Source organism: Niallia sp. MER 6, from assembly GCF_023714395.1.
Classification (GTDB): Bacteria; Bacillota; Bacilli; order Bacillales; family Cytobacillaceae; genus Niallia.
Genome location: NZ_JAMAUK010000034.1, coordinates 1 through 44,609 on the forward strand (window position 1 = coordinate 1; position 44,609 = coordinate 44,609).

41 protein-coding genes and 4 tRNA genes are annotated in these 44,609 nt (G+C 37.2%); 35 read left to right on the forward strand and 10 right to left on the reverse strand.

All coding sequences use genetic code 11. The features are described from left to right. Positions 1 to 305: 305 nt before the first annotated feature. The 8 genes from M3600_RS24545 to dnaA all read right to left on the reverse strand — a co-directional run bounded on the left by M3600_RS24545 (position 306) and on the right by dnaA (position 10,670). Entirely contained in the window at positions 306 to 1,385 is a 1,080-nt protein-coding gene (locus M3600_RS24545; protein WP_251647945.1) for an HD-GYP domain-containing protein, read from the reverse strand. 179 nt (positions 1,386 to 1,564) lie between these two features. Then, entirely contained in the window at positions 1,565 to 4,075 is a 2,511-nt protein-coding gene (gene gyrA / locus M3600_RS24550; RefSeq protein ID WP_233319103.1) for a DNA gyrase subunit A, read from the reverse strand. Positions 4,076 to 4,148: 73 nt separating this feature from the next. Next, positions 4,149 to 6,074, reverse strand: a complete 1,926-nt coding sequence (gene gyrB, locus M3600_RS24555) for a DNA topoisomerase (ATP-hydrolyzing) subunit B (RefSeq protein WP_396953844.1) — start codon at positions 6,072 to 6,074, stop codon at positions 4,149 to 4,151. A gap of 76 nt (positions 6,075 to 6,150) precedes the next feature. After that, positions 6,151 to 6,399 (reverse strand): extracellular matrix regulator RemB, encoded by a 249-nt coding sequence (gene remB, locus M3600_RS24560; RefSeq protein WP_233319102.1) that lies wholly within the window; start codon positions 6,397 to 6,399, stop codon positions 6,151 to 6,153. Between the two features lie 15 nt (positions 6,400 to 6,414). Further along, entirely contained in the window at positions 6,415 to 7,533 is a 1,119-nt protein-coding gene (recF, locus tag M3600_RS24565) for a DNA replication/repair protein RecF (RefSeq protein ID WP_233319101.1), read from the reverse strand. Between the two features lie 17 nt (positions 7,534 to 7,550). Further along, complete coding sequence (gene yaaA, locus M3600_RS24570; protein WP_233319099.1) at positions 7,551 to 7,763, reverse strand: S4 domain-containing protein YaaA; 213 nt, start codon at positions 7,761 to 7,763, stop codon at positions 7,551 to 7,553. A 245-nt stretch (positions 7,764 to 8,008) separates the two neighbouring features. Continuing rightward, positions 8,009 to 9,142 (reverse strand): DNA polymerase III subunit beta, encoded by a 1,134-nt coding sequence (dnaN, locus tag M3600_RS24575; protein ID WP_233319097.1) that lies wholly within the window; start codon positions 9,140 to 9,142, stop codon positions 8,009 to 8,011. 187 nt (positions 9,143 to 9,329) lie between these two features. Next, on the reverse strand, positions 9,330 to 10,670 hold the full coding sequence (gene dnaA / locus M3600_RS24580; RefSeq protein ID WP_233319096.1) for a chromosomal replication initiator protein DnaA: 1,341 nt from the start codon (positions 10,668 to 10,670) through the stop codon (positions 9,330 to 9,332). Between the two features lie 731 nt (positions 10,671 to 11,401). On the opposite strand from dnaA, the gene rpmH reads away from it, so the two are divergent. The 10 genes from rpmH (at position 11,402) to M3600_RS24630 (ending at position 21,210) form a co-directional block, all read left to right on the forward strand. Next, on the forward strand, positions 11,402 to 11,536 hold the full coding sequence (gene rpmH, locus M3600_RS24585) for a 50S ribosomal protein L34 (RefSeq protein WP_127738799.1): 135 nt from the start codon (positions 11,402 to 11,404) through the stop codon (positions 11,534 to 11,536). 192 nt (positions 11,537 to 11,728) lie between these two features. Next, positions 11,729 to 12,079, forward strand: a complete 351-nt coding sequence (gene rnpA, locus M3600_RS24590) for a ribonuclease P protein component (protein ID WP_233319094.1) — start codon at positions 11,729 to 11,731, stop codon at positions 12,077 to 12,079. Between the two features lie 99 nt (positions 12,080 to 12,178). Next, positions 12,179 to 12,958 (forward strand): YidC family membrane integrase SpoIIIJ, encoded by a 780-nt coding sequence (gene spoIIIJ, locus M3600_RS24595; RefSeq protein WP_233319092.1) that lies wholly within the window; start codon positions 12,179 to 12,181, stop codon positions 12,956 to 12,958. Beyond that, on the forward strand, positions 12,955 to 13,590 hold the full coding sequence (gene jag / locus M3600_RS24600; protein WP_251647947.1) for an RNA-binding cell elongation regulator Jag/EloR: 636 nt from the start codon (positions 12,955 to 12,957) through the stop codon (positions 13,588 to 13,590). The genes spoIIIJ and jag overlap by 4 nt, the downstream gene beginning before the upstream one ends. A gap of 372 nt (positions 13,591 to 13,962) precedes the next feature. After that, the gene (gene mnmE, locus M3600_RS24605; RefSeq protein ID WP_233319088.1) at positions 13,963 to 15,348 is read left to right on the forward strand and encodes a tRNA uridine-5-carboxymethylaminomethyl(34) synthesis GTPase MnmE; all 1,386 of its coding nucleotides are present in this window, start codon (positions 13,963 to 13,965) and stop codon (positions 15,346 to 15,348) included. Positions 15,349 to 15,378: 30 nt separating this feature from the next. Continuing rightward, positions 15,379 to 17,259: a tRNA uridine-5-carboxymethylaminomethyl(34) synthesis enzyme MnmG gene (gene mnmG, locus M3600_RS24610; RefSeq protein ID WP_233319112.1), complete on the forward strand. Its 1,881-nt coding sequence runs from the start codon at positions 15,379 to 15,381 to the stop codon at positions 17,257 to 17,259. A gap of 100 nt (positions 17,260 to 17,359) precedes the next feature. Continuing rightward, complete coding sequence (gene rsmG / locus M3600_RS24615) at positions 17,360 to 18,079, forward strand: 16S rRNA (guanine(527)-N(7))-methyltransferase RsmG (protein WP_233319086.1); 720 nt, start codon at positions 17,360 to 17,362, stop codon at positions 18,077 to 18,079. Between the two features lie 224 nt (positions 18,080 to 18,303). After that, complete coding sequence (gene noc / locus M3600_RS24620; protein WP_233319083.1) at positions 18,304 to 19,194, forward strand: nucleoid occlusion protein; 891 nt, start codon at positions 18,304 to 18,306, stop codon at positions 19,192 to 19,194. Between the two features lie 404 nt (positions 19,195 to 19,598). Continuing rightward, positions 19,599 to 20,360: a ParA family protein gene (locus M3600_RS24625; protein ID WP_233319081.1), complete on the forward strand. Its 762-nt coding sequence runs from the start codon at positions 19,599 to 19,601 to the stop codon at positions 20,358 to 20,360. After that, positions 20,353 to 21,210 carry a ParB/RepB/Spo0J family partition protein gene (locus M3600_RS24630; RefSeq protein ID WP_233319079.1) on the forward strand — a complete coding sequence of 286 codons (858 nt, stop codon included), beginning with the start codon at positions 20,353 to 20,355 and terminating at the stop codon, positions 21,208 to 21,210. The genes M3600_RS24625 and M3600_RS24630 overlap by 8 nt, the downstream gene beginning before the upstream one ends. Positions 21,211 to 21,244: 34 nt before the next feature. Here the strand turns inward: M3600_RS24630 and yyaC are convergent, their stop codons facing one another. Then, positions 21,245 to 21,862, reverse strand: coding sequence for a spore protease YyaC (yyaC, locus tag M3600_RS24635; protein WP_251647948.1), 618 nt, complete (start codon positions 21,860 to 21,862; stop codon positions 21,245 to 21,247). A 305-nt stretch (positions 21,863 to 22,167) separates the two neighbouring features. Here yyaC and M3600_RS24640 point away from each other — a divergent pair, with 305 nt between their 5' ends. The 25 genes from M3600_RS24640 to M3600_RS24760 all read left to right on the forward strand — a co-directional run bounded on the left by M3600_RS24640 (position 22,168) and on the right by M3600_RS24760 (position 44,167). After that, a complete protein-coding gene (locus tag M3600_RS24640; RefSeq protein WP_233319076.1) occupies positions 22,168 to 23,028 on the forward strand; it encodes a mechanosensitive ion channel family protein in 861 nt (286 codons plus the stop codon). Between the two features lie 13 nt (positions 23,029 to 23,041). After that, a complete protein-coding gene (locus tag M3600_RS24645) occupies positions 23,042 to 23,239 on the forward strand; it encodes a DUF951 domain-containing protein (RefSeq protein ID WP_233319074.1) in 198 nt (65 codons plus the stop codon). Between the two features lie 162 nt (positions 23,240 to 23,401). Beyond that, complete coding sequence (gene ychF / locus M3600_RS24650) at positions 23,402 to 24,502, forward strand: redox-regulated ATPase YchF (protein WP_233319072.1); 1,101 nt, start codon at positions 23,402 to 23,404, stop codon at positions 24,500 to 24,502. A 262-nt stretch (positions 24,503 to 24,764) separates the two neighbouring features. Continuing rightward, positions 24,765 to 25,916: a glycosyltransferase family 4 protein gene (locus M3600_RS24655; RefSeq protein ID WP_237942188.1), complete on the forward strand. Its 1,152-nt coding sequence runs from the start codon at positions 24,765 to 24,767 to the stop codon at positions 25,914 to 25,916. Between the two features lie 146 nt (positions 25,917 to 26,062). Then, positions 26,063 to 26,353 carry a 30S ribosomal protein S6 gene (rpsF, locus tag M3600_RS24660; protein WP_233319109.1) on the forward strand — a complete coding sequence of 97 codons (291 nt, stop codon included), beginning with the start codon at positions 26,063 to 26,065 and terminating at the stop codon, positions 26,351 to 26,353. A gap of 54 nt (positions 26,354 to 26,407) precedes the next feature. Beyond that, the gene (ssb, locus tag M3600_RS24665) at positions 26,408 to 26,926 is read left to right on the forward strand and encodes a single-stranded DNA-binding protein (protein WP_233319068.1); all 519 of its coding nucleotides are present in this window, start codon (positions 26,408 to 26,410) and stop codon (positions 26,924 to 26,926) included. A 41-nt stretch (positions 26,927 to 26,967) separates the two neighbouring features. Beyond that, positions 26,968 to 27,204: a 30S ribosomal protein S18 gene (gene rpsR / locus M3600_RS24670; RefSeq protein WP_233319107.1), complete on the forward strand. Its 237-nt coding sequence runs from the start codon at positions 26,968 to 26,970 to the stop codon at positions 27,202 to 27,204. 296 nt (positions 27,205 to 27,500) lie between these two features. Further along, a complete protein-coding gene (locus tag M3600_RS24675; RefSeq protein ID WP_233319067.1) occupies positions 27,501 to 29,474 on the forward strand; it encodes a DHH family phosphoesterase in 1,974 nt (657 codons plus the stop codon). Continuing rightward, the gene (rplI, locus tag M3600_RS24680; protein ID WP_233319066.1) at positions 29,471 to 29,920 is read left to right on the forward strand and encodes a 50S ribosomal protein L9; all 450 of its coding nucleotides are present in this window, start codon (positions 29,471 to 29,473) and stop codon (positions 29,918 to 29,920) included. Before M3600_RS24675 ends, rplI begins: the two co-directional genes overlap by 4 nt. Before the next feature lie 144 nt (positions 29,921 to 30,064). Further along, positions 30,065 to 31,429: a replicative DNA helicase gene (gene dnaB, locus M3600_RS24685; protein WP_251647950.1), complete on the forward strand. Its 1,365-nt coding sequence runs from the start codon at positions 30,065 to 30,067 to the stop codon at positions 31,427 to 31,429. A 253-nt stretch (positions 31,430 to 31,682) separates the two neighbouring features. Next, positions 31,683 to 32,975, forward strand: a complete 1,293-nt coding sequence (locus tag M3600_RS24690) for an adenylosuccinate synthase (RefSeq protein ID WP_233319064.1) — start codon at positions 31,683 to 31,685, stop codon at positions 32,973 to 32,975. A 174-nt stretch (positions 32,976 to 33,149) separates the two neighbouring features. Then, positions 33,150 to 33,225 (forward strand) — tRNA-Lys (locus tag M3600_RS24695). Positions 33,226 to 33,236: 11 nt separating this feature from the next. Beyond that, positions 33,237 to 33,308 (forward strand) — tRNA-Glu (locus tag M3600_RS24700). A 19-nt stretch (positions 33,309 to 33,327) separates the two neighbouring features. After that, positions 33,328 to 33,403 (forward strand) — tRNA-Asp (locus tag M3600_RS24705). 58 nt (positions 33,404 to 33,461) lie between these two features. Further along, positions 33,462 to 33,534, forward strand: a tRNA-Phe gene (locus M3600_RS24710). A gap of 465 nt (positions 33,535 to 33,999) precedes the next feature. Next, positions 34,000 to 34,710, forward strand: coding sequence for a response regulator YycF (gene yycF / locus M3600_RS24715; protein ID WP_233319063.1), 711 nt, complete (start codon positions 34,000 to 34,002; stop codon positions 34,708 to 34,710). A 9-nt stretch (positions 34,711 to 34,719) separates the two neighbouring features. Beyond that, on the forward strand, positions 34,720 to 36,552 hold the full coding sequence (walK, locus tag M3600_RS24720) for a cell wall metabolism sensor histidine kinase WalK (protein ID WP_233319061.1): 1,833 nt from the start codon (positions 34,720 to 34,722) through the stop codon (positions 36,550 to 36,552). Beyond that, positions 36,549 to 37,868: a YycH family regulatory protein gene (locus M3600_RS24725; RefSeq protein ID WP_233319059.1), complete on the forward strand. Its 1,320-nt coding sequence runs from the start codon at positions 36,549 to 36,551 to the stop codon at positions 37,866 to 37,868. The genes walK and M3600_RS24725 overlap by 4 nt, the downstream gene beginning before the upstream one ends. Then, positions 37,855 to 38,667, forward strand: coding sequence for a two-component system regulatory protein YycI (locus M3600_RS24730; protein WP_233319056.1), 813 nt, complete (start codon positions 37,855 to 37,857; stop codon positions 38,665 to 38,667). The genes M3600_RS24725 and M3600_RS24730 overlap by 14 nt, the downstream gene beginning before the upstream one ends. 7 nt (positions 38,668 to 38,674) lie before the next feature. Beyond that, the gene (locus M3600_RS24735; RefSeq protein WP_192486398.1) at positions 38,675 to 39,463 is read left to right on the forward strand and encodes an MBL fold metallo-hydrolase; all 789 of its coding nucleotides are present in this window, start codon (positions 38,675 to 38,677) and stop codon (positions 39,461 to 39,463) included. A 242-nt stretch (positions 39,464 to 39,705) separates the two neighbouring features. Continuing rightward, positions 39,706 to 40,911, forward strand: a complete 1,206-nt coding sequence (locus M3600_RS24740) for a S1C family serine protease (protein ID WP_233319055.1) — start codon at positions 39,706 to 39,708, stop codon at positions 40,909 to 40,911. Between the two features lie 206 nt (positions 40,912 to 41,117). Beyond that, entirely contained in the window at positions 41,118 to 41,279 is a 162-nt protein-coding gene (locus M3600_RS24745; RefSeq protein ID WP_192486417.1) for a CxxH/CxxC protein, read from the forward strand. 80 nt (positions 41,280 to 41,359) lie between these two features. Next, positions 41,360 to 41,839 carry a 23S rRNA (pseudouridine(1915)-N(3))-methyltransferase RlmH gene (gene rlmH / locus M3600_RS24750; RefSeq protein WP_192486400.1) on the forward strand — a complete coding sequence of 160 codons (480 nt, stop codon included), beginning with the start codon at positions 41,360 to 41,362 and terminating at the stop codon, positions 41,837 to 41,839. Between the two features lie 206 nt (positions 41,840 to 42,045). Continuing rightward, positions 42,046 to 42,894, forward strand: a complete 849-nt coding sequence (locus M3600_RS24755; protein WP_251647953.1) for a DNA adenine methylase — start codon at positions 42,046 to 42,048, stop codon at positions 42,892 to 42,894. Next, positions 42,878 to 44,167 carry a type II restriction enzyme gene (locus tag M3600_RS24760; protein WP_251647954.1) on the forward strand — a complete coding sequence of 430 codons (1,290 nt, stop codon included), beginning with the start codon at positions 42,878 to 42,880 and terminating at the stop codon, positions 44,165 to 44,167. The genes M3600_RS24755 and M3600_RS24760 overlap by 17 nt, the downstream gene beginning before the upstream one ends. A gap of 359 nt (positions 44,168 to 44,526) precedes the next feature. On the opposite strand, the gene M3600_RS24765 is transcribed toward M3600_RS24760, so the two are convergent. Next, the coding region (locus M3600_RS24765) for an IS3 family transposase (protein WP_251647955.1) at positions 44,527 to 44,609 on the reverse strand (83 nt) is incomplete at its 5' end.

A 44,609-nucleotide genomic window follows, 5' to 3' on the forward strand; every position in this document is an offset into this window, starting at 1 on the left:
CGATAAAGAGTAAGATTAGCTCATTTGCTAAACTCTAGCTTTTTGTTACTTTGTTTTCATCTTTATAACGCAAGTTATAAAAACGATTATTGTTGACGTTTTGTTTGTTCAGTTTTCAAAGAGCAATTTTTCGTTGCTATCAGAAGCAACTTTTATATATTAACATATCATTCTATACAAGTCAACAGGAAATTTTAGAGGTTTTTCACAAAACTTTCTATCTGTCTTGCTGACTTGTATGATTATAGCAACTTATTTCAAAGAGTGCAATATCTTTTTATAAAATATAAATAGATTTTTTAATTTCAGCTATAATGCAGAATTTCATCAATATAAAGATGCCTGTTTTTTTCCAGATCGAGCATCATACCATCCTCTGCTATCTTTACAAGAGGTCTTGTGGCAGACTTACCTTCAATAAATAAAACCTCAGCTCTTTGCCCGTTAGAAAGCTTTACAGTACTTCCAATAGTATACTGAATAATACTGCTGCTCAAAGCCTGAAGTACGACGTGATCAAACTTTCCGAAATAATCCTGCTGCATCTTTTCTAGAACTTTAAAAGGCGATTGCTTGCTTCTATATAACCTTTGGGAGGTCATAGCATGAAAAGTATCAGAGACAGCTATAACTTTTGCATATGGATGAATTTTGTTATCTTCATTACCTAATGGATAACCGCTCCCATCAAGTCTTTCATGATGCTGAAGTATAGCAAGTCTTGTTTCTTTTTTTAAGAGAGCATGCTCTGGCAGCATTTGCAAACTATAGCTTGTATGTCTTTTCACTTCCTCAAATTCTTCTTCCGTCAAAGGTTCTTCCTTTGTAATTAAGTTAGATGGTATTTTTGACATCCCTGCATCACTTAAACAGCCGGCCATAGCGATTTGGACGATTTCCCCTTTACTGTAGTCCATTTTTTTTGCTATAAGAGCACTAATAACACCTACTGCAACAGAATGCTGATAGATATATTCTTTTTTATTAGATAAATGATATAAAGAAAATACTTCCTTGCTATACTGCTCTAAATCCTCCAATAGCGGCAGCATTATTGTGCGAACTGCAGGAATATTCAGCGGTACACCATACTGCCAAGAACGAAACTCCTTTTTGTACTGGTTAACAGCAAGAAGAAATTTATCAAAGAAACTCTCTTCTTTCTTTTTCAATCCTGCACTATCTTCCTCTTTAAGCACATCGAGAAAGTTTCCATCAATCTGAGTATTTTCAATCTCTATCTTCTCAATTTGAAATGCTTTAAGAAGATTTATATGCTCGTCTGTCAATACAGTTTTAGAAGTTATTATCGGTCTATTCGTCATGCTGAAAACATCTTCTGCTAAGATGCACCCGGCCATTAAACGATTAACACTTACATTCATGTATTACTCCACCCTCATAAGGACTTTTATACTATATTCTACTTTATTTTTTATTGAAATGATAACCTTATTTTTAAAAAAAATACTGGAAAATTCTTATTTTTAGGATTATAAGGGTCATATTACCTATACCATTTAAATGTCCAGAGCGAAAAAAAGAAGCTGCTTTTGGCAGCTTCTTACTCCTCTGTTTCAGCAGCATCAGATACTGTGCTATCTTCCGCTGTTTCTTCAGGCATTTCTGTTTCAGCTTCTTCTTCTTTTTCCACTTTAGCGACTGTTGCTACAAATTCGCTTTCACTTTCATTAAGCTTAATCAGCTTAACACCTTGAGTGCTTCTACCCATAGATGATATATCGCCGACAGCCATACGGATTAAGACACCGCCCGTAGTAATTAGCATCAGGTCTTCCTCACCATTTACTGCCTTCATGGAAACTAACGGTCCATTTTTGTCAGTAATATTGCAAGTCTTAATACCTTTACCGCCTCTTCCTTGGATTCTATATTCCTCTGCAGATGTTCTCTTTCCGTAACCATTTTTCGTCACGATAAGAATTTCTGAACCTTCCTCTAACACTTCCATACCAACAACTTCATCATTAGAGGATAGGGTAATCCCTTTAACACCAGTAGCTGTTCTACCCATAGAGCGAACATCTGTCTCTGGGAAACGGATTAGAAGCCCATTTTTAGTTCCAATGATAATTTCCTTGTTACCGTCAGTGAGACGTACAGAAATCAATTCATCTCCATCTCTTAGGTTAACGGCAATTAGCCCGTTATTCCTGATATTTGCAAATGATGATAGCGGAGAACGTTTTGATATTCCTTCCTTAGTCGTGAAGAATAGGAACCAATCATCGACAAATTCTGAGACTGGTATGATAGCATTCACCCATTCATCCTTCTCTACTCCAAGGAGGTTGATAATCGGAATCCCCTTGGCAGTGCGGCTGAATTCAGGGATTTCATAGCCTTTAAGGCGATATACCTTCCCTTTATTCGTAAAGAATAGAATCGTATCATGAGTGGAAGTTGTGCTAAGCTGTTCCACAAAGTCATCTTCATTTGTTCCCATACCTTGAATACCGCGGCCACCGCGTTTTTGAGCGCGATAAGTAGACGCAGGCAATCTCTTAATATAACCGTTATGAGTTAGTGTGATGATGATATTTTCTTCTGGAATTAAATCTTCATCCTCGATATTTTCAATTCCGCCCGCTACAATTTCTGTACGGCGTTTGTCATTGAAACGCTCTTTTACTTCAAGGAGCTCCTCACGGATAATATCAAGCAGCTTTTCTTCATCAGCTAAAATAGATTTTAACTCGGCAATCAATGCTACTAATTCCTTGTATTCTTCCTCTATCTTTTCTCTTTCAAGTCCAGTTAATCTTTGCAGACGCATGTCCAAGATTGCCTGAGCTTGCTTTTCTGACAGATTGAAATTGCTCATTAATCCTTCTCTAGCAATATCTGTTGTTCTAGAACCGCGAATTAAGGCAATTACTTCATCTAAATGATCAAGTGCAATGCGCAAGCCCTCTAATATATGAGCGCGCGCTTCTGCTTTTCTCAACTCAAATTCAGTACGGCGGCGAATGATAACCTTTTGATGATCCAAATAATAAACAAGGCATTGCTTTAAGTTAAGCACTTTAGGCTGTCCGTCCACTAGCGCAAGCAAGTTAATACCAAAGCTTGTCTGCATTGCTGTGTGCTTATATAAGTTGTTCAGCAGCACATTAGCATTTGCATCCTTGCGAACTTCAATAACAACCCTCATTCCATTACGGTCTGATTCATCTCTTAAGTCTGTAATACCATCAATCTTCTTATCCCTAACCAACTCAGCAATTCGCTCTACTAGACGAGCTTTATTAACCTGATAAGGGATTTCTTTGACGATTATTACTTCTTTACCATTCGGCTTTACTTCGATTTCCACTTTTGCTCTAACAATGATAGAGCCTCTGCCTGTCTCGTAAGCCTTTCTGATGCCAGATCTCCCGACAATCATTCCACTTGTAGGGAAGTCAGGTCCAGGTATTATTTCCATCAATTCGGGAATTGTAATATCAGAGTTTCTGCTGACAGCCAAAACACCGTCAATAACTTCTCCTAACTGATGCGGCGGTATGTTTGTAGCCATACCAACTGCAATCCCGCTTGTTCCGTTTACCAAAAGGTTTGGGAAACGGGATGGTAAAACAACAGGTTCCTTTTCTTCTCCATCGAAGTTTTCTGTGTAGTCGATAGTATCCTTGTTGATATCCCTTAACAGCTCCATCGCTATTTTGGACATTCTTGCTTCCGTATAACGCATCGCTGCAGCAGAATCGCCATCAACTGAACCGAAGTTACCGTGACCATCTACCAACATATAACGGTAGTTGAAATCCTGCGCCATACGAACCATTGTTTCATATACAGCACTATCACCGTGGGGATGGTACTTACCAATTACTTCCCCAACAATACGAGCAGATTTCTTAAACGGTTTGTCAGAATGCATTCCTAAATCGTGCATAGCATATAATATCCGGCGGTGAACAGGTTTAAGTCCATCTCGAACATCTGGAAGTGCACGGGAAACAATGACACTCATCGCATAATCCAAGAAGGATGTACGCATTTCCTTGCTTATATTTATTTCTTTAATTTGAGAATTCGGCATATCAGCCATATAGGAACCTCCTTAAGCAAAGCGCAAGGTGCTAAATCTCCTTTAGCACCATAGTCATTCTTTTGCATTTATCTTAAACATCCAGGTTTTTCACATATACTGCATTTTCTTCGATAAAGTTTCTGCGTGGTTCTACTTTATCACCCATTAGCATTTCAAATGTCTCATCCGCTTCGATTGCGTCATCTAGGCTTACCTGCAGCAACACTCTTGTGGAAGGATCCATTGTCGTATCCCACAGCTGTTCTGCATTCATTTCACCTAAACCTTTATAGCGTTGGATATTCGGTTTTGGTGATGCTGGCAATTTTTCAAGTACCTCAGCCAATTGGCGGTCATTATATGCATACTCAAGCTTTTTCCCTTGCTTGACACTGTAAAGCGGTGGTTGAGCAATATAAATATATCCAGCTTCTACAATTTTCCGCATATAGCGGTAGAAGAAAGTGAGCAGCAGTGTTCGAATATGTGCACCGTCAACGTCCGCATCTGTCATAATAACAACCTTATGATATCTAGCCTTTGAAATATCATAGTCGTCTCCAATTCCAGTACCAATAGCGGTAATCATAGAACGAACCTCATTATTGGATAAGATACGATCCAATCTAGCCTTTTCAACATTCAGGATTTTTCCTCTTAACGGCAGGATTGCCTGGAAATGCCGGTCTCTTCCTGATTTTGCTGAACCGCCTGCAGAATCACCCTCAACTATGAATAATTCGCTTATTGCAGGGTCTTTTGACGAGCAATCTGCTAATTTACCAGGTAAGCTGGAAACTTCAAGGGCGCTTTTTCTACGCGTTAACTCCCTTGCTTTTTTAGCAGCAATTCTAGCTCTCAATGCCATTTGACCTTTATCAACAATTTTCCTAGCTACTGAAGGATTTTCAAGCAAGAATTTCTCAAAATGATCAGCAAAGATTGTGTCAGTGATTGCCCGAACTTCTGAGTTGCCTAGTTTTGTCTTTGTTTGTCCTTCGAATTGCGGGTCAGGGTGCTTAATTGAAACGATAGCCACAATCCCTTCCCTGACATCTTCTCCTGAAAGGTTTGCTTCTGAATCCTTAAGCACTCCGTTTTTCCTTGCATAGTCATTAATTGCTCGAGTCAATGCAGTTTTAAAACCGGATTCATGTGTTCCGCCTTCGTGTGTATTGATATTATTAGCAAACGAGAAAATGTTGCCTGTGTAGCCATCGTTATATTGGAGTGAAACCTCGACAGTAATGCCGTCTTTTTCTCCTTCAATATAGATAGGCTCTTCAAACAGCACCTCTTTATTGCGGTTTAAATGCTCAACGTAGGACTTTATTCCACCTTCATAGTGATATTCCTTACGCTTCTCCATACCTTCTCTTGTATCTTCAATGGTAATTTTAATATTGCGATTCAAGAAGGCTAACTCTCTAATTCTGTTTGCCAATGTTTCATAATCATAGACGAGAGTTTCTTTGAAAATCTCACTATCCGGTTGGAATCTTGTTGTTGTACCTGTTACATCTGATTCACCGATAATCTTAAGATCTTCCTGAGGAACACCTTTTTTATATTGTTGGTAGTATATGTTCCCATCCCGGTGAACAAAAACTTCCAACTCGGATGAAAGGGCGTTAACAACAGATGCACCTACACCATGAAGACCTCCGGATACTTTGTATCCTCCGCCACCAAATTTACCACCGGCGTGAAGTACTGTCATGATTACTTCAACTGCAGGTCTTCCCATCTTTTCATGAATCCCGACAGGAATACCACGTCCATTATCCTTAACTGTAATGCTGTTATCTTTTTCAATAATGACGTTGATTTCATCGCAGTAACCTGCCAGTGCTTCATCAATACTATTATCTACAATTTCCCATACAAGATGGTGCAAGCCTTTACCGCTTGTTGAACCAATATACATCCCTGGTCTTTTGCGGACCGCTTCTAACCCTTCAAGTACCTGTATCTGACTTTCATCATATGATTGTTGTTCCATTGGATCATGTTCCATTGACAAATTGATCACCTTACTTTCTATTGACATCCAAAAATTTACTCTTTGCTTATCCTATTAGACCTTAAAATTGCTAATACTCCTGAGCTGTCAGTCTATATGATCGCCTTTTTAGTGTATTGGAAGCAATTGGAGAATAATAAATGGCATCTTTTGTTATAACAATAGATTTATAAGCTTTACTGTCGCCACTTATTGTTGTCTCTTTTTGCGTATTTAAAAATTCAGTTGTAATCTCAGAGGAACCAATTGTTTGTTTGTCTAAAATTGTAATGATATCTACAGTTCTTATAAGTACATTTTCACCAATATGAACGTACACTTTTTCACCTCAAAGCTATTGAATCTTTTTCATCGTTCCTGCTTCCACCTGGAATGTAGATGCTTCTTTTAATGTTTGATGATCAATTCCATCCACATTCGTAGTCGTCACGAATGTTTGTACCTTTCCTTGGATGGTATTCAAAAGATGAGATTGTCGATAATCATCTAATTCAGAGAGCACATCATCTAATAAAAGGATAGGATACTCACGGATCTCCGCATGTATGAGTTCGATTTCTGCCATTTTAATCGAAAGTGCTGTAGTTCTTTGCTGACCTTGTGAACCAAAAGTTTGAACATCTCTTCCATTTACGAAAAACAATAAATCATCTCGATGGGGACCGAACAAGGTCATACCTCGGTCAATCTCTCTTTTTTTCACACTGGCAAACTTTTCTTCGTATACTCTTCTCATTTTCGACAAATCTAGATCTTCTGATACATCTGCCGAGGGTTTATACTGAATTTGTAATGTCTCCAGTCCTCTTGAAATTCCTTTATGAATTGGGATTGCCCAATTTTCCAGAAGTTCCAGGAATTCAAAACGCTTTGATACTATCTTCACTGCCATATCAATAAACTGCTCTGTCAGTATTTCAAGCATTGTATGATCTGACTGTTTATTCATCTGCAGTTGTTTTAAGTAAGTGTTTCGCTGCTGCATAATCTTTTGGTACTGGCTCATATCGTGCAAATAAACAGGGGAAATCTGCCCGATTTCCATGTCAATAAATCTTCTTCTAATTTGAGGACTACCCTTAACAAGATTTAGGTCTTCCGGAGCAAACATCACAACATTCATATTGCCGATGTATTGGCTTAGCTTCCGTTGCTCAATATGATTGTACTTAGCTTTTTTTCCTTTTTTAGACACAACTAACTGCATGGGTAGCGGCCCATGTGCTTTTTTTAATCTACCTTCTATTTTAGCATAATCTGAGTCCCAGCGAATAAGATCTTTATCATTTGAAGTTCTGTGGGATTTTGCCATTGCTAAAACATAGATGGATTCCATGACATTTGTTTTGCCTTGCGCGTTTTCTCCCAGAATGACATTTACCTTATTCTCAAATTCCACTTCCAGGTGCTCGTAATTACGGTAATTCCTCAATTGCAGCTGCTCAATAAACATAAGGGATCATCCTTTTTTTACAGAACTGTAAATGTACCAATAGAGGGAATTTCAATCTTATCGCCCGACCTTAATTTTCTGCCTCTGCGCTGATCTTGTTCTCCATTGACAAATACTTCATGTTCACTTAAAAACCATTTTGCCATTCCTCCAGATTGGATAATATCTGCAACCTTCAAGAATTGGCCTAATGTTATATATTCCGTCTCAATTTTAATTTGATTGTTCATGTTTTCACTCTTTCAAGTTTAATCGTATCTCTTTATTTTACTAAATTATTTAACGATACACAAAGAAAACTGAAATATTTCTATAAATTAGTAGTATTCAGCACATTTTCAAGAGATTTTGACGAACATTTAGGCATTAAATTCGTCTATAAAAAACATTCATAATTCCTGCTTTGCCTAAATATATTATTCATGAAGGAAAATAGGATGCCCCTATGGGACACCCTATAAGCTTTAGGCAGCTGTTAATATGTTCGCACTGGAAGAATTAGCTGAAGGATAGAATCATCATTTAACGGATTGATTACAAACGGTCGCATAGCACCAGTGAAGTTAATTTTCACTTCCGTTCCTTCTAAAGCCTTTAAAGCATCCATCATATATTTGGCACTAAAAGATATTTTCAGTTCTTCACCTTGAATAGACTCGCTGATTAGCTCCTCTACAACTTTACCAATTTCAGGCGTAAAAGATGAAATTTCAATTACATCCTCTCCAATGGTGGAGAATTTAACGACATTATTCCGTCCTTCTCTTGCAAGCAAGGATGCACGATCAATAGATTGCAGGAATTCTTTTGCATTCACAACTATTTCCGTTTTGCTTTCTGTCGGAATTAGACGATTTGTGTCAGGATAATTCCCTTCAAGCAGGCGAGAGAAGAATAAGATATGCTTCGCCTTAAATAGAATTTGGTTTTCTGTCACAACAATCTCAACCGGTTCGTTATGGTCATCTAAAATACGGTTTAACTCATTTAAGCTTTTCCCAGGAATCACAATATTAAATGACTGTTCCGTATTTGAATCAATTTTTGCTTTTCTTAATGCAAGCCGATGGCTATCTGTTGCAATACAGATTAAGTCATCATTTTCAATCTTCCAGTTTACACCTGTCAACACCGGGCGTGTTTCTGAGGTGGACACTGCAAACACTGTTTGTTTGATAATGTTTTTCAGCAGGTCAGTTGGAATTTTAAAGATATTTTCTTCTGATATTTGAGGCAAATGTGGATATTCCTCAGAATCAAGACCGTTTAAGTTAAATTCCGATTTCCCTGAACGAATTACCGTTTGTAAGTTATCTACTTCAAGTTCTACTTGGCTAGTAGGAAGCTTTTTAACGATTTCACTAAAAAATTTAGCTTGCAGCACGATTGATCCAGGACGTTGAATTTCCACAATGACAGAATCATTTTCTTCTTTAGGAATAAAGGATTCAATAGAGATATCTGAATCACTTCCTGTTAATGTAACACCTTCTTCTGTTGCTACGATTTTTATCCCTGTCAGAATTGGAATTGTTGTTCTGCTAGTTATGGCTTTCATTACATCTTGTACCCCTTGGACAAGATTATCTTTTTGAATGATAAATTTCATTAATTGATCCTCCGTTATCATTAGTTTTTTTATTGCGTATTTATAATAATATTTCTTTTAAAGATCGTAGTAATAGTAGTAGGCCCTGTTAATTTGTGAATAACTCGCTTTTTCAAAGGAAACACAGTCTATCCACATGTGGATAGACTGTGTCTAAGTTGGTTAAAGTTATGCACAGTATTCAGCTTTATACTTTTAAGAGCTCGTTGATTTCTTTTAGCTGTTTTTGCAAAAGCGAATCAGATACAAGGAGCTTTGAGATTTTTTCATGTGCATGGATAACTGTAGTATGATCTCTTCCGCCGAATTCTTCGCCGATCTTCGGAAGGGAAAAGTCTGTAAGTTCACGTGACAAGTACATGGCAATCTGTCTAGGAAAAGCGATGGATTTCGTTCTTTTTTTAGCCTTAAAATCCTCTAATTTCACACTGAAATGTTCCCCGACTACTTTTTGAATATCATGTATTGTTATGACGCGCGGCTTAGAGCTAGGGACAATATCTTTTAATGCTTCTGCCGCAAGATCTGCATTAATGTCTTTGTTGATTAAGGAGGAATATGCAACAACTCTTATAAGTGCACCTTCTAGTTCACGGATGTTGGAATCAATTTGATTCGCGATATAAAGCATGACTTCATTTGGAATGTCCAACCCATCAGCTTTTGCTTTCTTTCTAAGAATGGCAATCCTTGTTTCTAAGTCAGGCGGAGTTATATCCGTTATTAGTCCCCATTCAAACCGTGAACGAAGCCTGTCTTCCAAAGTTGGAATCTCCTTTGGCGGCCTGTCACTGGAGATAATGATTTGTTTGCTTTCCTCATGCAAAGTATTAAATGTATGGAAAAATTCTTCCTGTGTTGATTCTTTTCCAGCAAGAAACTGAATATCATCTATGAGAAGTACATCAACATTCCGGTATTTATCACGGAATTCTGCACCTTTATTGTCTCGAATACTATTAATGAACTCATTTGTAAACTTTTCCGAAGATAAATAAACAACCTTTGCTGAAGGATTATGATCTAAAACATAATGCCCGATTGCATGCATTAAGTGAGTTTTTCCAAGACCTACACCCCCGTAAATAAAAAGCGGGTTATAAGCTTTAGCCGGTGCTTCAGCTACTGCTAAAGAAGCAGCATGTGCAAAGCGGTTCCCAGAACCAATTACAAACGTATCAAAAGTATATTTAGAATTCAGTATTGTTTGTTCGGTTGTTTCTTCTTCTTTTTTCTTTTGTTTAGAGGAGATTTGAAGATCAAATTCTTCCTCCTTTTGGTTTTGAGGAATAATAAATTTTACACCAAGCTCTTCACCAGTTATTTCTTCAAGAATGTCCGAAATAAGCTGGGAATATCGTTCTTCCAACCAGTCTCGAGCAAATTCATTAGGAGCTGTTATGATTAGGCTGTCACCTTGAAGGGCATGTGCCTTCGTTGCTTTAAGCCATGTATCAAAGCTAGGTTTGCTGATTTTTTTTTCAATATTGCTTAACGCTTTATTCCATAGATCCGCAATATTTTCCAACCAATTTCCCTCCTTTTCCTTTTTATTTGCGTGCCGAAAAGAACAGATTCCTAAAAAAAGAGCTAATCTGCCAATACATTAATAATGATCTGTGGAAAAAATATATAATAAGGAAGTTAAATAGCATTTCGACAGTATCCACTATTTGTGGACAACTCTTTTAAGAGGTGTCTAATAAGCTGTCCACATTTTATCCACATTCTGTGGATAAAAGAGTTATACACAGAAATTATTCAAATGTGAAAACAAAACTATAATATCAAAAAATCATAATAACTGCAATGGTTTTTCATATCTTATCCACAAGTGAAACAATATGTTGATAATAAATGTCCACAGGTTATTAGTTTGTTAAAAACCTGTAAATAAGTATTGTGGACAGTGAAAAAAATGTCGAAATTTTATCCACAGGCTCGAAATATGCAATTTAAGTGCTTATTTAAGCAATGTAAAAAAATTAAATATCCATTTGGGGAGAAGCAAAAAATGACAGCGTATTGACAAGTGGCCTTCTATTCCTTATTATTACTATTCAGAAAGAAATATAGTACGTAGCATATGTTTTACAGGATATTTCCGATGTTATAGAACATAAAGCAAAAACTTGTTAGAGCGATCAACAAGGATAAATAGACTAGAAAATAAATGAATGGTTGACAATCAATCAGCTATGTTTATATAATTGTAAGGACTGTCTGTAACAGCTATTCCTCAGGGAGGTGTCATATACAATGAAAAGAACTTTTCAACCAAATAAACGTAAAAGAAGTAAAGTTCACGGATTCCGCAGCCGCATGAGCAGTCCAAATGGACGTAATGTTTTAGCTCGCCGTCGACGCAAAGGAAGAAAAGTATTATCAGCTTAGGCCACTGAAACGTCAGTGGTCTTTTTTTCGATAAATGGACTGAAAAGTTATGGGCTCTTAGAATAAATCTTAAGAGCCCATACTATAATGGATATATAAGCTCCTGGTTTTGAAGCAAAGGATGTTTCTATGTTGGAAGGTACATAAATAATATAGATTCGGAAAGTATTGAATAAATAAGGAGTAAATGATTTGAAGAAAGAATATCGCGTAAAAAAAAGTAAAGAGTTTCAAGAAGTATTTAAAAAGGGACAATCATTCGGCAATAGGCAGTTTGTTGTATATAAGTATGAAAAAAGCGGACAAGCTCATTTTAGAATTGGGCTTTCTGTCAGCAAAAAGATTGGAAATGCCGTTATGAGAAATAAAATTAAACGGTATATAAGGCAGATATTTTTGGAAATCGGAGATTCTTTGGAAAATGAAGCGGATTATGTCATTATTGCTAGAAAGCCTCTAGCTGAAATGGAATATGAGGAAACAAAAAAGAGCCTTCTCCATGTTCTGAAAATTGCAAAGGTCTTAAAAAGAAAGATTCAGTGAAATTTCAAGTTAAGCGTTTCCTATATCATCTAAATTAGGATACAATGAAGCCAGAAGCTAATTTTGGCTCTATTATTTATTAACAGGAGGATTTTACGGTTGAAGAAAAAATTAGTGTTGCTATTTGGTCTATTATTTTTAGTGACTATCTTGGCTGGATGTACAGAATTCAATCAGCCGATCACTTCAGAAAGTGATGGCTTCTGGAATGAATATATTGTTTATCCATTATCACAGCTCATCATTAAAACAGCAGAACTTGCCGGCGGAAGCTTTGGCGTATCTATCATTATTGTAACAATACTAGTTCGTCTTGTTATTTTGCCGTTAATGATTAAGCAAACTAAAAACAGTAAAGCCATGCAGGCAGTGCAGCCTGAAATGGAAGCATTAAGAAAAAAATACAGCTCTAAAGATCAAAAAACACAACAAAAGCTGCAAGAAGAAACAATGAAGCTTTTCCAAGAAAATAAAGTAAATCCATTGGCAGGATGTTTTCCATTAATCGTTCAGATGCCAATATTGATTGGTTTCTACCACGCTATTTCACGTACAAGAGAAATTGCTCAGCATGAATTTTTATGGTTTAACTTAGGACAGCCAGATCCATTCTATCTGCTTCCTATCATTGCAGGGATTACGACATTCATCCAAACAAAAATGACAATGGCAGGAACAGCTAACCAAAACCCGCAAATGGTTATGATGCTTTGGATTATGCCAATCATGATCTTAGTATTTGCTATTAACTTCCCAGCTGCATTATCACTATACTGGGTTGTAGGTAATATCTTTACCATTATCCAAACGTACTTCATCAAAGGTCCGGAGTTGAAGAAGTCCGGTCAGACAGGAAAATTGGAGGGAGCCAAAAAGTGAGAGAGGTAACTGCTACAGGACATTCAGTCGAAGCAGCAGTGGAATCAGCTTTAGCTCAGCTTAAGACAACAAAGAACCAAGCCGAAATCATTGTTGTTGATAAAGGAAAAAAAGGTTTTTTAGGAATTGGGGCCCGCTCGGCTACTGTAACTGTAAGGAAGCTTGAGACGCCTCTAGAATCTGCAGAGCGATTTTTGCAGGATATTTGCACCCAAATGGGAGTTAACGCATCTATTTCGGCAAAAAAGTCGGGCAGGAATATCTTTTTTGAATTAAAAGGAGACAAGATCGCCCTTTTAATTGGAAAAAGGGGACAAACGCTCAACTCACTTCAGTATTTAACGCAATTGGTCATTAATAAGAATTCCGATGAATACTTAAGGGTCACGCTAGACGCTGAAGGCTACCGGGAAAGAAGAAAGCAATCCCTTATACAGCTTGCAGAAAGAACGGCCCATAAAGCCCTAAAGATTGGCAAAGAAATTTCGTTAGAGCCAATGCCGTCAAATGAAAGAAAAATCATTCATAATGCATTAACAGGCATTAAAGGTATAAGCACCTGTTCATCAGGTGAAGATGCTTTCAGGCATATTATCATTTCTCCAGAAAAAAAGCCTGTTCAAAAAGCATAAAATAAGAAAAAAAGACAATCTCAAAATTTTTGAGATTGTCTTTTTTTGTTCCTTCTTACATTAACATTCTGCAAAATTCCCTTCAAAAGTTAACCAGTATTCATCTTTACAGAGCATATTCGGCAAAATAGCCATAAAATCTGTGAATTATTTGTCTGAACAGCGCTATTTTTGGTGCGTTTTATTGTTATTCACATGTGGATAAGATAAAATGGTAATAATAAAGAATAGTAATGTGGATAAGTGTGCGGATTTTTTTCTTTTTTAAAAGTTGTGGATATGATAATCTAATCTATTGTAACAATTAAATGAGTTGTTGATAAGTTTACATCAGTTTCTATATATAGATTTTTAATGATTTGAGGTGACAGCATGGAATTTGATACTATAGCTGCAATCTCCACACCAATGGGAGAGGGAGCGATTGCGATTGTAAGATTGAGTGGGCCAGACTCATTTGCGATTGCAGATAAGGTATTTAAAAGTATAGGAAATAAAAAGATAAAAGAGGTAGCAAGTCATACTATTCATTATGGGCATATCATTGACCCGGCTACGGATGAAACAATTGAGGAAGTAATGATTTCTGTAATGAAGGGACCAAAAACATTCACTAAAGAGGATGTTATTGAAATTAACTGTCATGGCGGAATGGCTTCTGTAAATCGTTTGCTTCAGTTGCTTGTAACGAACGGTGCAAGACTTGCTGAACCAGGTGAATTTACGAAAAGAGCATTTCTAAATGGAAGAATCGATTTGTCCCAAGCAGAAGCAGTCATGGATTTGATCAGAGCGAAAACGGACAAAGCAATGAATGTAGCCCTTGGACAAATGGAAGGAAGACTTTCAAAGCTGATTAGAACCTTGAGACAAGAAATATTAGAGACACTCGCGCAAGTTGAGGTTAATATAGATTATCCTGAATATGATGATGTGGAAGAAATGACTCATCAGCTTATGCTCGATAAATCTCGGTTTGTACAGGCGGAGATAAAGAAGCTGCTTCAGACTTCTCAGCAAGGCAAAATATTAAGAGAAGGACTTTCAACGGTTATTGTAGGACGGCCTAATGTAGGAAAATCCTCATTGTTGAACAGCTTGGTCCAAGATAATAAGGCAATCGTAACAGATATTCCTGGTACGACAAGAGATGTTATTGAGGAATATGTTAATGTGCGCGGTGTACCTCTTCGTCTGCTAGATACGGCAGGTATCCGTGAAACAGAGGACATTGTTGAAAGAATTGGTGTTGAAAAGTCCAGAAAGGTTTTAAAGGAAGCAGACTTAATCCTGCTTGTTCTCAATTATGCAGATGCTTTGACAGAAGAGGATGTCAATCTGTTCAAAGCGGTTGAGGGAATGGATTATATAGTGATTGTAAATAAGACAGACCTGCCGCAAAAAATTGATATGGAGCGTATAAAGGAATTGTCAGCTAATCAAAAAATGGTTACTACTTCACTGTTGCAGGATAAGGGCATCAACCAGCTAGAAGAGGCAATTTCCAGCCTGTTTTTTGAAGGTGCAATTGAAGCAAGTGATATGACATATGTGTCCAATACAAGACATATCTCCCTTCTGAACCAAGCGCTTCAATCTATTAATGAAGCCATTTCAGGAGTGGAAATGGGAACCCCAATTGATATTGTCCAAATAGATTTAACAAGAACTTGGGAACTGCTTGGTGAAATCATCGGCGATAGTGTACACGAAAGCCTGATTGATCAGCTGTTCTCCCAATTTTGCTTAGGTAAATAAAAGAAAAAGTTGCAGTTAGGAGGCACCATGATGCAGTACGAAGCAGGAAATTATGATGTCATTGTGATTGGGGCAGGACATGCTGGGTGTGAAGCAGGTCTTGCAGCCGCAAGATTGGGCGCCAATACATTGATGTTGACTATAAATTTAGATATGGTAGCTTTTATGCCGTGTAACCCATCTGTTGGGGGGCCGGCTAAAGGAATTGTCGTTAGAGAAATTGACGCACTTGGCGGAGAAATGGGTAAAAACATCGATAAAACCTATATCCAAATGAGAATGTTGAATACAGGAAAAGGGCCTGCAGTCAGAGCTCTTCGTGCACAGGCAGACAAATATATGTATCAGCACGAAATGAAAAAAACACTGGAAAATCAGCCAAACTTAACATTGATCCAAGGTATGGTTGAACAGTTGATTGTAGAAGACAATACAGTAAAAGGTGTTATCACAAAAACAGGTGCTACTTATACTGCTAAAACGGTTGTAGTAACTACGGGAACTTATCTACGCGGAGAAATTATCCTTGGTGAGCTGAAATATTCAAGTGGTCCAAATAACCAGCAGCCATCGATTCGTCTATCTGAACATCTGCAGGAATTAGGATTTGATCTTGTTCGTTTTAAAACAGGAACACCGCCGAGAGTAAACAGTCATTCTATTGACTACAGCAAGACGGAAATCCAACCAGGTGATGATGTTCCAAGAGCTTTTTCTTACGAGACAACAAAATATATTACAGAACAGCTGCCATGCTGGCTGACATATACAAATGAAAAAACGCATCAAATTATTGATGACAACTTGCATCGATCCCCAATGTATTCTGGGATGATCAAGGGAACAGGGCCGCGCTATTGCCCATCTATTGAAGATAAAGTCGTTCGCTTTAATGATAAGCCAAGACATCAAATTTTCCTTGAGCCGGAAGGTAAGAATACGCAGGAGGTTTATGTACAAGGCTTGTCAACAAGCTTGCCTGAGGATGTACAGCAAGAAATCCTTCGTACAATTCCTGGATTGGAAAATGTCCAAATGATGAGAGCAGGTTATGCCATTGAATATGATGCTATTGTACCTACTCAATTATGGCCAACATTAGAAACAAAGAAAATTAAGAATCTCTATACAGCAGGTCAAATTAACGGTACTTCAGGTTATGAAGAGGCTGCCGGCCAAGGTTTAATGGCAGGAATTAACGCAGGTTTGAATGCCACTGGTAAAGAACAGCTTATCTTAAGCCGCTCTGATGCCTATATTGGAGTATTGATTGATGATCTTGTTACGAAGGGCACAAATGAACCGTACCGCCTGCTAACTTCCAGAGCAGAATACCGCCTTCTGCTTCGCCATGATAATGCAGATTTGCGCTTAACTGACTATGGATATGAAATCGGCTTAATAGCGGAAGAAAGATATAATAAATTCACTGACAAAAAGCAACAGATCGAACAAGAAAAGAACCGCTTAAAAGAAATTATCCTTAAGCCAAATGAACAAGTTCAAGCTGTCATTAAAGAACAAGGCGGCAGTGAATTGAAAGACGGCATTAAGGCAGCGGATCTGCTGAGAAGACCAGAAATGAACTACAAGCATATACAACAATTAGCACCAAGTGAAGCTGGTTTATCTGACGAAGTAACAGAACAAGTAGAAATCCAGATAAAGTATGAAGGTTATATTGATAAATCATTGCAGCAAGTAGATCGTCTGAAGAAAATGGAAAACAAAAAAATTCCAGAGAACATCGATTATGATGCAATTTCCAGCCTTGCAACAGAAGCAAAGCAGAAGTTGAAAATGGTACGGCCATTATCTTTGGCACAGGCTTCTAGAATCTCTGGAGTAAATCCTGCAGATATATCCATACTATTAGTATATTTGGAGCAAGGTCGCATAGCGCGAGTGTAATAGAAAGTGATTGGCTTTTTGCCTGTATTACCATAGGCAAGAAGCCTCTCCTGTTGTAAAAAATATACATAATCAGGAATTGGATGGAAAGGGAGCAAGCATGAATACAGAACAATTTAGACAAATGCTCCGAGAGAAAGGTCTGGAGCTCTCTGATAGGCAGATGGAACAGTTTAAGATTTATTTTGAAACACTTGTTGAATGGAATGAAAAAATGAACCTGACTGCTATTACAGAACAATCTGAGGTTTATTTGAAACATTTTTATGATTCCATCACAGCAGGATTTTATTTAGAAAGCTTTAAGTCGCCTATTCATATTTGCGATGTTGGAGCAGGGGCGGGATTCCCGAGCATACCGCTGAAAATAGCTTTCCCGCAGCTGAAAATAACAATTGTTGACTCATTAAAAAAACGTATTCACTTTTTAGAGCATTTAGCAAAGGCTTTAGATTTAAAAGAAGTCCAGTTTATCCATGACAGAGCGGAAACATTCGGACAAAACAAAGAATATCGGGAAACTTTCGACATGGTAACAGCAAGAGCTGTAGCAAGGTTATCGGTTTTAAGTGAACTATGTATGCCATTGGTAAAGGTTGGAGGCGTATTTGTTGCTATGAAAGCGGCAAGTGCACAAGAGGAAATAGAAGCTGGCAAAAAAGCCATAGCTGTTCTAGGCGGGAAATTGGTCAATGCCCATTCATTTACTCTTCCAATTGAAGAAAGTGAGCGCAACATACTTGTTATCTCAAAAGAAAAACAAACGCCGAAAAAGTACCCTAGAAAACCAGGTACTCCAAACAAGGAACCGATTGAATGAATATATGCTATGTAAAATAGCATATATTCATCAAAGAAATAGCTTATCAACAGGCGATTATCTTATTTTTTGTACTATATCATTTTTTCTATCTACTATATAATATAACTATAAAAAGCACAGTAAATGAAAATTAAAGAAGTTTCTTATTATATTTATATATTGCAGTAAAAATGCTTGGATTTTTTTAAATAATAGGGAGTTTCGTAAAGGTGGTGCAGGTTTTGAAGCCTTCTTTCTCACGCTTTTTTGGCTTAGGCGAAAAAGGGAATAATACAGAAGAAGAAAGTCAATTCGAGACGGTAGACGCTAATGAGGAGCTTGAAAAAATGGTAAATAATGAAGAGATTAATAGATTGCCAATAAGCCAGATTGTTCCAAACCGTTTTCAACCAAGAACTGTATTTGATGATGAAAAAATAGAAGAATTATCAAGAACCATTCATACACATGGCATTATACAGCCAATTGTTGTACGGGAATATGATAGAGGTAAATATGAGATAATTGCAGGTGAAAGACGCTGGCGGGCAATGAAAAAGCTAGGGTGGGAAGAAGCTCCTGCTATCATTAAGAATATGAGCGATACAGAAACTGCTTCTGTAGCCTTGATAGAGAACCTTCAAAGGGAAGAACTGTCACCGATAGAAGAGGCTGTAGCCTACGGCAAATTACTCGAACTCCATAACCTGACACAAGAGGCACTTGCCCAGCGGTTAGGAAAAGGACAGTCAACGGTAGCTAACAAGCTGAGACTGTTAAAACTTCCTGAGGAAATACAGGAGGCACTTCTCAATAAGCAAATATCAGAGCGTCATGCCAGATCTCTGATTCCATTGAAAGAAACAGAAAAGCAACTTAAGCTCCTTCAAGAAATACTAGAGAAGAACTTAAATGTAAAACAGACAGAAGAGCGCGTCGCTAAAATGCTGGAACAGGCAGAACAAAAGCCTAAGCCAAAAAGAAAGGCTTTCAGCAAAGATATGCGTATTGCAGTCAATACAATTCGACAATCCCTTACAATGGTGTCTGACAGCGGTATTAATTTAAATGCTGAAGAAGAAGAGTTTGAGGATTTTTATCAATTCACCATAAAAATTCCAAAAAAGAAATAGCTATTATAAAATGAATAATCATTCACTGTGAGAACATTAGCCATTTTGGTTTCAATTTCTCACTTTTTTTCTGCAAAAAAATAAATGCTACTAAATTCTTAGAAAAAATGGGCTTTCAGTAGCATATATAGAAGTAAAAAATAGAGCAATGCCTCTATATATTATAAACTCTATTAAAAAATGACGATATTTAGAAGTTTTCATGATAAAATAATAGATGATTGTGCTACATTTGTTCCTTTTAGGAATAAAAACAGTCATAATCACGGGAAAACGGTGTATTTAACACCTGATTACCAATAAAATAACTTTTTCATGTCTGATTTAAATAAATAAAATAACATTTACAGCACCTTCTGCTGAATAATTGAAGGTAATTTATCGTAATAAAGGTAGGTGACATCATGGGGAGAGTAATTACGGTAGCTAATCAAAAAGGGGGAGTTGGAAAAACAACAACCTCGGTCAATCTTGGCTCTTGTTTAGCTTACATCGGAAAAAGAGTACTTTTAGTTGATACAGATCCACAGGGAAATGCCACAAGTGGCGTTGGTATTGAAAAGGCAGATGTAGATCATTGCATTTATGATGTGTTAGTAGATGACATTGAAGCAAGCCAAGTCATCAAAGCAACAAATGTAGAGAACCTTGATGTAATTCCAGCAACAATTCAATTAGCTGGGGCAGAAATAGAGCTTGTTTCCACAATCTCCAGGGAAGTCCGCTTAAAAAGAGCATTGGAAGAAGTTAAGGACAGATATGATTATATTTTGATCGATTGTCCGCCATCTTTAGGCTTATTAACAATAAATGCACTAACTGCATCTGATGCTGTCTTAATTCCAGTACAATGTGAATATTATGCACTTGAAGGATTGAGCCAGCTTCTGAATACAGTAAGATTGGTGCAAAAGCACTTAAATCATGAGCTTGCTATTGAAGGTGTCTTATTGACAATGCTTGATGCCCGTACGAATTTAGGGATACAAGTAATAGAAGAAGTAAAAAAATACTTCCAGGATAAAGTGTTTAAAACAATTATTCCACGTAATGTAAGACTAAGCGAAGCGCCAAGCCATGGGGAACCAATTATCATTTATGATCCAAAGTCCCGTGGAGCAGAAGTATATTTAGAGTTGGCAAAGGAAGTGGTTACGAGTGGCTAAGGGATTAGGGAAAGGTCTTGACGCTTTTTTTCCGAGCATGGAAGTAGAAAAAGAAGAAGTAATTAAGGAATTAAATATAAAAGAATTGCGACCAAACCCTTATCAGCCAAGAAAAGTTTTCGAGAAAGAGGCAATTGAGGAACTTAAAGCATCAATCTTGGAACATGGGATACTTCAGCCAATCATTGTACGTAAAAGTATTAAAGGGTTTGAAATTGTTGTTGGGGAACGGCGCTTTCGTGCGGCAAAAGAAGCTAATTTAGAAGTGGTTCCCGCAGTAATTCGAGAACTGTCTGAACAGCAAATGATGGAACTTGCTGTACTGGAAAACCTGCAGCGTGAAGATTTGTCTCCGATAGAAGAAGGACATGCCTATCAGCTGCTTATGAAAAAATTAAATTTCACACAGGAAGAGTTGGCTAAACGCCTTGGCAAAAGCCGACCTCATATTGCCAATCATGTCAGACTCCTATCACTTCCGCCGGCTATTCAAGAGATGATTACAGATGGAACCATTTCAATGGGACACGGAAGGGCATTATTAGGATTAAAAAATAAAGATAAGCTGCCACTGCTTGTTGAAAAGACAGTCAAGGATGGTTTGAACGTTAGACAGTTGGAGTATTTAATTCAACAAATGAACGAAGATGTTTCACGTGAAACACCGAAAGAAAAGAAAGAAACAAAGAATGTCTTTATAAAGGAACAAGAAACTTTCCTAAGAGAAAGATTCGGTACTACAGTGAATATCAAACAAACGAAAAACAAAGGTAAAATTGAGATTGAGTTCTTTTCTGAAGATGATTTAGATAGAATTTTACAGCTTCTCGATCGTAATGAGGATATTTAAAAAGAAGAAACCAAAATATGGTTTCTTCTTTTTGTTAAATGGGCCGTTCTTGAAGAGAGTATTCTTCCTGTCCTTCAGCATAGCGATAACGAAGACTGCTTTGATAAATACCTTTTGAAATCGTTTTAGCCATTTCAAGCACAAGACTGAGTCTTGTATTTTGTAGTACAAGAAACTCCATAAAGCCGCTTATGTTAACAATTCCAGTGATATGAATATTACCTACTGGCGGCAATTCCTTTTTAACTCCACTTCCAGGTTTGACGGGGCCAACCCCTAGATGTATGACACCAACACTTTTCATCCTGCCTAAACAAGCATCTATCCCAATGATAAAAGGATCTTTATGCTTTTCGTGAATCTCCATCATCTTTTCTTCTAAGTTCAGCGCATGGATAGGTTCATTTAAAGTGCCATAAACAAAAAAGGAACCTAGTTTTTTTTCTGCTAATAATGTTCCAATAAGTGGTCCGAGTGAATCACCTGTAGAGCGATCTGTGCCAATACATACAAACACAATTGGCTGTGCAGAGGAAGCTGGTGGCAACTGTTTATACAAAGAGTCTGCCAGTTTATAGGATGCTAACTGCTCATTATGGGCGATTCTTATCGGAAGTTCACTTTTATCAAATATATTGGTATAGATGCTCATCAAATCTACTCCTTTGCACTAGGAAACTATAAATAAGCAAGCTGTTCAATTTAATATGTTATTTCAAAGTAAAAGTAATACCATTATAGGAATATATATTAATTTCTATACATCTTCATGCCAATTCCATTGATAAAGAGGGAGAAAGATAGGGGTCATACAAGTCGATCTATGATAATATACCTAGAAAATAACAGGTAGGTTATTACTTCAAACTAAAATTAGAACCTGTTAAAATAAACTAAATAGCCAGGAATAACAATCTGGCTTTTGAAAAGGGAGAAAAGAGGCAGCAGGGGTGTGTTATGGATAATTTAGAAGAAAAAGTGAACGATAGTGTAGATGTTATTACAGATGAGAATATATGGATAAATTTAGGCCAGGGATCTTTAAAAATTATTATTATCATTTTAATAAGCGTTGTTGTTACAAGGGTTGCTAAGATTGCTGTGCGGAACATATTTAAGGTTAGAACACATTCTGCACTCAGAATATCGGAAAGAAGAGAAGCTACACTAGTTAAACTATTGGAAAATACCCTTACCTACGTTATCTATTTTATTGCCTTTATGATGATTTTAGGTACATTGAATATTGACGTGAAGGGATTGCTTGCCGGAGCGGGAATTGTTGGCTTAGCCGTCGGTTTTGGTGCGCAAAGTTTAGTGAAGGATATTATTACTGGATTTTTCATTATTTTTGAAGACCAGTTTTCTGTAGGAGATGTTGTGCAGATCGGCCAATTTCAAGGTGTTGTGGAGGAAATTGGGTTAAGAACAACGAAAGTAAAAAGTTATACTGGTGAAGTGAATATTATACCGAATGGAAGTATAATGGAAGTAACAAACTTCTCATTAAACAACAGTAAAGCAGTTGTTGATGTCAGCATAGCGTACAAGGGCGATATAGATAGGGCTGAAAGTGTTATTAAAGATCTTATTGAAACATTTCCGGAAAAATATGAACAAATTGTCGGTGTCCCGGAGCTTTTAGGTGTTGAAAACATTATGGCAGCAGAGGTAGTTATAAGAGTTGTTGCTGAGACATTGCCAATGCAGCATTATACAGTTGCCCGTGCGTTAAGGAAGGAAATTAAAAATGTCCTTGATGAGAATGGAATAGAGAGCCCATATCCGAAATTAATGATGTACTCTAAACCGGAATAAAACAGGAGGGAATATGGAACAGAAAGAGTTTGCTATCAATGATATAGTTGAAATGAAAAAAGCACATCCTTGTGGCACAAATCGTTGGAAAATTATTAGGATGGGAATGGATATCCGCATTAAGTGTGAAGGCTGTGAACATAGCGTCCTTATTCCAAGGCGAGAGTTCGCGAGAAAAATGAAAAAAATGTTAGTAAAGCATGAAGAGTGATTCATGCTTTTTTTTATGAAAATAAGGTATTTTTACCTTGCGAACAAGCATGGCTACTTGTCTTTTTTGAAGGTTAAATCTATAATTGGTAAAGGTTTAATAGTACAAATGAAATTAATTTCTGCTCAATAAAAAGCAGGTTTATTATAAGGGAGTGACATTATGGCGTTAACTGCTGGAATAGTTGGATTGCCGAACGTCGGTAAATCTACATTGTTTAATGCAATAACACAGGCGGGTGCAGAATCTGCAAACTATCCATTCTGTACAATCGATCCGAATGTTGGAATCGTAGAGGTACCAGATCCAAGGTTAAATAAGTTGACTGAGCTTGTTCAGCCGAAAAAAACTGTACCGACAACTTTTGAATTTACAGATATTGCTGGAATTGTAAAAGGTGCGAGTAAAGGAGAAGGCTTAGGAAATAAGTTTCTTTCCCATATTCGTGAAGTAGATGCTATTTGCCAAGTGGTGCGCTGCTTTGCTGATGACAATATTACTCATGTTTCTGGAAAAGTAGATCCAATTTCCGATATTGAAACAATTAATCTAGAATTGATTCTTGCAGATTTAGAATCTGTTGAAAAAAGAATTGCCCGTGTAGGGAAAATGGCTAAACAAAAAGATAAAGATGCAGTGGCAGAATTGGAAGTTCTTGAAATTCTAAAAGCAGCATTTGAAGAAGAAAAGCCAGCAAGAGCTGTTGAATTTACGGAAGAGCAGGCTAAATTAGCGAAGAATCTTCACTTGCTGACAATCAAGCCAGTTCTTTATGTGGCAAATGTCGGCGAAGATGAGGTTGGCGATACAGATAATAATGAATATGTGCAGAAAGTTAGAGAATTTGCTTCTAATGAGAATGCAGAAGTAATCGTAATCTGTGCAAAAATTGAAGAAGAAATTGCAGAGCTTGAAGGGGAAGAAAAAGCAATGTTCCTTGAAGAGCTTGGCATTGAAGAATCTGGTCTTGATCAGCTAATTAGAGCTGCTTACCACTTGCTTGGTCTAGCAACATACTTTACAGCTGGAGTGCAAGAAGTTCGTGCTTGGACATTTGTTCAAGGAATGAAAGCTCCGCAATGTGCTGGTATCATCCATTCTGACTTTGAAAGAGGCTTTATTAGAGCAGAGACTGTTTCTTATGAAGATTTAATGGTAAGTGGAAATATGGTTGCGGCAAAAGAGGCAGGTAAAGTTCGTCTAGAAGGAAAAGATTACGTAGTTAAAGACGGAGATATTATTCACTTCCGCTTTAATGTTTAATAGCTGTATATATATGAGAGAAAAACCGCCCTTATACAAGTGAGGGCGGTTTTTTACATTTTCTTTAGCTTATTCGACACAAGCACTTGGAAAAGAGTTTAGCAAGTAGGAAAAGTCCAGAAAAATAGCTTATGAATAATAAGCTTATTTCGACAGTGTGATAAAGAAAATACTTTTACAGTGCCTTTACATGCCCCTTTCAAACCGGTGCTATCATTTCTTTAGAGGGATCATAATACATGTTCCAAAGGGGGATTCACAAGTGAAAATTGCAATTTTTACAGACACCTATTTTCCGCAAGTGAATGGAGTAGCCAACTCTTTAAAGAGATTAACAGATCATCTGGAAAAAAGGCAGATTCAATATCAGATTTTTGCACCGGAAGTGGAGGATACTCCAGCATACCCAAATATTAATCAATTTTTTAGCATTCCAGTTTTTTTATATCCTGAATGTAGGACCGCATTAGCAAACCCTAAACGGATTAAGGCTAAAGTTCAAGAATTTAACCCAGATATCATACATATTGCAACACCGTATATGATGGGGCTCTACGGCTTGTTTTGTGCTAAAAAACTTCACATACCAGTTGTTTCCTCCTACCATACTCATTTTGACCAATATTTGGAGTATTATCGAGCATCATGGCTGCTGCCTGTTCTTCATAAGTACTTAAAATGGTTTCATGAGTCCACAGAAAGAACCTTTGTACCTTCAAAAGAGACTAAATCAAAGCTGGCTGAGCTTGGCTTCCATTCCTTGTCAATATGGGGAAGAGGGGTAGATTGCTCTCAATTCCATCCTATTGCAGTAAACCAACCCATTAGAGAAAAATACAATATACAAGAAGAATATATTCTTTTGTATGTTGGCAGATTTGCTCCAGAGAAAGATTTAGCCACCCTTTCAGCGATAATGGATTCCCTCCCTGAAAGCTGGAATAATAGAGTTCATTGGCTGCTGGCAGGAGACGGACCATGCTTGCCTGAATGGAAGCGCAAAGCTGCAGAAAGAAAAAATATGACTTTAACCGGTTATTTAAAAGGTGCGGAATTATCACAGGTGTATGCAAGTGCAGATTTATTTGTATTTCCTTCCACAACTGAAACATTTGGAAATGTCGTACTGGAATCCTTAGCTTCAGGAACACCTGCTATCGTCTCCAATTCAGGCGGTGTTAAGGAAATGGTGGAGGATGGTGTAACGGGAAGAATTTGCCCAGCAAAAAGCACAGAACATTTCACTGCTGCTATCATTGAATTATTAAATCAAACAATGATGAGAAATATGTTTGGTACAGCAGCCAGGAAATATGCGTTAAGCCAATCTTGGGAGAGTATACTTGACGGTTTGATTGGCGAATATGAAGAAGTGATAATGAATAGCAGAGAAGATCAAAGAATATATGCGTAAAGTATTGCTTAAAACATTAACTGTGGCAATTCTTTTTAGTATTCATTGCAAATTGTTTTTCAATATGCTATAATTTCATCTTGTGAGTAATGTATATATTGCTCCTTGCCCAATCGGGCCGTTTAGACCAAAAGGAGGTGAAAGTGATGAAAAAGTACGAAATTATGTACATCATCCGTCCAAATATTGAAGATGAAGCTAAAAAAGCTCTAGTTGAGCGTTTTAACGGTATTCTTGCTGATAATGGAGCGGAAGTTACTGAAGCGAAAGAGTGGGGTAAACGTCGTCTTGCATACGAAATCAATGATTTCCGTGATGGCTACTACCAACTAGTGAAAGTTAACGCTGCACCAGTAGCAGTTGAGGAGTTCACTCGTCTAGCTAAAATTAGCGAGGATATTATCCGTCATATTGTTATTAAAGAAGAAGCTAAATAATAAATAGAATGAATTCATGTTCCACGTGAAACATGATGAAGGGAGTTGAAACTGATGATGAACCGTGTTGTTCTTGTTGGCCGATTGACGAAGGATCCTGAACTGCGATACACACCAAGTGGAGCTGCTGTTGCAACTTTCACTCTTGCGGTCAACCGTACTTTTACGAACCAACAAGGTGAAAGAGAAGCAGACTTTATCAATTGTGTAGTCTGGAGGAAACCTGCAGAGAACGTAGCTAATTTCTTGAAGAAAGGAAGCTTAGCTGGCGTTGACGGCAGACTTCAAACGCGCAGTTATGAGGGACAAGATGGGAAACGTGTCTATGTAACAGAAGTGCAGGCGGAAAGTGTTCAATTTCTTGAACCTAGAAACAGCAGCTCTGGAAATAGAAATGACAACATGAATTATGGTGCGCCAAGGGAACAAGATAATCCTTTTGGAGGCTCTAATAATTATCAGAATCAGCGACCTCAAAACCAAAATAGAAATAACGATTATACGAGAATGGACGAGGATCCATTTGCAAATAGCGGTCAAATCGATATTTCAGATGATGACTTACCGTTCTAATAATCGGAAATAAGTTATAAAGGAGGGAAATTGACATGGCAATGGGCGGACGCAGAGGCGGACGTGCTAAACGCCGTAAAGTATGCTACTTTACAGCTAACGGCATTACGCATATCGATTATAAAGATGTAGATCTTCTTAAAAAATTCATCTCTGAGCGCGGTAAAATCTTACCTCGTCGTGTAACTGGTACAAGTGCAAAATATCAACGTAAGTTGACTATTGCAATCAAACGTTCACGTACTATGGCTTTACTTCCATACGTAACTGGTGAATAATAAAAAAACACATTAGGGTTAAATCCTAATGTGTTTTTTTATACCTTATATAATACAGTCTATACAAATTATATGTTTGAATGAGCTTCTATAAAATAGTAAAATGATATAGAGGGTATCTCTATATTCTTTATATGTATTGGCTGCAAAATCGTGTTTATGAATATAAGGGTTAGTGGAAATACTAAAAGATGCAAAGTACATTCCCTTGTTTCGTAAATATCGAAATACGGTAAATAATAAGAACAAACAACCGTATACATATTAAATTAACTATATTAGGAGTTGAATAAATTTTGCCTGCTTTTTTGGAAAAGGGATCAATTCGCTATCCATTAGTTTGTCTAATTGGCATTACTCTGATCCTCCTTGGTATCATCTCCTATTATAATTGGCTTTTTGCCTTGGTGGGGTTACTCCTTTCTGTTATCCCTTTTTATTTCATCATTCAGATGAATTTGCGACAAAGAAAGGAAACAGAAGAATATATTACGACCCTTTCCTACCGTGTGAAAAAGGTCGGAGAAGAAGCATTAATGGAAATGCCGATTGGGATTATGCTCATTAATGATGAGTACTTTATTGAGTGGACAAATCCATATTTAGCTTACTGTTTTACAGAAGACAGCTTAGTCGGAAGATCATTATATGATGTGTCTCCTTCCGTTATCCCTCTGATTAAGCAAGAGGTTGAAACAGAAATTATTACGCTTCATAATCGTAAGTTTCGTGTTATCCATAAAAAAGAGGAGCGCCTCCTATACTTTTTTGATGTAACAGAACAAACGGAAATTGAAAAGTTGTATGAGGATGAAAGAACTGCAATTGCAATCATCTTTTTAGACAATTATGATGATCTAACACAAGGTATGGACGATCAGACTCGCAGCAGTTTGAATAACAGTGTTACCTCTATTCTCAACAAATGGGCAACAGACAATGGCGTCTTATTGAAACGGGTATCTTCCGATCGCTTCTTTGCAGTATTCAATGAAAACATTCTGCAGCATCTTGAAAAAGATAAATTCACAATCTTAGATGAAGTGAGAGAGTTAACCTCTAAACAAAATGTGCAGCTAACGTTAAGTATTGGCGTTGGTTCGGGAGTTTCCTCACTCCCTGAGTTAGGCACGATTGCGCAGTCAAGTCTAGATTTGGCACTAGGTCGTGGTGGAGATCAGGTTGCTATCAAACAGCCAAATGGAAAAGTGAAATTCTATGGCGGAAAAACAAACCCTGTTGAAAAGAGAACAAGAGTAAGAGCGAGAGTCATATCCCATGCCTTAAAAGAATTGATAACGGCAAGTGATAAAGTCTTCATCATGGGTCATAAGCATCCTGATATGGATGCAATTGGTGCTTCCATTGGTATTCATAAGATAGCTCAGATGAACAAAAAGGAAGCTTATATTATTTTAAATCCTAATGAAATTGATTTAGGTGTAAGAAGACTGCTCGAAGAAATAAAAAAACATGAAACATTGTTTGATCGTTTCATCACTCCAGAACAAGCGCTGGAAATGGATACAGAGGAAAGTTTGCTCGTTGTCGTAGATACCCATAAACCATCATTGGTTATTGAGGAAAAGCTTATTCATAAGATTGAAGATGTTGTGGTCATTGACCATCACAGGCGAGCAGAAGAGTTCATTGATAATCCATTGCTCGTTTATATGGAGCCATATGCATCATCAACAGCTGAGCTTGTCACAGAGCTACTGGAATATCAGCCAAAGACAGCTAAAATTGAGATGCTTGAAGCAACTGCTTTATTAGCAGGAATTATTGTTGATACAAAAAGCTTTACGCTTAGAACCGGGGCAAGAACCTTTGATGCTGCTTCCTACTTGCGGGGGCAGGGAGCTGATACTGTATTAGTACAGAAATTCTTAAAAGAAGATATCAGTAACTATGTGAAAAAGGCAAAAATTATTGAAAATGTAATTTTTTATAAACCTGGCGTTGCCATTGCTAAAGCTCAATCTAATGAAAATAGTGATAATGTCCTTATCGCGCAAACAGCAGACACCTTACTGACGATGGACGGCATTTATGCGTCATTTGTCATCTCGCCAAGAGGAGATGGACAGATTGGTATCAGTGCAAGATCATTAGGGGAAATAAATGTACAGATTATAATGGAAAGCCTCAAAGGCGGCGGCCATTTAACTAATGCTGCGACACAGCTTTCTAACATGACAATGGCAGAAGCAGAAGCGCGGCTGAAGCTGGCAATCGATGAGTATTTTGAAGGGAGAAAAAAGGAATGAAAGTAATCTTTTTAAAAGACGTTAAAGGTAAAGGGAAAAAAGGCGAAGTAAAAAATGTGGCAGACGGTTATGCACATAACTTCCTATTAAAGCAAGGACTTGCTGTTGAAGCAAACTCAGCAGCTGTCAGCACATTAAATGCTCAAAAGAAAAAAGAAGAAAAACAAGCTGCTGATGAGTTAGCAGAAGCAAAAGTATTAAAAGAAAAAATGGAACAAATTACTGTTGAGCTAACGGCAAAATCAGGAGAAGGCGGCAGACTATTTGGTTCAATTACTAGCAAACAAATTGCTGATGAGTTGAATAAAAAGCATAAAATCAAAATCGATAAGCGTAAAATAGAATTAAATGATGCTATTCGTTCATTAGGGGTAACGAAGGTTCCTGTGAAGCTTCATCAAGAGGTATCTGCTACACTAAATGTGCATGTAAAAGAATTAAGCTAATATTGGAAGTTCCTTTTAAGCTTAAACATGATAAAATAGAATAGATTTGAGAGAAATGTGATACAGGCAAACTGATCACATTTTTTCTTTTGGCATGTACTAATTTGACATTATCCTCTTAAAATAAGGAGGTTTTAAAATTTTATGAGTGAAATGCTCCATGATAGAATTCCACCACAAAATATCGAAGCAGAACAAGCTGTACTAGGGGCAATCTTTTTAGAACCGCAAAGCTTGACGATGGCTTCAGAAATTCTCATACCAGAGGATTTTTACAGAGGTGCCCATCAGAAGATTTATACAGCAATGCTAAAGCTGAACGATGCAGGAAAAGCGGTTGACCTTATTACCGTTACAGCAGAGCTTTCAGCAGGCAATTATCTTGAGGATACTGGTGGCGTCAGCTACTTAAGTGAGTTGGCAGCATCTGTACCTACAGCAGCGAATATTGAGTATTATGCGAAGATTGTTGAGGAGAAATCCTTGCTGCGCAGACTTATACGGACAGCCACTGATATAGCACAGGACGGCTATGCGAGGGAAGATGAAGTAGAGGTATTGCTGAGTGAGGCAGAAAAAAACATTCTTGAGGTTGCCCAAAGAAAGAACGCTGGGGCATTCCACAATATTAAGGATGTTTTAGTACGGACATATGATAATATTGAGGTCATGCATAACCGTCAAGGGGATATAACAGGTATTGCTACAGGGTTTGCTGAGCTCGATAAAATGACAGCCGGTTTTCAGCGAAATGATTTAATCATTGTCGGTGCCCGTCCTTCTGTTGGTAAGACGGCATTTGCTTTGAATATCGCTCAAAACGTAGCTACAACAACTGGGGAAAATGTAGCGATATTCAGTCTTGAGATGGGGGCAGAGCAGCTTGTCATGCGTATGCTGTGTGCAGAAGGTAATATTGATGCACAGCGCCTACGTACAGGGTCATTGACAGACGAAGATTGGGGTAAGCTCACTATGGCGATGGGAAGCCTCTCTAATGCCGGTATATTCATTGATGATACACCAGGTGTAAAAATCACTGATATTCGCTCTAAATGCCGCAGATTGAAGCAGGAGCATGGTTTAGGTATGATCCTAATCGATTACTTGCAACTCATCCTTGGAAGCGGGCGCTCTGGAGAGAACAGACAGCAGGAAGTATCGGAAATCTCCCGTTCGCTTAAACAGCTTGCTCGTGAACTGCAAGTGCCAGTTATTGCTTTGTCTCAGCTATCCCGCGGAGTGGAGCAGAGACAGGATAAGAGACCGATGATGTCTGATATAAGGGAATCAGGAAGTATTGAGCAGGATGCTGATATAGTAGCCTTCTTATATCGTGACGATTATTATGACAAAGAATCGGAAAGTAAAAATATTATTGAAATTATTATAGCAAAGCAGCGGAATGGTCCAACGGGAACAGTCCAGCTCGCCTTCGTTAAGGAATATAATAAATTTGTTAACTTGGAAAGGCGGTTTGATGACCCATCAATGCCGCCGGGAGCTTAAATATAGGCAGATTGGCTTTAAACAGCCAATCTGCCTTTTTTTATGCCCGAAATTAGGAACTAAACTCAAATTTTTTAAGATTAAAGTCTATTGAAAAAACCCTATATTAGTAGAATGATTACGAACATATATTTATTTTCTAGTTTTGAATGTTCGGGTTTTGTTGACTTTTGTATGCGTAAATTGGTAAAATAAGATTGTTTGGTAATGAATCTAAATAATTTATAGTAACCTTTGGAGGTGCTTTGGGAATATGTCATCAGTCGTGGTTGTTGGAACACAATGGGGAGATGAAGGAAAAGGAAAGATTACTGACTTCTTGTCAGAGAATGCAGAGGTCATTGCTCGTTACCAAGGCGGGAACAATGCAGGTCATACGATTAAATTTAACGGTGAAACATATAAATTACACTTAATTCCGTCTGGAATTTTTTATAGCGATAAAATTTGCGTTATTGGCAATGGAATGGTAGTCGATCCAAAAGCGCTACTTACAGAATTGAAATACTTGCATGATAAAGGCGTAACTACGGATAACTTGAGAATAAGCAACCGTGCTCATGTTATTCTTCCGTATCACTTAAAGCTTGATGAAGTGGAAGAGGAAAGCAAAGGCGCTAATAAGATTGGGACAACTAAAAAGGGAATCGGTCCTGCTTATATGGACAAAGCTGCTCGAATTGGTATTCGAATTGCTGACCTTTTGGACAGAGAAATTTTCGAAGAAAAGCTTGAGCGTAACTTGGTAGAGAAAAACCGTTTGCTTGAGCGCATCTATGAAACAGACGGCTTTAAAATGGAGGATATCCTGGATGAGTATTACGAATACGGCCAGCTGATTAAACAGTATGTTTGTGATACATCTGTTGTTCTAAACGATTCATTGGATGAGGGAAGAAGAGTGTTGTTTGAAGGGGCACAAGGCGTAATGCTTGATATTGACCAAGGTACGTACCCGTTCGTTACATCTTCTAATCCAGTTGCCGGCGGTGTTACAATCGGATCTGGTGTTGGTCCAACGAAGATTAAGCACGTTGTCGGAGTTTCTAAAGCTTACACTACTAGGGTTGGAGATGGTCCTTTCCCTACAGAGCTTGATAATGAAATTGGCCACCAAATCAGAGAAGTCGGCCGTGAGTACGGTACAACTACTGGCAGACCGCGCCGTGTCGGCTGGTTTGACAGTGTGGTAGTACGCCATGCCCGCAGAGTAAGCGGCATTACAGATCTTTCTCTTAACTCTATTGATGTGCTTACAGGCATTGAGACATTGAAAATCTGTGTTGCATATAAATATAAAGGGGAAGTTATGGAAGAGTTCCCTGCAAGCCTAAAAGTATTGTCACAATGTGAACCAGTTTATGAAGAGCTTCCAGGCTGGACAGAGGACATTACAGGTTGTAAATCACTAAGTGAATTACCTGCAAATGCACGACACTACTTAGAAAGAGTTGCGCAGCTTACAGGTATTCCATTATCTATTTTCTCAGTAGGGCCAGACAGAAGTCAGACAAATGTGGTTCATAGCCCATGGAGACAAAGCTAAAAGAGCTGATTTAGTAGGAAGGAGCCGCTTTTAAGAGCGGCTCCTAAATATTTTTTTAATTTTTTTTTAAAAAAGTATTGCCATATATACTAAATGCATGATAATATAAAAAGCGTCGCAAATGAAGCGAATAAAGCAGCAAAATAAACGGTCTGCAAGTTTACTTTTAATAGCGAGTCATTAGCTCAGTTGGTAGAGCATCTGACTTTTAATCAGAGGGTCGCAGGTTCGAATCCTGCATGACTCACCATTTTTTAATATGGCCCATTGGTCAAGCGGTTAAGACACCGCCCTTTCACGGCGGTAACACGGGTTCGAATCCCGTATGGGTCATTTTATATATAGATTAGTTGGTCCCGTGGTGTAGCGGTTAACATGCCTGCCTGTCACGCAGGAGATCGCGGGTTCGATTCCCGTCGGGACCGCCATTTTTGTTTCATATGCAATATGCATATTTTACATATATTATATAGAAAATATAAATATGGCTCAGTAGCTCAGTCGGTAGAGCAAAGGACTGAAAATCCTTGTGTCGGCGGTTCGATTCCGTCCTGAGCCATCCTTAAAAACAACTATGCATTTTGCATGGTTGTTTTTTTTATTCCAACAGTAATACATTTCTATTACATTCTTGCAACGTTTGCAGATAATAAATGGAGTTATGATAAAATGATATAAGGCGGATTCTGCAATTAGAGGAAGCATTGGATATTTGAAGACAAAAAAAGAGGCGAGAGGCAAGCGAAAAAAATACCTCTCAACCACAAATAAAGGAAAATGAAACTACATGTTATTAAACGGATGAGAGTCCTAAAAGGTTTCATTTTATATTGAAATTTTTAACCCTCTATTTAGGAGGGTTTTTCAAATAGGTTTTAGGAAATGTCTAAATAAATGCAATGAAAATGCGGAAGAATAGAAGAATAGAAAAAAAGTGAATATATAAAATGAAAATGGTAAAGTAGAGCTATAGTAGAAATACCAACAATTTGAATAGATAGAACAATGAAGGAGATAGAAATGCATGAATAAAAAGATACTTGTAGTAGATGATGAAAAACCGATTGCTGATATTCTGCAATTTAATTTAAAGAAGGAAGGCTTTGAAGTACATTGTGCTTATGATGGCAATGCTGCATTGGAAATGGTAGAAGAAGTGCAGCCCGATTTAGTTTTGCTTGATATCATGCTTCCGCAGCGAGATGGAATGGAAGTTTGCCGTGAAATTCGCAAAAAGTATGAGATGCCAATCATTATGCTTACAGCAAAGGATTCTGAAATCGACAAAGTGCTTGGTCTTGAGCTTGGCGCAGATGATTATGTAACGAAGCCTTTTAGTACGAGAGAGCTTATTGCTCGCGTTAAAGCTAACTTGAGACGTCATCAGCAGGTTCCTGCTGCTGCAGAGGAAGAGAATGAATCAAATGAGATTGAAGTTGGCTCCTTAATTATTCACCCGGATGCTTATATTGTTTCAAAAAGAGGGGAAATGATTGAGCTGACACATCGTGAGTTTGAGCTTCTTCATTATTTGGCAAAACATATCGGTCAAGTAATGACAAGAGAGCATTTGCTCCAAACGGTTTGGGGCTATGATTATTACGGTGATGTTCGTACAGTGGATGTGACGGTGAGAAGATTGAGAGAAAAAATAGAGGATAACCCAAGCCATCCAACCTGGATTGTAACGAGAAGAGGGGTAGGGTATTACTTGCGTAATCCTGAACAGGAGTAATAGATATTAATGAAAAAAGTTAGTTTTTTTAGATCAATTCATGTAAAGCTAATGATAATAATTGTATTGCTCATACTCATATCGATACAGATTATCGGTGTATACTTTGTACAAAAGCTGCAGTCCACTTTAATCGAAAACTTTAAGACCTCTATTCAGGAAAAGGTAAATATAGTTTCTATATATATGGAGGAACAGTTTGTAAAAGAGCGGCCAGTAGAAAATGCCGATACTACTCTTGAAGAAGATGTGAGAAGACTGTTAAGCGAGCATAATAATGCAACAGATATTCAGGAGATAAGGGTAATAAATAATAACTCCATTATTATTGGTACCTCAGATCCTGAAAAACAAAATTTAGTCGGACAGAAAATGGTGCAAAGTAAAGTTAGAAGGGCTATGTCCAATTCTTCGCAACCGACTTCCTATATTAGAGTTACGTCCAATAAAAAAGAATATGTGTTAATTACGCCAATCAGGCAGCAGGGCGGCGAAACTGTTGGGGTAATTTATACTGTAGGTAAGATTCAGCAAGTGTATGACAGTCTGGACAGTATAAACAGTATCTTTCAAAAAGGGACAGCTATCACTTTAATTGTCACAGCAGTACTGGGGATTTTATTAGCAAGAACAATTACAAGACCAATTTCTGATATGCAGAAACATGCTTTTGCACTTTCTAAGGGAAACTTTTCACAGAAGGTTAAAGTGTACGGATTTGATGAAATTGGACAGCTGGCAATCACTTTTAATAATTTGACAAAAAAGCTCCAAGAATCTCAGGCATCTACAGAAAGTGAAAGAAGAAAGTTGTCCTCTGTCCTTTCTTATATGACTGATGGCGTTATCGCCACAGACAGAAAAGGGAGAATTATTCTTATCAATGAACCTGCTGCGAAAATGCTGGATGTTTCACGTGAAACAGTCTTATCGGAACCGATTATTCAGTTGCTTGGTTTAAAGGATAAATATACTTTTGATGAACTGCTTGAGGAACGGGAATCTGTTATTTTGGATTATAGTACAAATTATGAACCATATATTCTTCGAGCGAATTTTTCTGTCATTCAAAAAGAAACAGGCTTTGTAAATGGCTTAATTACTGTACTTCATGATATTACGGAACAAGAGAAAATTGATATGGAAAGAAAAGAGTTTGTGGCGAATGTTTCTCATGAGCTCAGGACCCCATTAACGACGATGCGAAGCTATGTGGAAGCATTGGCAGAGGGTGCATGGCAGGATGATGGACTTGCTCCAAAGTTTCTGGAAGTGACTCAAAACGAAACAGAGCGAATGATTCGCCTTGTAAATGATTTGTTACAGCTGTCCAAGCTCGACAGCAGAGATTACAAGCTGAATAAAGAACTAGTTGATTTTATGGTGTTTTATAATAGAATCATTGATCGTTTCGAATTGACAAAGGAACAAAACGTTGTCTTTGAACGGAAGCTGCCAAAACACGCAGCATTTGTGGAAATTGATGAAGATAAATTAACACAAGTGCTCGATAATATCATTTCAAATGCAATGAAGTATTCTCCTGAAGGTGGGAAAATTACGTTTTCTATAAAAGAACAGGAGCAGCAAATCATTGTGAGTGTAGCAGATAATGGTGTTGGCATACCGAAGGAAAATATAAGCAAAATCTTTGACCGTTTTTACCGTGTAGACAAAGCGAGAACAAGAAGGCTCGGTGGAACTGGTCTTGGCTTAGCTATTGCGAAAGAAATGGTTGAAGCACACGGGGGAAGAATTTGGGCATCAAGTAAAGAAGGAAAAGGCACGAAGATTTCCTTTACACTTCCTTATATTCAATCTGAAGAGGATGATTGGGTATGAATTATGAAAATATAAAAAGTTTAGTACTGACAATTTTAGTGATGTTAAGTCTGCTCATGTATTATTTGCTTTGGACAGATCAAGGTAACACAACAGAGCTTCCAACTGATAATATTGTGGAGCCTGAAAAAATCGGCAGCAAAAAAGAGGTAGCTGATATTGTTCGTCCCGATAGAATTTTCCAGCATGTAGATGGTGAAACTTATGGTACAATTTCAATGGACGAAATAAATTCAGTTCTAGAAGTGTTAAAAACGGTCGAATACGGAAGTCTTGAGAATATTTCCGAAGAAATAAATGATATACCTTCTTTTATTAAACAAGAAACAGATAGTATGGAAATTCGTTTCCCAGGTCAGACACCTTTCAGTCTATATAGGGATATACTTCATATTGAAGAGAGCAATCTTTTTAATTTTGACACGATTCTTGTATCCTATAATCTTGTGAATGAAGATGAAGGAACGGTTTACTTTATTTCAGAGAAAGAAAACAAGGTTTATAAAAGCAATATTTCTGTTAGTTATATCAATAACATTAAAGACCTCCAGAAAAATATTACTGCTGAAGAAACGCCTTACAACGCTTATTTCAGCTATCAGGCAGGAAGTAAGCTGATCTATTTGCCAACAGAAGAAACTGAAATAAATAGATATATATATAAGAGCGAGACAGTTGATTCATCTAGACTTAAAAATGCTATTTTTACTAACTCAAGTTTAGCTCAAAAGAGCGTTGAGACAAATCAGGAAGTTTATACAGATGATACTAGTATCTTGAGAGTAATAAAGGATACACATGTTGTTAATTTTAAAAGCACATCTGGGATTACCGTAAATGAGCTTAGTCCAAATCAAATCATCGAGAATAGCATTGACTTTGTGAATAGCCATGGAGGCTGGGTTAACAGCTTTTTATATGTAGGCAATGATAATGATCAAAGTACGATTAATTTCCGTATTTATAATGAAACAGGCTTCCCAGTCTTTAACTTGAAGAACGGCCTTTCTTCTATAAAGGTTAGCTGGGAAAATAATAAGATAGAGCAATTCATTACAAGCAACCTGACGATAACAGCAAAACCAATTGATACAACAACTCAAAAGCTAGATTCAGGAAGTTCTGTGTTAAAGGAAATTAAGTCCTCGGAAAACTTCGATCCTGATAAGCTGGAGGCTATTGTGCCAGGCTATGATATGGTCATAACCAACCCGAGCTATGTTTATTTAGAGCCAAGCTGGTTTTACTTATATAATGGGCAATGGCGTCAATTAGGGGAAGTGAAGACAGGGGGCACAAAAAGTGGATTGGAGTAAAATTAAGACTATTTTTATTGTAGCCTTCTTACTGTTGGATATATATTTGATATATGAGTACACACAGTTAAAAAAGGATAATGAACAGTTTGAGACAGAAGAGCCAGAAACACCAATCGCAAAAACATTGGCACTTGATGGCATTAAGTATGATGAAGACAAGTTTCCATCAAATGTAGAAAAAGGTCAGTATTTAACAGCAAAATCTATGACTTTCAGTGATGAGGATGTTGAGGAGCTTGAAAAAAGCAGGCTAAGCGGTCAAAGTATTAGAGTTCAAGATTCTACTATGCTGCAGTCTATATTAGAAAAACCGATAAAGCTAAGTGATGAATTTAAGAAAGAAGAATTGACTGATTTTATTAAGAATAATATTTTAAATGGTGATCAATATGTATTCTGGGAGAAGAAGGATAATACGATTACCTATTATCAGCAATATAATGGCAAGACTTTATATCACAATTTAAAAGGAGAATTGACCTTTTTAGTGAATGAAGAAAATAATATCGTATCCTATAATCAAACCTATCTGCAGGACATTAAAGAATTCGATGAAAAGGAAATGCTCGTAAAGCCGTTAGAGGCCATTTTTGCCCTCTATAAGAATGCCTATTTAGAAATGGGTACTTATATCTCAAATGTGGAGCTCGGCTATTATTCACAGCAAAATGCGCCATCTGTACAGCTGCTGGCGCCAACTTGGAAGATTACGATCAAAGGACAGAAAAACCTTTATGTCAATGCATTGAATGGGGAGATTATTAAGCCAGAGATGGAAGAGACGAAATTGGAGTGAACAAAACATGCATTTTAGTGTTCTCGCGAGTGGGAGTACAGGCAATGCTATATATGTAGAATCAGGGGAACATGCTTTTTTAGTTGATGCAGGCTTGAGCGGAAAGCAGATGGAAACACTGTTCCAAGGCATCGACCGAAAAATGGACAAGCTGTCTGGTATATTCGTTACACATGAGCATAGTGATCATATTAAAGGTGTTGGCATTATAGCGAGAAAGTATAAGCTGCCAATTTACGCTAATGAAAAGACGTGGAGGGCAATGGAGCCTCTAATTGGGGAGATACCGGTTGAACAGAAGTTTCAATTTGATATGGAAACAGTCAAAACATTTGGAGATGTCTCCATTGAATCATTTGGCGTTTCCCATGATGCGGCAGAGCCAATGTTTTATATTTTTCATCAAGGAGATAAAAAGCTTGTGCTTATAACGGACACTGGCTATGTGAGTGACCGCATGAAAGGGATTATCCGCAATGCTGACTCCTACGTTTTTGAAAGCAATCATGATGTACAAATGCTCAGAATGGGAAGATATCCGTGGAATATTAAAAGAAGGATATTGAGTGATGTTGGCCATGTTTCCAATGAAGATGCTGCTATTGCAATGAGTGAGGTCATCGGTGACCGCACCAAGCACATTTATTTGGCACATTTAAGCATGGATAATAACATTAAAGATTTGGCAAGGATGTCAGTGACACAAACTTTAGAACAGCGTGGTATTGAGTTATCAGATCAGTTAGGCCTGTTTGATACAGATCCTAAAAAACCGACAAACTTAATGGCCATCTAAATGAAAGCAAGCAGAATTATTCTGCTTGCTTTTTTTGTTCAGCTTTTAAGTCATAAGCAAGATTTCAGCTTAATAAAATGGTTATGGACTACAACTTCCTTCATTACTTAGTTTGTTTTTACGAGAAATAGGAAAAATTAATAAGGTAATTATAGGTGCAGCTTTGCTAAGATAGCGTTGTCTTTAAAGAATAAGGACATACTAAGAAAAACATTGTTAAAGAAGGAAGGGCGGTATTAAAGATGGCAAATGATGAGGAATTTCGTTATGAAGAATATAAACGGAGCAGACCTCAGCGAAAACGCAGAGGCTACTTTTTTGCTGGCTTAGTTGGTGCAATTATTGGGGCATTAATCATTGTCCTGTTGCTTCCCCGTTTATCCCAATTAGGAATACTGTCCATGCTGCAAGGTTCAAACAGCGGAACAAATTACAGTGGAATCACACAAGGTGTAACTGTTGATGTTGATACAGATGTTACAAAAGCAGTTGATATTGCTGCTGATGCAGTTGTCGGAATAACAAATTTACAAGAGTCAGGTTTTTGGGCAGATGCAAGTGAATCCGAGGCAGGCACAGGTTCTGGAGTTATTTATCGCAAAAGCGGAAATGCTGCTTATATCGTAACAAATAACCATGTTGTAGAAGGAGCTTCAGAGCTTGAGGTTACCCTTGCAAACGGTAAAAAAATTAGTGCTGAGCTTATTGGTAGCGATATATGGACTGACTTGGCAGTGCTTAAGGTGAGTTCACAGGAAATTACGAAGGTTGCTGAGTTCGGGAATTCAGACGCGCTTAAGTCAGGCGAACCAGTTATAGCTATCGGAAATCCCCTCGGTCTAACCTTTTCTGGTTCGGTTACACAAGGAATCGTCTCTGGGCTCGACAGGACAATTCCAGTTGATATCAATAATGATGGAGTTGCTGACTGGCAATCAGAGGTTATTCAAACCGATGCGGCAATCAATCCAGGTAACAGTGGAGGAGCACTAGTTAATATTAAGGGTCAGCTTATTGGCATTAACAGTATGAAAATCTCTGAATCCTCTGTAGAGGGAATAGGTTTGGCTATCCCTATTAATTCTGCCATTCCCATAATAGAAGACCTCGAGCAGAATGGTGAAGTACAACGCCCTTATATGGGAGTTGAGCTTGAGTCTGTGAGCGATATACCAGGGTATTATCAGGAAGAGGCGCTTAAGCTGCCAAAAGACTTAACTACAGGTGTTGCCATTAAATCAGTCTCTCCTAATTCTCCTGCAGAAAAGGCAGGCTTAAAAGAATTGGATGTTATTGTTGAACTGGATGGTGAGGAGATTACCGATTTAGTAGAACTTCGCAAGCATTTGTATACAGATAAAAAAGTCGGCGATAAGCTTAAAATTAAATATTATCGTGAAGGTAAAGAGAAAACAACAGAACTTACATTAGCAGAAGATAAGATGTAAAGGAGGGGAGATTGTCCCTCCTTTTTTGTTTTATTAAAAAAGGTATTGATTATTAATTGTGGACAATTATTTCCTGAAGAAGTTGCAGTTTCAGCAAGGAATGGTAAGATGGAGTGTGGATAACTTGTTTTGATTATAAAAAGCAAAAATATCCACAGACTAAAAAAGAAATAAATGAACTGAACAGAACAAAGGAGTTTATGAGTATGATATACAGCTGCGAGGAACATGTTGATATAGCAATAGATACAATCGTTAATGAGTATGAAACATTCCCGTCTTTAGAGAAAATAGACGAAGAAAAAAAGTTATCAACAACCTGTGAATATTGTAAAAATAACGCAATATATATTGTGGCGAACAAGTGATTCCATACTATATGTGGATTAAAAATGTGGATATGTGGATAACTTCTGTGGATATATTGTTTGTAAAGTGAGGAATAACTGTGAATATCTCGATTATAACTGTTGGGAAATTAAAAGAAAAATATTTAAAACAAGGAATAGAAGAATATACAAAGCGACTATCAAGTTATTCTAAAATAGAAATAATTGAAGTGCCAGATGAAAAAGCCCCAGAGGTTTTAAGTGAGGCAGAGATGATTCAAGTTAAGGACAAAGAGGGGGAAAGGATACTTGCGAAAGTGCCGGCTGACGCTCATGTCATCGCATTAGCAATAGAAGGTAAGCAAAAATCCTCCGAAGAGCTTGCCGAAACATTGGATAAGCTCGCAACCTATGGAAAAAGCAAAGTAACCTTCATTATTGGTGGTTCGCTAGGCTTGAGCAGCCAAGTATTAAAAAGGGCAGACGACAAGCTCTCCTTCAGTAAGATGACTTTTCCCCATCAGCTTATGCGCTTGATATTGGTGGAGCAGGTTTATCGGGCATTTCGGATTAATCGGGGGGAACCGTATCACAAGTGATGGTAAACAAAAAAATAGAGTTTACCTTAGAAATCGACAAATTAAATGATATAAAAGGTAGTCTGAAATAGGTAGGAAAATATAAAATCAAGTGTTAGATTAATTATTGATGAAATTAAGAAAAAAAAATGCTATACTAGAGTGAGGACGAAACATTCGTTCTCTTTTTTTGTTGTTAAAAGCTATTTTTTGAGGGGGAGCTAAACATGGCAAAACAAAAAAATAAATTAACTCAGCCCTTCTTAAAATGGGCAGGTGGAAAGCGTCAGCTTTTACCGGAAATAAAAAAATATATACCTAAAAAGATAAATACTTACTATGAGCCGTTTATTGGTGCTGGAGCGGTTTTATTTGATTTGCAACCAAAGAAAGCCTTAATAAATGATATAAATAGTGAATTGATTAATACGTATAAAGTTATTCGTGATGATGTGGATAATTTATTAGAGGAATTAAAAAAACATATAAATGAACAAGATTATTTTTATGAAATTCGTGATTTAGACCGAACACCAAAATATAAAGATTTATCTGATGTTGAAAAAGCAGCGCGAATAATTTACCTAAATAAAACTTGTTTCAATGGTTTGTTTCGAGTAAATAGCCAAGGACAATTCAATGTACCTTTTGGTAAGTATAAGAATCCTCAGATTGTGAACGAGATTGTTTTAAGAGCGGTTAATCATTACCTATCAAACAATGAAGTAACAATACTAAATGGTGATTACGAAACGGCAGTTGCAAACGCAACTAAAGGGGATTTTGTCTATTTTGACCCACCATATGACCCTGTATCTGACACTTCATCTTTTACAGGTTACAGTCTAGATGGCTTTAATAGAGATGCACAAATTAGGTTAAGAGATGTTTTTGTAGAACTAGATAAAAGAGGTTGTAAAGTTTTATTAAGTAATTCAGCAACAGACTTCATCAAGGATATATACAGTGACTTTAATATTGAAATTGTTTCAGCAAGTAGAAATATTAATTCTGTTGCATCTAAAAGAGGAAAAATAGATGAGGTGCTGGTGATGAATTATGAGCTTAAACGATAGGGCATGGGAAACTTTGTTTGATAGGTATGAAATATTAAATGAAGTTAACGAGAAGGGCTTTTATGAAATATCTGCAAAAGCCATCAAGGAAGAACGTGAACCACGGTTAATGGCGAAGTTCGACCATAGTAGTAACCTACCTCAACCATTTAAAAAGAATGGTCTTTCTATACTTCCTATATCTCGGTCAAGTTATGTTATTGGCGAGTTTGATGTTTATAAAAAGGTAACATATAATCAAAAATTAAAACCAATACAAGTAGATTTCCCAAGTAATCTTACAACAATAGAACCAACTAACTTGTATTCGGAAAGTGCTACCTTACATTGTGCCTCGGCTACAGGTATGATTGACTATATTTTAGGAGAAGATGCTGTTCAAACTATATCAGGTAGAATGTCTTCAAAGCACTTTGACTTTAATATAAAAACCCGAAGTGGAATAGAGCGAAATGTCTCAATAAAAAATGCTCAAGTAGAAATAGATGGTGGTTATGAGAGTGATTCCTCATTTATGATAGTTGAAGCAAAGAAAGAATCAGTGGATGATTTCTTAGTTCGTCAGCTTTATTACCCATTTAGATTATGGCAAGAACAAACTTATAAGAATGTCAAACCTGTATTTTTTACTCACTCTAATGACATCTTTAGTTTTTTTATATATGAATTTACAAACCCGAACAATTATAATTCTTTAAAGCTTATTGAACAAAAAGATTTTGTGATTTCTCACGAAGAAATTGAGCTAGAGGATATTTTAGAAGTTCTTGATAAAACAAAAACTATAAAAGAACCTGAAATTCCATTTCCACAGGCTGATTCATTTCCTAGAATCATAGACCTTTTAGGATTATTAATGGAAAATGACTTGACCAAAGAATATATTACAATAAATTATGACTTTGATGAAAGACAAACTAATTATTACACTACTGCTGCAATGTATCTTGGATTGATTGATAGAGTAGAGCAAAGAAACGGTGCTAAGCGAATTGTTACTTTCAGGCTTTCAAATAAAGGAAAAGTAATAATGCGTTACCCATTAAAGCAAAAATATATAGCACTGGCAAGTTGTATAATTGAACATGAAGCTTTTAAACGTGTATTGATTGAGTATTTGCAATGTGGACATCCACCAGAAAGAGAGAAAGTAGTCGAAATAATGCTTGAATGTGAACTATTCAATGTAGGTTCGGAAAGCACATACTTTCGTAGAGCATCCACAGTTACTAGGTGGGTAGATTGGATTTTAGATTTACCAAATATATATTAAATAGAAGAGATATATAATTTTTGGTTTTTCCAATAGTTAAGAAAGGGAAAGCTAAAAATTGTATGTTTTTTTGTTTTAATTTTTGGCGAGATTAGTTTTTTATGCCTTTATGGTGGAATTATATTGCTTAACGTTTTAAAGGCGAGAGAAGCTAAAATAAAACGAATGAATTGGGTTTAAATTACTATAAAGGATTAAGGAAGTTAAAAAGCAGTTTTAAGAAATATAAAAACATATAAAAATATATTTACTTTTTAATTGAATGGTCGTATATTATCTTCAACAACTGGCATAGCCAACTTTAAAAACACTTAAAAGCCTTTAAAGTGTACCCTTTGTAAAGGACATTTAAAAAAAGCCTAGGCAGTTTTAAGAAGATGATCTCTGTATTGAACAGGGGTCATCTTTTTTAAGTTCCACTGATATCTATAGTAATTGTAAT

Coding starts and splice junctions, on each gene's coding strand:
- yycF (WP_233319063.1), top strand. CDS start 34,000: ATGAATAAAAAGATACTTGTAGTAGATGATGAAAAACCGATTGCTGAT.
- M3600_RS24625 (WP_233319081.1), top strand. CDS start 19,599: ATGGGGAGAGTAATTACGGTAGCTAATCAAAAAGGGGGAGTTGGAAAA.
- rplI (WP_233319066.1), top strand. CDS start 29,471: ATGAAAGTAATCTTTTTAAAAGACGTTAAAGGTAAAGGGAAAAAAGGC.
- M3600_RS24690 (WP_233319064.1), top strand. CDS start 31,683: ATGTCATCAGTCGTGGTTGTTGGAACACAATGGGGAGATGAAGGAAAA.
- rsmG (WP_233319086.1), top strand. CDS start 17,360: ATGAATACAGAACAATTTAGACAAATGCTCCGAGAGAAAGGTCTGGAG.
- M3600_RS24735 (WP_192486398.1), top strand. CDS start 38,675: ATGCATTTTAGTGTTCTCGCGAGTGGGAGTACAGGCAATGCTATATAT.
- dnaB (WP_251647950.1), top strand. CDS start 30,065: ATGAGTGAAATGCTCCATGATAGAATTCCACCACAAAATATCGAAGCA.
- M3600_RS24760 (WP_251647954.1), top strand. CDS start 42,878: ATGAGCTTAAACGATAGGGCATGGGAAACTTTGTTTGATAGGTATGAA.
- gyrA (WP_233319103.1), bottom strand. CDS start 4,075: ATGGCTGATATGCCGAATTCTCAAATTAAAGAAATAAATATAAGCAAG.
- rpsF (WP_233319109.1), top strand. CDS start 26,063: ATGAAAAAGTACGAAATTATGTACATCATCCGTCCAAATATTGAAGAT.
- yaaA (WP_233319099.1), bottom strand. CDS start 7,763: ATGAACAATCAAATTAAAATTGAGACGGAATATATAACATTAGGCCAA.
- M3600_RS24745 (WP_192486417.1), top strand. CDS start 41,118: ATGATATACAGCTGCGAGGAACATGTTGATATAGCAATAGATACAATC.
- ychF (WP_233319072.1), top strand. CDS start 23,402: ATGGCGTTAACTGCTGGAATAGTTGGATTGCCGAACGTCGGTAAATCT.
- M3600_RS24755 (WP_251647953.1), top strand. CDS start 42,046: ATGGCAAAACAAAAAAATAAATTAACTCAGCCCTTCTTAAAATGGGCA.
- dnaN (WP_233319097.1), bottom strand. CDS start 9,142: ATGAAATTTATCATTCAAAAAGATAATCTTGTCCAAGGGGTACAAGAT.
- yyaC (WP_251647948.1), bottom strand. CDS start 21,862: ATGAGCATCTATACCAATATATTTGATAAAAGTGAACTTCCGATAAGA.
- M3600_RS24645 (WP_233319074.1), top strand. CDS start 23,042: ATGGAACAGAAAGAGTTTGCTATCAATGATATAGTTGAAATGAAAAAA.
- mnmG (WP_233319112.1), top strand. CDS start 15,379: ATGCAGTACGAAGCAGGAAATTATGATGTCATTGTGATTGGGGCAGGA.
- walK (WP_233319061.1), top strand. CDS start 34,720: ATGAAAAAAGTTAGTTTTTTTAGATCAATTCATGTAAAGCTAATGATA.
- M3600_RS24545 (WP_251647945.1), bottom strand. CDS start 1,385: ATGAATGTAAGTGTTAATCGTTTAATGGCCGGGTGCATCTTAGCAGAA.
- M3600_RS24725 (WP_233319059.1), top strand. CDS start 36,549: ATGAATTATGAAAATATAAAAAGTTTAGTACTGACAATTTTAGTGATG.
- M3600_RS24740 (WP_233319055.1), top strand. CDS start 39,706: ATGGCAAATGATGAGGAATTTCGTTATGAAGAATATAAACGGAGCAGA.
- gyrB (WP_396953844.1), bottom strand. CDS start 6,074: ATGGAACATGATCCAATGGAACAACAATCATATGATGAAAGTCAGATA.
- M3600_RS24640 (WP_233319076.1), top strand. CDS start 22,168: ATGGATAATTTAGAAGAAAAAGTGAACGATAGTGTAGATGTTATTACA.
- rpsR (WP_233319107.1), top strand. CDS start 26,968: ATGGGCGGACGCAGAGGCGGACGTGCTAAACGCCGTAAAGTATGCTAC.
- recF (WP_233319101.1), bottom strand. CDS start 7,533: ATGTTTATTGAGCAGCTGCAATTGAGGAATTACCGTAATTACGAGCAC.
- mnmE (WP_233319088.1), top strand. CDS start 13,963: ATGGAATTTGATACTATAGCTGCAATCTCCACACCAATGGGAGAGGGA.
- rpmH (WP_127738799.1), top strand. CDS start 11,402: ATGAAAAGAACTTTTCAACCAAATAAACGTAAAAGAAGTAAAGTTCAC.
- ssb (WP_233319068.1), top strand. CDS start 26,408: ATGATGAACCGTGTTGTTCTTGTTGGCCGATTGACGAAGGATCCTGAA.